This is a genomic window from Streptomyces sp. NPDC088762, assembly GCF_044750905.1.
Lineage (GTDB): Bacteria > Actinomycetota > Actinomycetes > Streptomycetales > Streptomycetaceae > Streptomyces.
In genome coordinates this window covers 168,689-224,141 of the sequence record NZ_JBIVKT010000008.1, presented here as the reverse complement: position 1 = coordinate 224,141, position 55,453 = coordinate 168,689, and the positions used below count along the sequence as shown (strand labels likewise).

Genomic DNA, 55,453 nt, shown 5'->3' with positions numbered 1-55,453 from the left:
CGCCGAGACCGACGAGGTCGCCCTCAAGTCGGCGATGATCGAGGACATGCGCGCGCTGATGCTGGCGCTGAAGAAGTGACGAAGTGACGAAGTGACGCAGTGACGGAGCAACGGCAGGGCCCCCGCCGCCGGGAACGGCTGCGGGGGCCCTGGTCGTCGTACGGGTGACTACTCGGCGGCGAGGGCCGCTTCGGCGTCGAGGGTGACGGCGACGGCCTGGATCACCGAGGCGATCTTGAAGGCCTCCTGGACCGTCTCGCGGTCCACGCCCGCCTTGCGCAGGACCTGCTCGTGCGAGTCCAGGCACTGGCCGCAGCCGTTGATCGCGGAGACCGCGAGCGACCACAGCTCGAAGTCGACCTTCTCCACGCCCGGGTTGCCGATGACGTTCATCCGCAGGCCCGCGCGCAGGGTGCCGTACTCCGGGTCGGAGAGCAGGTGCCGCGTGCGGTAGAAGACGTTGTTCATCGCCATGACCGCCGCGGCGGACTTGGCGGCGGTGTACGCCTCCGGGGACAGCGCTGCCTTCGCCTCCGGCTCCAGCTCACGCAGGACGCGCGGGGAGCGGGCGGCGATCGCGCAGGACAGGACGGTGCCCCACAGCTGCTGCTGCGAGAGCGTGTCCTGGTTGCCGATGACCGAACCGAGGTTCAGCTTGAGGTCCTTGGCGAAGTCCGGTATGGCGGACTTGAGGGAGTCGAGGGACATCCGTCACTCACCGGCCAGCAGGGCGCCGGCGTCGAGGGTGCTCTCGCCCTTGTTCCAGTTGCAGGGGCACAGCTCGTCGGTCTGCAGGGCGTCGAGGACCCGCAGGACCTCCTTCGGGTTACGGCCCACGGAACCGGCGGTCACCATCGAGAACTGGATCTCGTTGTTCGGGTCCACGATGAAGACGGCGCGCTGCGCGAAACCGTCGGCGCCCTGGATGCCGCAGTCGCGCATGAGCTCGTGCTTGGAGTCGGCCAGCATCGGGAAGGGCAGGTCACGCAGGTCGGCGTGGTCCTTGCGCCAGGCGTGGTGGACGTACTCGGAGTCGCCGGAGACGCCGAGGATCTGCGCGTCGCGGTCGGCGAACTCCTCGTTCAGCTTGCCGAAGGCGGCGATTTCGGTCGGGCAGACGAACGTGAAGTCGGCCGGCCAGAAGAACACCACGCGCCACTTGCCCTCGTAGGTCTTGTGGTCGATCTGCGCGAACTCGCTGCCCGCTTCGAGCGAGACGCAGGCGGTCAGATCGTAGGTGGGGAACGTGTCGCCGACAGTGAGCACGTGCTCTCCTTGCGGAAATTGAAAATGACCCTTTTGGGGGCATTCCGAGGGGGTTTGGACGTATCTCACATGCTGACACACCTGCATTGATTACAGAAATAGCTAGTCTTGTGTCAGGTGATCGGAGGTACCTATCAGTGGCTGTCGGTAATAGGGGAGCGAAGCAACCCACCCTCGCTCAGCTGCGCGCCTTCGCGGCCGTGGCCGAGCACCTGCACTTCCGGGACGCCGCCGCGGCCATCGGCATGAGCCAGCCCGCGCTCTCCGGGGCCGTCTCCGCGCTGGAAGAGGCCCTCGGCGTACAGCTGCTGGAGCGCACCACCCGCAAGGTGCTGCTCTCCCCGGCGGGTGAACGCATAGCGGCGCGGGCGCGGGTGGTGCTCGACGCCATGGGCGGGCTGCTGGAGGAGGCCGAGGCCGTACGGGCCCCCTTCACCGGGGTCCTGCGGCTCGGGGTGATCCCCACGGTCGCCCCCTACCTGCTGCCGACCGTGCTCGGGCTGTTCCACCGCCGCTACCCGCGGATGGACCTCCAGGTGCACGAGGAGCAGACCTCTTCCCTGCTGGAGGGACTGGCCGGCGGGCGCCTGGACCTGCTGCTGCTCGCGGTGCCGCTGGGGGTGCCCGGGGTCACCGAACTGCCCCTTTTCGACGAGGACTTCGTCCTGCTCGCGCCTCGCGAGCACCCGCTGGCCGGGCGGCGGGACATTCCGAGCGAGGAACTGCGGGGCCTGCAGCTGCTGTTGCTCGACGAAGGGCACTGCCTGCGGGACCAGGCCCTGGACATCTGCCGCCAGGCGGGGCGCACCACCGGCGCGGACGTCACGACGACCGCCGCGGGGCTGTCCACCCTCGTCCAGCTGGTCGCCGGGGGGCTGGGGGTCACGCTGCTGCCGCGGACCGCGCTGCGGCTGGAGACCGCGCGCAACGAGTACCTGTCCACCGGGTACTTCGCCGAGCCGGCGCCGTCGCGGCGGATCGCGCTGGCGATGCGGACCGGGACGGCGCGGCAGGAGGAGTTCCGGGCGGTCGCGGCCGCCCTGCGGGAAGCGGTGCGGCCGCTGCCCGTGTGGCCGACGGACTGAGGGTGTGCGGCGCCGTTGCCGCTGCCGTTTGCGGGGCGGTGCGGCGCCGTTGCCGGGGCTCCGCCCCGGACCCCGCTCCTCAAACGCCGGAGGGGCTGAAATTGCCCTGCGGGCCGCGCCCGTGGGAGCCGGCAGGTCAGTCGGTGGCCTTCGGGGGGCGGCCGCGGCGGGGGATGGGGGACGGGGCGGACGGGAGGCGGCCCGCTTCGGAGAGGGCGCGGCGCAGCAGGAACTCGATCTGCGCGTTCGCGCTGCGCAGCTCCTCGCCGGCCCAGCGGGCCAGCGCGTCGTACACCTGCGGATCGAGCCGCAGCAGCACCTGCTTGCGCCCCTGCGCCCCCGCCTTGGCGGCGGGCCGCTCCGGGCGGGGCTCCTGGCCGGACGCCGCCGCCGGGGCGGACCGTTCCGGGCCGGGTTCCCCGCCGGAGGCCCCCGGCGGGGTGGGCTCGGCCGGGTCGGGGCGGGTGTTGCCGCCGGGGGTCACTGGTAGAGCGTGCCCGTGTTGAGCACCGGCTGCGCGGCGCGGTCCCCGCACAGGACCACCATCAGGTTCGAGACCATGGCGGCCTTGCGCTCCGAGTCCAGGTCCACGATCTCCTCCTCCGCCAGGCGGGTCAGGGCCAGCTCGACCATGCCCACCGCGCCTTCCACGATCTGCTTGCGGGCCGCCACGACCGCGCCCGCCTGCTGGCGCTGGAGCATCGCGGAGGCGATCTCCGGAGCGTACGCGAGATGCGTGAAGCGGGACTCGATGATGTGCACCCCGGCCGCCTCCACCCGCGCGTGCAGTTCGGCGGCGAGCTTCTCGGTGATCTCCTCGGCGTTCCCGCGCAGCGACAGGCCGCCCTCCTCGTGGGCGTCGTACGGGTACTCGATCGCGATGTGCCGGACGGCCGCCTCGGTCTGCGTCTCCACGAACTCCGTGAAGTCCTCGACCTCGAACACCGCCCGCGCCGTGTCCTCGACCCGCCACACCACGACCGCCGCCAGCTCGATCGGGTTGCCGTAGGCGTCGTTGACCTTCAGGACCGCCGTCTCGTGGTTGCGCACGCGCGTCGAGATCTTCTCCCGGGAGGTCAGCGGGTTGACCCAGCGCAGCCCGTCCGTACGGATCGTCCCCCGGTACCGCCCGAACAGCTGGACCACCCGGGCCTCGCCCGGCGCGACCGTGTTGAGTCCGCTCATCGCGACGATCGAGGCCAGGATCACCAGGATGCCGGCCGGGATCAGCGACGCCTTGGCGGCGACGGCCGTCAGTACCGCGCCGGTCGCGATCAGGCCCGCCCCCGCCGCGATGCCCGCCAGTCCGAGCAGCAGTGCCAGGCCGCCGCCGACGCTGCGCGCGGCGAACTCGCGTACGCCGTCCGGCGTGGCGAAGGTGTTCGTCATCGTTTGCCCCCGTTTCTCGTGGTCGCGACCGTCGATCCGATCGCTTAGCAAAGTGATATCACTTTTTTGGCCCGCGCGGGACGTGCGGGACGCACGGCAACCCTTTGGCCTCCACATGCGTCGGTTCCTGTGGTGTGGGTGCTGATTCTCACGTCCGAATTGACCGGTATTGGCCAAGGTTGGCCAGCCTTTGTCACAACCTGTGGTGTTAGCTTTCTGAGCTGACGTCGGGGGAAATCGAGCGGAGCGGGAGCGATGGGCCGAGCAGAAGCGCGTAAGGCGCAGCAGCAGCGCGGTGCGCGGCGGGCGCCGAGCGGACGCGCGCAGGGCACCAAAGGCAAGGCGGGCGCGGGCAAACGCACCGGCATACGTCGCTTCTTCACCTGGAAGAAGATCCTCGGGACGTTCTTCGGGATGATCCTGCTGCTCATGGCCGCGGCGATCATCCTCTACTTCTCGGTGAACGAACCCACCGACCCGAACGAGAGCGCCACGCTCCAGAGCAACACCTACCGGTACTCCGACGGTTCGATCATGGCCCGCACCGGCGAGATGAACCGCGAGATCATCCCGATCGACAAGATCCCGGCCGACGTCCGCACCGCGTTCATCGCCATCGAGAACAAGTCCTTCTACAAGGACCGCGGCATCGACGTCATGGGCGTGGCCCGGGGCCTGTTCAACACGGCCCGCGGCAAGGGCACGGCCGGCGGATCGACGATCACCCAGCAGTACGTCAAGAACTACTACCTGACGCAGGACCAGTCGCCGACCCGCAAGCTCCGTGAGCTGGTGATCGCCCTCAAGGTCGACCAGCGCATGGAGAAGGACGACATCCTCGCCGGCTACCTGAACACCAACTTCTACGGCCGCAACGCCTACGGCATCCAGGCCGCCGCCCAGGCCTTCTACGGCGTCGACGCCGACAAGCTCACCCTGGAGCAGGGCGCGTACCTCGCGGCCGTCATCCAGGCCCCCAGCCAGTACGACCTGGCGACCGCCGGTCCGAACGGCAAGAGGCTGGTCAACATCCGCTTCAACGCCGTCCTCGACAACATGGTCGAGATGGGCGAGCTGGACGAGGCCAAGCGCAAGACCATGACCCTTCCGGAGCCCATCAAGCCCAAGCCCCGCCCGGGCATGGACGGCCAGAAGGGCTACCTGGTCCAGGCGGCCAACGACGAGCTGAACAAGCAGGGCATCAGCGACGCCCTGATCGCGGCCGGCGGCTGGAACATCACGCTCAACGTCGACAAGAAGAAGCAGGCGGCGCTGGAGACGGCCGTCCAGGACGAGCTGGAGTCCAAGCTCGACCGCAAGGACCCCAAGGAACGTCCCCAGGACCAGAGCGTCCAGGCCGGCGCGACCTCCGTGGACGCCAAGACCGGTGCGATCGTCGCGATGTACGGCGGCCAGGGCCTGGCGGAGAAGGCAGCGAGCAACGCGCTGCGCACCGACTACCAGCCGGGCTCGACCTTCAAGCCGATCGTGCTCGCCTCCGCCCTGGAGAACAACGCCACCACCCAGGGCGGCGCGCCGATCACCCCGAACACGCTCTATGACGGCACCAGCAAGCGGCAGGTCGTCGGCAGCAAGATCCCGTTCGCCCCGGAGAACCAGGACAACCGGAACTTCGGCGACCCGATGATCACGGTCCAGGGTGCGACCGACTTCTCGGTGAACTCCGTCTACGCACAGATGATCGTGGACGTGAAGCCACAGGCCGTGAAGAAGACGGCCCTGCAACTCGGCATGAAGGACCGCGCCGGCTGGGAAGAGGACAAGCCGGCCATGGCCCTCGGCACCATGACCGCGAGCACCCTGGAGATGGCCGGCGTCTACGCCACCTTCGACAACCACGGCAAGAAGGTCACGCCGACCATCATCAAGAGCGCCGAGCACAAGGACCGCGAGTTCACCCCCCAGCAGGCCATCGGCAGCCAGGCCATCAGCCGCAAGACCGCGGACACCGTCACCAAGGTGCTCACGGGCGTGGTCAACGACGAGGGCGGCTCCGGCAACAAGGTCCGCAGCAGCGCCTACGAGGCGGCCGGCAAGACCGGTACCAGTGAGTCGAACTTCTCCGGCTGGTTCACCGGCTTCACGCCCGAACTGGTCACCGTCGTGGCGATGTTCGGCGAGGACCCGACCACCCACAACCAGGTCACCCTGACCGGCACCGCCGGCCTGGGGCGCGCGGGTGGCTCCAGCTTCCCCGCCTCGATCTGGAAGGCGTACACCCTGGCCGCCCTCAAGGGCGTGGACACCAAGGAGTTCGACCTGAAGGAGGCCGAGATGGGCGTCCCGCAGGCGCCGTCGCGCAGCACCTCCCCGACGGCCTCCGCGAGCCAGTCCTCCAGCGCTCCCGCGACCAGCAGCGCGCCGCCGACCGCGACGACGTCTCCCACGCCGACGCCGACCGCGACGAAGACCGGTGGTCCCAAGCCGCCGACCCCGACGGGGACCCCGACGCCGACCACGACGAAGACCGGCGGTCCGAAGCCGCCGGACCCGCCGCTGTTCCCCGAGCGGTAGAGACCGACACGGACCGACGGAAAGCACGACGCCGCCCCGCAGCCTTCACGGCTCGCGGGGCGGCGTCGTCAAGGTCACCCGCCGGTCAGCGACGCTCGTGCGCCGCCGGCAGCGTGAGCTCGAACCAGACGACCTTTCCGCTGCTCAGCCGGGTGGCGCCCCAGCGGCGGGCCATCCGGTTGACGAGGAACAGGCCGCGGCCGCCCTCGTCGGTGTCGCGGGCCCGGCGCTGCCTGGGCAACTGCGGGGAGTCGTCGCCGACCTCGCAGCGCAGGACGTCCGTACGCAGCAGGCGCAGGGTCACCGGCCGCTCCGCGTACCGGACGGCATTGGTGACCACCTCGCTGACCAGCAGCTCCAGGGAGTCGCTGAGCTCCTCGAGGCCCCAACGGGTCAGTGCGCGGCGGGCGAACCGGCGGGCCCGGCCCGGAGCGGTCTCCTCCGGGTCCAGGAACCAGTACGCGACGTCGCTGGGCGCGATCCCGTCGAAGCGGGCGGCGAGCAGCGCGATGTCGTCGTCCCGGTCGCCCGGGCCGAGCATGTCCAGCACGTCGTCGCACAGGGCCTCCAGCGGCGGCGGGTGGTCCAGGCCCGTCAGCTGGGCGGTGGTCGCCAGGCGTTCGCGGAGCTGCTCGATGCCCGTCCACACGTCGCGCAGCCGGGACTCCACCAGGCCGTCGGTGTACAGCAGCAGGGTGGCCCCGGCGGGGGCGTCCAGCTCCACCGCCTCGAAGTCCACGCCGCCGACGCCGATGGGCGCGCCGGGCGGTACGCGCAGCACCTCGGCGCGGCCGCCCAGGTGCAGGAGCACCGGCGGCGGGTGGCCGGCGTTGGCGATCGTGATCCGGTGCGAGACCGGGTCGTAGACGGCGTACAGACAGGTGGCCATGCGGTCGGAGCCCAGCCGCTGCGCCTGCTCGTCCAGGTGGTGCAGGACCTCCGCGGGCGGCAGGTCCAGCTGCGCGAGGGTCTGCGCGGTGGTGCGGAGCTGACCCATGATCGCGGCGGAGGTCATGGAGTGGCCCATCACGTCGCCGACGACGAGCGCGACCCGGCTGCCGGGCAGCGGTATGGCGTCGTACCAGTCGCCGCCGACCCGCGCCGTTTCCGCGGCGGGCAGGTAGCGGGAGGCCAGCCGCACCCCGGTGGGCTGGGGCAGGCTGTCGGGCAGCATGGTGCGCTGCAGTTCGTCGGCGATGTACGCCTCACGGCCGTACAGGACCGCCTTGTCGATGCCGAGCGCGGTGTGGGTGGCCAGCTGGGCGGCGACCAGGAGGTCGTTCTGCTCGAAGGCGGGCCGCTCCGGGCTGCGCAGGAACACGGCCGCGCCGATCACCCGGCGGCGGCCGCGCAGCGGCGCGAGGACGGCCCGGTTGCCGCGCGGCAGCGGATGGTCCGCGCCCAGCAGCTCGGGCAGCGCGGCCTGCGCGGCGGCGGAGGACCCGAAGACGGGCCGTACGCCGCGCAGCACCTCGGCGAGCGCGCCGCCGGGCCGGATCTCGCACAGCTCGGCGGCGGGCAGGTCACCCTGCGGGCCGAGCAGCGGCAGCTGGCTGAAGTCGAGTTCGCCGGTGGCCCCCGCGGCCCCGGCGAGGTCGGTCCCCGCGCCGTTGGTGCTGCCCGTGTCGGTGAGGTCGTCGATCGGCCGGAGCCGGTCGGTGCGCCGCAGCCTTAAAACGACCGGGCCGATGGGGCGCTCGTCCCCGACCGGGAGCGGGTCGCGCAGGTAGACGAGGATGGCGTCGGAGAAGGTCGGCACGGTGGCGCGGCACAGGCCGAGCACGATCTCGTCGAGGTCGATGCCACGCGCGATGCGCCGGGTGGCGGCGCCGACGAAGCGCAGCCGGTCGCCCTCGCGGCGCGCCTCGCCGGCGGCGGGGTGGGTGGTGTTCTCCCCGGGGCCGCCGGCCGGGTGGGCGGCTCCCTGGCCGGGGATGCCCTGGGCGCCGCGGGCGGGCGCGTCCGGGGCGGGGTGGCCGGTGCCCTGGGCGGGGACGTCCTGCGCGTGGCGTGCCGGTTCGCCCGGGGCGGGGTGGACGGCTGCCTGCCCGGTGGCCTCCTGGGCGCTGCGCGCGGGTTCGCCCGCGGCGGGGTGGGCGGCCGCGTCCTGCGCGCCGCGCGGGGTTCGCGCGCCACGGCGGCCGCGGGCCGGTCCGGCGGCGTCCCGGGCCGCGCCCGCGGTGGCCCGCGGGGCCTCGGGGTCCCTCCCCGGCCCGGCCGCGTTGCGGGCGGCCGCGCCGTCCCGTGCACGGGCGCTGCCCTGGCCCTCGCCGGAAGCCTGCGCGTCGGCCGGGGCCGCGGCGGCCTGCCCCCGGGGGCGGGGGAGACCGGCGGTCCCGCCCGCGGCCGAACGTGCGGCGCGCGCGTCGGAAGCCGCCGCGCCCGCGCCGCCGCCCGACTCGACGGCATGGCCGCCGGCGCCCGCGGCATGGCCGGCGGCGGAGCCCGGCGCATGCGTGCGTACGGCCTCGGCGGCGGCGATGGGCGCCTTGCCGTGGCCGGCCTCGTCCGTACCTCCGCCGGAGGCGACGGGCTGCGGGCCCTCCTGAGAGGTGGGGTACTCCGTCACGCGTGCAATTCCGTCCGTTTGCGCTCGATGTGCGCTGCACTCAGCTCGGTCAGTCGCGGTATACCCGCTCAGCGGCCCGGGCACCATCACCCCGGGTTTCCGCGTCCCCCTCGTTACCTCTCGCTCGGTGCGGCCTCCGGTCAAGTGCCGTGTGCGGCACGACACTTGCGGAGGGGCGGTCCTTACGCGCGGCCCCGCGCGCGCGACCTTGCGGAGGACGATCCTACGTTTGAACCCCCGGGGCGCATCAAGGGTCTCATGAGGTCATATGCGCCGGAGTGCGGTCCCAGTCCTTCGGCAGAACCGGAACCGTCCAGGCCGGATCGGGCCGCCAGTCCTGCCAGCCGTCGGAGAACGGCGCACCCCACGCCTTGATCACGTCGACCGCCGCGCGCCCGGCGGCCTGGACCCGGCGCGCCCGCTCCCGGTCCATCAGGCCCGACCGCTGCGCCTGGGCGAACTCGTCCTCGTCCAGCCACTTCCAACTGCGGTCCGGATAGACGGCGATGTCGAGGAAGTGGTCCTGGGAGTCGACCCCGCCCGACCACCGCGACAGCGGCTCCTCCAGGTTCACGTACCAGTTCTTGAACCGCCAGCCGTGCCCCCAGAACAGCCACACCGACCACGGATCACCGGGCCGGGCCAGCTTGAGGACTCCCGCACCGAACCAGCGCGACCGTACGGTGGTGCGCGGCGCGGTGTAACGGGTGGCGAGGGGTTCCTCGTGGACGGGGGTGCCGTCGGTGAGCACCGGCTTGACGCATTCGGTGCCAGGCGCCATCCAGACGGCCAGCAGCTCGTCGGTGTCCTGGACCACGGTCACCGGGCGGGCGATGTGGACCGGGCCCCTCAGCCCCGGGGCATGGTCGCGGTAGCGCCAGAGGATCTGCTCCCCGGTCGCCCAGCGCATGCCCTGAGCGCCGCCGCTCTGTGCCGCGCCGCCCCCGGGCCGGAAGGTACCTGTCATGCGCAGATCTTAGGGCGGGGGCCCGTACGTCCGCTGCGGTGCAGGTCACCGAGGTGCCGGGGGACGCGAAACGACCGGATCCGGCCCCCGCCCGGGGCCGGTGCGGGCCTGGTCAGGGGTGTGTCATGCGCAGGACGTCCAGGGCCTCGTCGAGCTGCTCCAGGGTGAGGGCGCCGCGCTCGACGTAGCCGGACTCCAGCACGACCTCCCTGATCGTCTTGCGCTCGGCGAGGGACTTCTTGGCGACCTTGGCCGCCTCCTCGTAGCCGATGTACCGGTTGAGCGGGGTCACGACGGAGGGCGAGGACTCGGCGTACTCCCTGGCCCGGGCCGTGTTGGCGGTGATCCCGGCGACCGTGCGGTCGGCCAGCAGCCTGCTCGCGCCGCTCAGCAGCCGGATGGATTCCAGGAGGTTCCTGGCCATCACCGGGAGCATCACATTGAGCTCGAAGTTGCCGGCCGCGCCCGCCACCGCGACCGCGGTGTCGTTCCCCGTCACCTGCGCGGCGACCATCAGGACGGCCTCCGGGACGACCGGATTGACCTTTCCGGGCATGATCGAGGAGCCCGGCTGCAGATCCGGGAGATTGATTTCGGCCAATCCCGTGCGCGGGCCGGACGCCATCCAGCGCAGGTCGTTGCAGATCTTGGTGAGCGAGACGGCGATCGTACGGAGCATGCCCGAGGTCTCCACCAGCGCGTCCCGGGCGCCCTGCGCCTCGAAGTGGTCGCGGGCCTCGGTCAGCGGCAGCCCGGTGGCCTCGGCCACCTCCTCGATCACGGCCGCGGAGAAGCCGGGCGGGGTGTTGATCCCGGTGCCCACGGCGGTGCCGCCCAGCGGCAGCTCGGCGAGCCGGGGCAGGGCCGCCTCCAGCCGCTCGACGCCGTAGCGCAGTTGGGCGGCGTACCCGCCGAACTCCTGGCCCAGGGTGACCGGGGTGGCGTCCATCAGGTGCGTCCGGCCGGCCTTGACGACCTGGGCGAACTCCTGGGCCTTGTGCTCCATCGCGCCGGCGAGGTGCTCCAGGGAGGGGATCAGGTCGCGGGTGACGGCGGCCGTGGCGGCGATGTGGATGGAGGAGGGGAAGACGTCGTTCGAGCTCTGCGAGGCGTTCACGTGGTCGTTGGGGTGCACCTCGCGGCCGAGCCGTTCGCCGGCCAGGGTGGCGATCACCTCGTTGGCGTTCATGTTGGACGAGGTCCCGGAGCCGGTCTGGAAGACGTCCACCGGGAAGTGCTCGTCCCAGCGGCCGTCCGCGACCTCCGCTGCGGCGGACCGGATCGCCCCGGCGATGTCCTCCTCCACCACCCCCAGCTTCGCGTTCACCGCGGCGGCCGCGGCCTTGATCCGGGCCAGCGCCTCGATGTGGGCGCGCTCCAACCGCTGGCCGGAGAGGGGGAAGTTCTCCACCGCGCGCTGGGTCTGGGCCCGCCACTTGGCGTGTGCGGGCACCCGTACGTCGCCCATGGAGTCGTGCTCGGTCCGGAACGTCTCGGCCTGCTGATCATCGGTCATTTTCGTGGCCTCCTCTAAAAGTTGAGCAATTGTCTTGTTCGAAGTGTTCCCAACTCCCCTACCGGCCAGTAAATACCGGGGGTGACACCGACATCCGGGGAGGCGTTCATGGCACGTGCGCGTACGAAACCCAGGCTCAGATCTACCTTCGCCGCAGTCGCGGCGATCGCGGCCGCCCTCGGGGGCGTCACCGCCATCACCCCCATGGCCCAGGCCGCGACCCCCGCGGCCGCCACCGCCGGGACGGCGACCCCCCTCCCGCCCGAGCTGGAGGCCATCCGCGCCGCGGAGGCCGTCAAGATCTACGGCGACTCCGCCGTGCGCCCGCTCAACGAGCGCAAAACCGGCCTGATCTCGCTGGGCGACAGCGAGATTTCGGGCGAAGGCGTCGGGAACTACGACCCCGCGACCAACACCTCCTCCAACCAGTGCCACCGCTCGCCCGACTCGGCGATCCACCGCACCGGCATACCGGCCGACCTCACCTTCAACGTCGCCTGCTCCGGCGGATACACCGGAAACATCAGGATCGGCGGCAGCAAGCAGTACGCCGACGAACTGGTGCAGAGCGACAACCTCGCCATCAAGGCCCGCAACACGAAGATCAAGATGGTGCTGCTGGTCGCCGGAGCCAACGACGACCTCCAGTTCGGCCCGGTCATGACCGACTGCGTCACCCGCTGGGTGCTCAGCCAGGGCACCTGCGAGCCCAAGTACGGGCCCGGCTGGCAGGCGCGCGTCGACGGTCTGCGACCCAAGGTCGAGGCGACGGTCGCCGACCTGAAGACGGTCATGCGCAACGCCGGTTACGCCGACTCCGACTACAAGCTGGTCGTCATGGGCTACCCCAGCCCCATCGGCCCCGACTTCTACGACAACCCGGGCTTCCCCGGCAAGCTGCCCGGCGGCTGCGCGGGCTACGACTCCGACGCCACCTGGGGCCGCAACTACGCGGTGCCCACCTTCGAGAAGGGCATGCGCGAGGCCGCACGCAACTCCGGCGCCGTCTACCTCGACAACTCCCGGCTCTTCCACGGCCACGAGGTCTGCATGGAGGACACCTGGGCCCGCGGCCTCTACCTGGACCTCGGCGACCACTTCCCGTGGGACGAGAACACCGCCCGCCAGTCCTTCCACCCCAACTACAACGGCCACGGCGCCTTCGCGTCCTGCCTGACCCAGCTCTACAACTCGGGCCTGCGCGAGGCCTCCTGCGCCGACCCGGCGAGCACCGGCACCCCGGTCCTCCAGGCCGGAGGCTGGGACTCCCTCTACGCCCCCCTCAAGAACGAGGCGACCGGCAACTGCCTCGACGCGAAGGGCGGATCCAGCGCCAACGACACGGCGGTGCTGGGCTGGGACTGCCACGGCGGCCGCAACCAGGGCTGGTGGTACGACGCGGCACGCAAGTCGGTCCACGTCGAGCTCACCCACGACCGCTGCCTCGACACCCCCGGCGCCAACTACGGCGCGGGCACCGGCCTGATCCTCTGGAACTGCCACGGCGGCGCGAACCAGCAGTTCGTCCGCGACGGCGCCACCCTGCGCCCCGCGGCCGCCCCGGGCATGTGCCTGACCGTCGGCGCCGCCCACGACCCGCTGCGCCTCCAGCCCTGCAACGGCTCGGCGAACCAGCGCTTCGTCTGACCCCCGCCCTCCCTCCACCCCCCCACACCCGGCCGGCGCACCCCGGCCGGGTGTTTCCGTATCCGGTGACGCCGGGGGCTACCGGACTCCGTGCGAGCCGGCACCGGGGGCCAGGGCTTCGATGTGCCGGCGCACCTCACGGGGCCGGTTGGTGATGATCGTCTCCACCCCGAGTCGCAGGCACAGCTCCACGTCCTCCGGCTCGTCCACCGTCCACACCCGCACCCGCAGCCCCTTGGCCTTCAGCCGGCCCACCAGCCCAGGATCACTGCGGACGAGATCGATCCCCGGACCGGCGTGGCCGGCGAACGGCGGGCGCGGGGCCCGCAGCCGCCGCTCGATCAGGTGGACGGCGGGCAGCCCGGGCGCGAGCCGGTGCATCCGGGTGAGCGCGTTGCGCGAGAAGCTCATCACCTCGACCAGCCCCGACGTACCGTCGGCCAGCCCGTGATCCTTCAGCACCCGCACCAGCTCGGCCTCCAGCAGACCGCCCGCGCGGGTGGGGTGCTTGGTCTCCACGGCCAGCCCGACGGGCCGGTCCGCCGCAAGGGCCTCCTTGAGCAGGTCCTCGAAGAGCAACACCCGCGCGCCCCGGTGCTCCTCGCCCTTCCAGCGGCCGAAGTCCAACGCGGACAGCTGCTCGTAGGTCATCGCGGAGACGACCCCCCGCCCGTCGGAGGTCCGCTCCACCCGCCGGTCGTGCACGCACACCAGCCGCCGGTCGGCAGTCAGCCGTACGTCGCACTCGAGCGCGTCGGCTCCGTCGGCGATGGCCTGCCGGTAGGCCTCGATGGTGTGCTCGGGGTGCTCGTGGGAGGCCCCGCGGTGCGCGACGACCCGGATGTCGCGGGCGGAGGGGAACGGCGTCTGCGTCATGCCCCGACGTTATCCGGGTGCGGTGGTCGCGCCGGTACCGCATGCTGCCCGGATGGCCGAACAGCAGACGGACGGACACGCGCACTGCGCGCCCTGCGGGGAATGCGTCCAGGAAGCGTGGCAGTCCCTCGAGGACGGGACACTGCGCTGGGAGGCGTACGACTCCTGTCCGCGCTACGCCTTCCAGGCCTGCGACCGGGGCCGGGGCGTACCACCGCCGTGGATCCGGGAGCGCATCGTGGCCCGTGAGGGCACGGTCCGCCTGCCGGTCGGCGGGCCGGACGGGGTGCCGATCGCGCTGCTGCGCCGGGTGTACGGGCTGACGATCGCCGAGGTGACCGCCGCGCGGGCGACGGGCTGGGAGGCCACCCGGGTGGAGGCGGTGCTGCTCAGTTCGGCATCGGGGCCAGCGGGGCCGGGGTGACCTTGAAGCCGCCCTTGGTGACCTCGGTGAAGGGGGCCGGGGCCATGCAGGTGCCCACCGTGGGCTCGGCGACCGTGCCGTCCGGCTTCACGTCGACGTTGACGACGCCCCAGGAGAAGCCGACGCGGTCGGGGCCGCCGCGCTCGCCGTCCTGGACGCTGATGCCGATCCGCTTGCCCTCCCAGCCCACGTTGGAGGTCTTGACCACGGCGGTGAGCGTGGCCGTCCTGCCGCCCGTGACCAGGCAGTCCACCTCCGCCTCGGCGGTTCCGGTGAAGCCGGTCGCCGGCACGTAGTGGTGGATCGTCACCCGGCCGCGTGCATCCGTCGGCAGGCCCTTGTCCAGGCCCTTCGCCGGGAACGGCCGGCTCCACGGGGCGGACTCCGCTTCGACGGCGAAGCGGATGTCGTCCCGGGGAGAGTAGGGGAAGAAGATCGCGCCACTCCCGTGCACGGAGGCGACCTTCGGTGCGGCCGGGGCCGCTGGAGCGGGGGCCGCCGCGACCAGGGCCGCCACCAGGGCGGCGGCGGATCCGGCGAGAACGAGCGCGCGCATGCGGTTCCTCATGGTGAACTCCCGTGTGCCTGAGGCTGTTTGTTGACGGAAACAGCCTCACCGCCCCCCGCATCTCCGGCCATCTGCCGATGGGCGGAGATGCGCGAGGGGCGCTCCCCCGGATGGGGGAGCGCCCGTACACCGACGCGGTACGCCCTACGGAGCGTTCAGCCCCGACCGGCTCACCCCATGGCGGAATCCGCCGCCACATGGAAGATCCGCGAGATGCCCGCACGCACGGCACCGCGCCGGGTGAGTACGGACCGGTCGACCCCGGAGAAGACGAGCGCGAGCGCGATGTCGGCCCCGAGTGCGCGGCCCGTCACGCTCACGTCGACGCGCTTCCACTTGGCCATGCCGGATTCCTTGACCTTGACGGTGACACCGCGGTCCTCGTTGTCCGCCTCGCGCATCAGGACGTACTCCCGGCGATTGACCGCCCAGAGCCGGTACTTGTCACCGCCGTACTCGATGTGCAGGGCGCGGCCCCGGTGCGTGGCCCCCCACCGGTTCCGCTTGAGGTACCCCACGGCGTCCCCGACGCGCAGCGACGGCCCGTTGAGCGTCGGACGTTCGGTGATCATCACCTGGATGCCGCGGGACTCGAAGACGACCCTGGGGATGTGGCCGCCGGTCACCTCGGTGGCGCGGACGTTGTCGTGCACAGGTGGCAGCGCGGCAACCGTGATCTCGCCCCACTCCGCGGACTCGCCCTGCCAACCGGTCCGCCGAGGCTGCCCGTTTCCCCCGCTCTGCCACGGCCTCAGTTCGAACGGGGTGCTCTGCGCGTGCATGCCTCGGCCTTCCTCCTTGACGGCGTCGGCGCGCGCGGGGGCAGGCCGGGGGAGTTCGCTACAGGCCCGGGCCGCGGACCGGGATGTGGGTGAACGTCGGCTCCGGGGCCGGGTTCTGGAAGAAGTCGTTGCCCTTGTCGTCGACCACGATGAAGGCCGGGAAGTCCTCGACCTCGATCTTCCAGACCGCCTCCATGCCGAGTTCCTCGTACTCCAGGACCTCGACCTTCTTGATGCAGTCCTGGGCCAGGCGGGCCGCCGGGCCGCCGATCGAGCCCAGGTAGAAGCCGCCGTGCGCGGCGCACGCGTCCGTCACCTGCTGGGAGCGGTTGCCCTTGGCCAGCATGACCTTGGAGCCGCCCGCCGCCTGGAACTGCTCCACGTACGAGTCCATGCGGCCGGCCGTGGTCGGGCCGAAGGAGCCCGAGGCGTAGCCCTCCGGGGTCTTCGCGGGGCCGGCGTAGTAGACCGGGTGGTCCTTCAGGTACTGGGGCATCTCCGCGCCCGAGTCCAGCAGTTCCTTGATCTTGGCGTGGGCGATGTCGCGCGCCACGACCAGCGGCCCGGTCAGGGAGAGCCGCGTCTTCACCGGGTGCTGGGTGAGGGTCGCGAGGATCGACTCCATCGGCTGGTTCAGGTCGATGGAGACGACGTCCGAGGAGTCGCTCAGGTGCTCGTCGGTGGTGTCCGGCAGGAAGCGGGCCGGGTCGCGTTCCAGCTGCTCCAGGAAGACGCCCTCGGCGGTGATCTTCGCGGTGGCCTGGCGGTCCGCCGAGCAGGAGACCGCGATCGCGACCGGGAGGGACGCGCCGTGCCGGGGCAGGCGGACCACCCGCACGTCGTGGCAGAAGTACTTGCCGCCGAACTGGGCGCCGATGCCGATCTTCTGGGTGAGTTCGAAGACCTGCTGCTCCAGGGCTTCGTCGCGGAAGCCGTGGCCCAGGGCGGAGCCCTCGCGCGGCAGCTCGTCCAGGTAGTGGGCGGAGGCGTACTTGGCCGTCTTCAGGGCGTGCTCGGCCGAGGTGCCGCCGACCACGATCGCCAGGTGGTAGGGCGGGCAGGCCGCCGTTCCGAGCGAGCGGATCTTCTCCTCCAGGAACTTCATCATGGAGGCCTCGTTGAGGACCGCCTTGGTCTCCTGGTACAGGAAGGACTTGTTCGCCGAGCCGCCGCCCTTGGCCATGAAGAGGAACTTGTACGCGCCGCCGTCGGTCGCGTACAGCTCGATCTGCGCGGGCAGGTTCGAGCCGGTGTTCTTCTCCTCCCACATGGTGATCGGGGCCATCTGCGAGTAGCGCAGGTTCAGCTTCGTGTACGCGTCGTAGATGCCGCGGGAGAGGGCCGCCTCGTCGCCGCCCTCGGTGAGGACGTTCTGGCCGCGCTTGCCCATCACGATCGCCGTGCCCGTGTCCTGGCACATCGGCAGGACGCCGGCCGCGGCGATGTTCGCGTTCTTGAGGAGGTCGAGCGCGACGAACTTGTCGTTCGACGAGGCCTCGGGGTCGTCGATGATGCGGCGCAGCTGCGCGAGGTGCGCGGGGCGCAGGAAGTGCTGGATGTCGTGGATGGCCTCTTCGGCCAGCTTGCGCAGCGCCTCCGGCTCGACCTTGAGGAACGTACGGCCGTCCGCCTCGAAGGTGGACACGCCCTCGGCGGTCACCAGCCGGTAGGGGGTGGTGTCCTCGCCCAGGGGCAGCAGGTCGGTGTACGCGAACTCCGGCATTGGGGCCCATTCCTCACTCGGCAGACAGCGCTGACGACCAATTGGCAGCGCAGTCATCCAGCGTAGAACGTCCCGGCGGGCCCGCGGTTGTGAGGTAAGGCTCACTCGGCGCGCGCTCTGCGCCACTCAGGAGTATCGCGATCTATCGTGTCTCGCTATGCTGAGTGCCGTGGACCTGGAAAAGCACCCCGCCGCCCCCGCCGCGGCCGCGACGCCCGAGTCGGCCGCGACGCCCGCCCCGGCCCCGCCGCCGGTCTCCGCCCCGGCTCCCGCGCCCGCCGGGCTGCGTGCCTCCGACGCCGACCGGGACCGGATCGCGCAGATCCTGGCCGACGCCCTCGCCGAGGGCCGGCTGACCGCCGAAGAGCACTCCGAGCGCCTGGACTCGCTGTACGCCCTCAAGACGGTGGGCGAGCTGGAAGTCCTCGTACGGGACCTGCCCGTCCCCGGCCGCGGCCACACCCCGCCCGCGTACGCGACGCCCGGCCGCGCCGGTCCGACCGGGCCCGTCGAGAACGTCGTCGCCGTGTGCAGCAGCTCCGCCCGCAAGGGCCGCTGGCGCCCCGGCGCGCACACCCGCGCCGTCTCCGTCATGGGCGACATCACCATCGACCTCACCGAGGCGGTCTTCGAGCAGCAGGTCACCGAGATCAACGTGACCTGCGTCCTCGGCAACGTCGAAGTCCTGGTCCCGGAGAACGTCACGCTGCGCGGCTACGGCAGCGGCGTCCTCGGCAACTTCGAGGTGCGCGGCGAGGGCCGCGGGGAGACCGACCCGCAGGCGCCGGTCGTGATCGTCCGCGGCTTCGCGCTGCTCGGGAACATCGAGGCGCGCCCCCGGTTCGGAGCCCGCCTCGTCGATCTGGCCCTCAAGCTGCGCAAGCGCCTGGACGGCTGACCCACCTCGCCGGCGGCCGAGCAAACGGCCCCGCTCCGGCGGTATTTGGCCGAAGTGCTTCTAGGATCCGGATCATGACCGCATCCAAGTGGGAACTGCTCGACCACGCACACGAAGCCCTGCGCATCGCCGTCATCGGCGTGCCCGCCGACGCGTGGGACCGCCCCACGCCGGCCGAGCAGTGGAACGTCACCCAGGTGTTCCAGCACGCGGCCGGTGACCAGCTCGCGTACGCCGCCCGCCTCACCGGCGGAGCCGGTCCCTCCGCGGACCCCTTCGCACCCTCGGGCACCCTGGCGGGCCCGCCGGCGCAGCTGCTGGAGCCGGCGCTCGCCGCCGCGGCCGAGGCCTTCGCCGCGGTCGCCCCCTGGACCGCGGACGTCGCCGTCCCGCTGCCCCCCTTCGCCGTGTCCGCCGAGACGGCGGTCGGCGCGGCCGCCCTCGACGCGGCGGTGCACGCCTGGGACATCGCCGTCGCCACCGGGCAGGTGTCGCCGCTGACGGATGCCCTGGCCGCAGCCCTGCGCCCGGCCGCCGACGCCCTCGTGGAGCCGCTGCGCGGCTTCGCCTATGGCCCCGCGCTCCCGGCGCCCGAGTCCGGTGCCGCGGACGACCTGCTGGCCTTCCTGGGCCGCGATCCCCGGTGGGCGCCGCCCGCCGCGTGACGGCGCGCGGCGGAGGGGCACGTTTCGGACGAACCGCGGGGGGTCGGTGGCACACAGTGCATAGGGCCGCGCACAGCGGGTAGGGACAGGTGCATCGTCTCTCGCTCGCGTATCCGTCGTCAGGAGTAGACCGTGCCGCACCCGCTGCATCAGTCCCTGCAGATCGCCGCCATACAGACTCTTCAGGGGCGTCCGGCCGCCGTGCCGAAGCCGCGGGTGCCGGCGCGGGAAGAGGACGGCCCGTGGCACGCGGAGGCCGTCTGCCGCCGCGACGAGGCGGGGCTGTTCTTCGCCCCCTCCAAGGAGCCCACCGCGGCCCGGCTCGCCCGCGAGGAGGCCGCCAAGCGGGTCTGCGCCCGCTGCCCGGTGATGGTCGCCTGCCGGGAGCACGCGCTGCTCCAGCCCGAACCGTACGGAGTGTGGGGCGGCCTCACCGCCGCCGAGCGGCGGGTGGTGCTGGCCCGGATGCGGCGCAGGGCCGCCGAGCTGCGCCAGACCCCGGAAGCCGGCCCGGTCGCCGCCGCGGGCTGAGGCGGCCGCGGGCTGAGGCGGCCGCGGGCCGGGGCGCCCGCCCGCGGGGCCCCCGCCGGCCGTCCGGCGGCGCCGGGGGCGCGAAGCACCGTAGGACTGCCGAGATGCGCGAGGTGGACGTCGTACGCGTCCTGCGCGAGGTGTGCGTACACGCCGGAGGGGCGGTTCCCGCCGCACACGGGAACCGCCCCTCTCCTTGCGCCGGCCGCGGACTAGAGCGCGCGGTCGAAGTCGATCGCGCTGTACGCGCGCAGCTTCGACAGGCGGTGCGTCGAGTCGATCTGCCGGATCGTGCCCGACTTCGAGCGCATGACCAGCGAGGACGTGGTCGCGGTCTCCGAGCGGTAGTGGACGCCGCGCAGCAGCTCGCCGTCCGTGATGCCGGTGGCGACGAAGAAGACGTTCTCGCCGGACACCAGGTCGTTCGTGTGCAGGACACGGTCCAGGTCGTGGCCCGCGTCGATGGCCTTCTGGCGCTCGGCCTCGTCCTTGGGCCACAGCTTGCCCTGGATCGTGCCGCCGAGGCACTTTATGGCGCACGCCGAGATGATGCCCTCGGGCGTGCCGCCGATGCCGAGGAGCATGTCCACGCCGGTGCCCTCGCGCACCGCCATGACCGAGCCGGCGACGTCGCCGTCCGAGATGAACTTGATCCGGGCGCCGGTCTCGCGGATCTCCTTGACGATGCCCTCGTGGCGGGGGCGGTCCAGGATGACCACGGTGACGTCCTCGGGGGCCATCCCCTTGGCCTTGGCGACCCGGCGGATGTTCACCGAGACGGGGGCGTTGATGTCGACGAAGTCGGCGGCCTCGGGGCCCGTGACCAGCTTCTCCATGTAGAACACCGCGGACGGGTCGAACATGGTGCCGCGGTCGGCGGCGGCCAGGACGGCGATCGCGTTCGGCATGCCCTTGGCGTTCAGGGTGGTGCCGTCGATCGGGTCGACGGCGATGTCGACCTCGGCGCCGGTGCCGTCGCCGACCCGCTCGCCGTTGAAGAGCATGGGGGCTTCGTCCTTCTCCCCCTCGCCGATGACGACGACGCCGTTCATCGAGACGGTGGAGATCAGGGTCCGCATCGCGTTGACCGCGGCGCCGTCCGCGCCGAGCTTGTCGCCGCGGCCGACCCACCGGCCCGCGGCCATGGCGGCAGCCTCGGTGACCCGGACGAGTTCCAGGGCGAGGTTGCGGTCGGGGGCCTCCGGAGAGACTTCGAGCTGGGGCGGCAGGTTGTGCTCGGTCATCGGAGCGCACCTTTCTGTACGGCGACGGCCGGGAAGGGAGGGTGCTGGAAACTCTATCGGTACGTCGACATATTGAGCAGGGCGGGTCACGTATGAGCGGTATATCGGTCATTCGATTGTCCTGAGCGGACATCTTGCGGCCCTTCGGGGCGCGGCCCGTGCACGCCGCGCCGACGTCCGGGGTGACCCGGGCGGTGATCGCTCCCGGCCATGCGGGACGATGGTGCGGTGGCAGGTATGAAAGGCAAGCAGACGGTCTGGGACATGGTCCGGTCGCTGGGGCTGATCGGCATCCTCGTCGCGGGGATCTACTTCTTCATCCCGCATGACGATCAGGCCGATCCGACGCAGACGGTCGACTACCGGGTGGAGACGCTCACGGCCCGGCGCGCGGCCCCGTATCCGGTGGCAGCCCCCGTGGGGCTTCCGGCGCAGTGGCGGGCGACGTCGGTGACGTACGAGCGCAAGAACGCCAACGCCTGGCACCTGGGGTTCCTCGACCCGGGCAGGCAGTACGTGGCGGTGGAGCAGTCCACGGACACCTCCGGCAAGTACCTCGGCAACGTCACCCAGCACGCGAAGCCCACCGGGCAGACGCAGCAGGTCGGCGACGTGGTGTGGGAGCGCTGGGACGGGGAGAAGTACGACGCGCTGGTCCGGCAGGAACAGGGCCACGTCACGGTGGTCACCGGGACGGCTTCCTTCGAGCAGCTCGGCGCGATGGCGGCGGCACTGGAGTTCAAGCAGGGCCAGTAGGCACGAACGGCGACGCGAAGAGGCCGCGCACCCCCCGTGGATCGGGGGTGCGCGGCCTCTTCGCGTGGTCGCTGCTCCGCCCCTTCGGGCGGCTCAGGCGGTTCAGCCGGTTCAGGCGGCTCGGGCGGCTCAGACCGTGGTGATGACCTGGTCGAACTCCAGGCGCGGGGAGCGCGGGAACCAGGCGTCCTCGCCCGGCTTGCCGATGTTGACGACCATCAGCGGGGTGTGGTCGGCGTCCAGGAACTCCTTCTGGATGCCGGCGAAGTCCGCACCGGTCATCGGGCCCGCGGCCAGACCGGCGGCGCGGACGCCGACGATGAAGTACGCGGCCTGCAGCGCGGCGTTGAGCAGGGCGGACTGCTCGCGGACCGGGCGCTCGGCGAAGAACATGTCCTTGGCCTGCGGGAAGTGCGGGAGCAGCTGCGGGAGCTCCTCGTGGAACTCGTTGTCCGCGGAGAGGATCGCGACCAGCGGCGCGGTGGAGGTCTTGGCCGCGTTGCCCTCGGCCATGTGCTTCACGAGGCGCTCACGGGCCTCGGGGGAGCGGACCAGGGTGATGCGCAGCGGGGTCTGGTTGAAGGCGGTGGGGCCGTACTTCACCAGGTCGTAGATCGCCTGGACCTGCTCCTCGGTGACCGGCTCGTCGGAGAACGAGTTGGCCGTGCGGGCCTCGCGGAACAGCAGGTCCTGCGCGGCGGGGTCGAGAACGAGAGACATCGGAAAGCCTTCTTCCATACGACGGAGGTGAAGCGTGCTGCGATGTCTCCGACTCTACGGCGAAAGTAGATGAATTTTCAACTAACCTGGCGCGGTGTGATCCACTTCACTCTTCGCCCTCGGCCGCTTCGCGCGCGGCCAGCGCCGAATCCAGCCGGGCCCGGGCCCCCTCCAGCCAGTGCCGGCACACCTTCGCGAGCTCCTCGCCGCGCTCCCACAGCGCCAGCGAGTCCTCCAGCGAGGTCCCGCCGGCCTCCAGCTTGCGGACGACCTCGATGAGCTCGTCGCGTGCCTGCTCGTACCCCAGCGCGGTTCCGGCCTCTGCCATTCCCTGTTCCGTCCTCTCGTGTGTGGTGCGGCGAGTCGATCGCCGCCGTGTGCCGCCGTGGTGCGCCCCCTACGGGGAGGGGGCGGGGCGGTCCTGCGCCGGGTCCTCCACCGCGACCGAGAAGGTGCCCTCCGCCACCCGCGCGCGCAGCACCTCGCCCGCCGAGACCTCCTCCGGCGCGCGCACCACGTGCCCGTCGGCCCGCTGGAGTACGGCGTACCCGCGCTCCAGGGTGGCCGCCGGCGACAGCGCCACCACCCGGGCGAGGGTGTGCGCGAGCTCCGAATCGGCCCGGTCCAGCAGGTGCCCCAGCGTGCGCCGGCTGCGCGCCAGCAGGGCCTCCAGCTCGTCCTCCCGGGTCTCCACCATCCGCTGCGGGTGGACGAAGACCGGCCGGGCGAGGGCGTGCGCGAGGCCCCGCTCCTCCCGGTCGAGCAGCCCGCGGACCGCCCGCAGCCCCCGGCCCTGCAGCTGGCGTACGCGCTCCAGCTCCTCGCCCACGTCCGGGACCACCTTCTTGGCCGCGTCCGTGGGCGTGGAGGCCCGCAGGTCCGCGACCAGGTCCAGCAGCGGGGAGTCCGGCTCGTGGCCGATCGCGGAGACCACCGGCGTACGGGCCGCCGCGACCGCCCGTACGACCTCCTCGTCGGAGAAGGGCAGCAGGTCCTCCACGCTGCCGCCGCCCCGCGCCACGATGATCACGTCCACCTCGTCCAGGGCGTCGAGCTCCTCGACCGCCCGGATCACCTGGGGCACCGCGTGCACCCCCTGCACGGCGACGTTGCGCACCTCGAAGCGGACCGCCGGCCAGCGGCGCCGGGCGTTCTCCAGTACGTCGCGCTCGGCCGCCGAGGCCCGCCCGACGACCAGCCCGATCAGCTGCGGCAGGAAGGGCAGCGGCTTCTTGCGGTCCAGGGCGAACAGCCCCTCGGAGGCCAGCGACCGCTTGAGCCGCTCCAGCCGGGCGAGCAGCTCGCCGATGCCGACCGGCCGTATCTCGGTGGCCCGCAGGGACAGCTGCCCGCGCGGGGCGTACCACTCGGGCTTGGCCAGCAGGACCACCCGCGCGCCTTCCGACACCGCGTCCGCGACCTCGTCGTAGACCTGGCGGAAGCAGGTCACGCTGACCGAGATGTCGTGCGAGGGGTCGCGCAGCGTCAGGAAGACCACCCCCGCCCCCGGCCGCCGCGAGAGCTGCGTGATCTGCCCCTCCACCCACACGTGACCGAGCCGCTCGATCCAGCCCCCGATGAGCCGGGACACCTGGCCTACCGGCAGCGGCGCCTCGGCCGACGTATTCAGACCCATGCACGCAGGCTAACGGGCCGCGCTGACAGCGTCTCAGGCTCCGGCGCGGGTGTCGGGATCCGGACGGTGGTCGGGGCGCTGGTCCGGGTACCGGTCCGACCGGTGATCCGGACGTTGATCCGGACGGTGGTCGGGCCGCCCGCCCGGATCGGGCGGTGAGGTGCCGCCCGGGCCGTTGCCGGCCCCGTGGCCCGGGCCCCGCCGGCCGCGCTGGGCGACGAGGACGCCCAGCCCCACCGCCAGCCACACCGCGCCCACCACCTGCGCCGTCCAGGAGGCCTCGACGATCACGGCGACGGTCACGGCCGCGCCCAGCACCGGGACGATCAGGTGCTTCCACCGGCTCGGGGCGCCCGCCCCGCGCTTCACCACGAACCAGCCCACCACCGAGGCGTGCAGCAGGGTGAACGCCACCAGCGCCCCGACGTCCACGACCGAGACCAGCTGGTCCAGCCCGTCGGCGCGCCGGGCCGCCCACACCGCCGCGACGAGCGTGACGGTCGCCGCCACCAGCAGCGCGGCCCGCGGGGTGCCGTCCGAGGTCCGCGCCAGCACGCGCGGCAGCCGCCGTTCCCGGGCCATCGCGAACACCAGCCGCCCGGCCGCCGCCTGCCCGGCCAACGCGGCGAAGGCGGCCCCGATCGCCTTGCTGACCGCCACCAGGTCGTGCAGCCAGGAGCCGACCGAGGACTCCACCGCGTCGTAGAAGGCCGGACCCTGCTGCTCCGGATCCGCCGCCAGCTCCGCCGACGTGACCGGGGTGAGCAGCGCGACGAGGTAGGTCTGGGCGATGAACAGCACCCCGGCCAGCGCCAGGCAGAACAGCACCGCCCGCGCCACCCGCGCCGAGCCCCCCGTCACCTCCTCCGCGAACGAGGCGATGGCGTCGAAGCCCAGGTACGACAGGACCGCGACCGACACCGCGCCCAGCACCGCGGCCACGCTGAAGCCCAGCGAGCCGTCGCCGGTCAGCGGCGAGAGCCAGCCGCGCCGGGCCCCGTCCCCGACCAGGACGCTCACGGCGGCGACCAGGAAGACCAGGAGCACCAGGATCTCCATGGCCAGCACGGCGAAGCCCACCCGCGCGGCCGCCCGTACGCCCCACAGGTTGAGCACGGTGGTGATCACGACGGCCAGGGCCGTCCAGACCCAGCGGGAGACCTCCGGCACCAACGCGTTCATCGCGATCCCGGAGAACAGGTACGCGACCGCCGGGATGAGGAGGTAGTCGAGCATCGCCATCCACCCGGCGATCAGGCCCGCACCCTCGCCGAGGCCCTTGCGGGCGTAGGTGAACACCGAGCCGGCCTGCGGGGCCACCCGCACCATCTGGGCGTACGAGAAGGCGGTGAAGGCCATCGCCACGGTCGCGACGAGGTAGACCAGGGCGACGGCCCCGTGCGACTTGGCGTCCAGGGTGCCGAAGACCCCGACCGGGGCCATGGGGGCGATGAAGAGCAGCCCGTACACGACCAGATCCCGGAACCCGAGGCTCCGCCGCAGGGCGGCCGGTGCCGGCGTACCGGAATCCGTAGCGGACGCCATCGATCCTCCGAGGGATGCCGTGGACACGCTTGCGATCAAGTGTGTGCCGTACGGGGGACGAACGGCCTGCTGGGGACCCCCGTACGATGGAGGGCATGACTGCTGCCGCTTCCCGCCGTGTCCTGCTCGCCGCCCCTCGCGGCTACTGCGCGGGCGTCGACCGAGCCGTGATCGCTGTCGAGAAGGCTCTCGAGCAGTACGGCGCGCCGGTCTACGTCCGGCACGAGATCGTGCACAACAAGTACGTCGTCCAGACGCTGGAGAAGAAGGGCGCCGTCTTCGTCGAGCGGACGGAGGAGGTCCCGCCGGGCTCCATCGTGATGTTCTCCGCGCACGGCGTGGCGCCGGTGGTGCACGAGGAGGCGGCGCGCGGCAAGCTCGCGACGATCGACGCGACGTGCCCGCTGGTCACCAAGGTGCACAAGGAAGCCATCCGCTACGCGAACGAGGACTTCGACATCCTCCTCATCGGCCACGAGGGCCACGAGGAGGTCATCGGCACCTCCGGCGAGGCCCCGGACCACATCACGATCGTGGACGGCCCGGACGACGTGGCCAACGTCGAGGTGCGCGACGAGTCGAAGGTCGTCTGGCTGTCCCAGACCACCCTCTCGGTCGACGAGACGATGGAGACGGTCGACGCGCTGAAGACGAAGTTCCCGCTGCTCGTCTCCCCGCCCAGCGACGACATCTGCTACGCCACCTCGAACCGGCAGGCCGCCGTCAAGGTGATGGGCGCCGACTCGGACCTGGTCATCGTCGTCGGTTCGAAGAACTCCTCGAACTCCATCCGGCTGGTCGAGGTCGCCCTCGACGCGGGCGCGCGCGCCGCGCACCTGGTGGACTTCGCGAGCGAGATCGACGAGGCCTGGCTGGAGGGTGTCACCACGGTCGGCCTGACCTCGGGCGCCTCGGTGCCGGAGGTGCTGGTCGAGGAGGTGCTGGAGTGGCTGGCCGAGCGCGGCTACGCGGACGTGGAGATCGTCAAGACGGCGGAGGAGTCGATCACCTTCTCCCTGCCGAAGGAACTGCGCCGCGACCTGCGTGCGGAAGCTGCGGAACTGGTCGCCGACAAGTAACTCCTTTCGTACGGTATGTCCATGCAGATCATGGGTGTGGACATCGGCGGTTCGGGCATCAAGGGCGCTCCCGTTGACCTGGACCGCGGCGATCTGGCGCAGGAGCGCCACAAGGTACTGACACCACAGCCGGCCACCCCCGAGGGGGTGGCCGGCTGTGTCGCGGAGGTGGTCGGCGCCTTCTCCTGGTCGGGCCCGGTCGGGGTCACCTTCCCGGGGGTGGTCACGAACGGCGTCACCCGCTCGGCGGCCAACGTCGACAAGGCGTGGGTCGGGACCGACGCGGCGGCGCTGCTCACGCGGGAGCTGGGCGGCCTGCCGGTCACGGTCCTCAACGACGCGGACGCGGCGGGGGTCGCGGAGATGACGTACGGTGCCGGGCGCGGGCGGGGCGGCACGGTCATCATGCTCACCCTGGGCACGGGCATCGGCAGCGCCCTGTTCACGGACGGGCGCCTGGTCCCCAACACGGAGCTGGGGCACCTGGAGCTGAAGGGCCACGACGCGGAGACGCGGGCGTCGGTGAAGGCCAAGGAGGACGGGGACCTCACGTGGGAGCGCTGGGCGCACCGCGTCCAGAGGTACCTGGCGCACGTGGAGATGCTGTTCTCCCCGGACCTCTTCATCATCGGCGGCGGCGTCAGCCGCAAGCCGGAGAAGTTCCTGCCGCTGATCGAGGGCATCCGGGCCGAGATCGTCCCGGCCAAGCTCCAGAACAACGCGGGCATCGTGGGCGCGGCGATGGCGGCGAAACGCTGAGCAGGGGGTGTCTCGCCGGCCCTAGGCGACGCGGCGGGGCGTCCGGCGCTGCCTGCCGATCAGTACGGCCTTCCTGACCAGGGCGATCAGGGCGGCGACCAGCGTCCCCGCGTACAGCCAGCCGGCGTGCAGGGACAGGACGGACACCAGCCCCATCAGCTGCCCGCCGAAGCCGCCGGAGCCGCCCGAAAGGGGCCACGCTCCGGCGGCGAAGGCGATGGGGGCGGAGATCGGCGCCGTGATCAGGTCGGCGGGCCGGACCCAGAGGGCCGTGGCGGCCGCCACGGGCAGGAAGAGCAGCCCGTAGACGAAGAGCGAGGACCCGAAGAGCAGCCAGGCGATCCCGCCCGCCAGCACCATCGCGGCACATGCGAACAGCCCGGCTCCGAGCCCGGTCAGCCGGGTCCGGGGCAGCCGCCGTCCGAGCGCGGGCCGGGGCCGGCCGCCCTGCGCGGGTACGGCGGCGGTCGGCGCGCCCCGACGCTGGGCCGGGGGTCGCTGCGGGTGAGGTGCCGGTCGCGTCCTGTATCGCTCCACCCCACCAAACTAGGCGTGAGGTCGGCCGGATCCGGGTCCGGACACGCGTACATCCACCGCCACTCATCGGAAAGTAAACTGTCCGATGGCCCACTACCGGGCCGCCGCCCCCTCCAGCTACGGGAAGTCGCCAACGTGTCGCTCACGATCGGAATCGTCGGCCTGCCGAATGTCGGCAAGTCGACCCTGTTCAACGCCCTGACCAAGAACGACGTGCTGGCGGCCAACTACCCGTTCGCCACCATCGAGCCGAACATCGGCGTCGTCGGCGTCCCGGACCCGCGTCTGGCCGTCCTCGCGGGCATCTTCGGATCGCAGCGCGTCCTGCCGGCCACGGTCGACTTCGTCGACATCGCGGGCATCGTGCGCGGCGCCTCGGAGGGTGAGGGCCTGGGCAACAAGTTCCTCGCCAACATCCGCGAGTCCGACGCGATCTGCCAGGTCATCCGCGCCTTCAAGGACGAGAACGTCGTCCACGTCGACGGCAAGGTCTCGCCGAAGGACGACATCGAGACGATCAACACCGAGCTGATCCTCGCCGACCTCCAGTCCATCGAGAAGGCGGTGCCGCGCCTGACGAAGGAGTCCCGCCTCCAGAAGGAGAAGGTCGCCGTCCTCGCCGCCGTCGAGAAGGCCCAGAAGATCCTCGAAGACGGTGACACCCTCTTCTCCCACGGCATCACCAAGGGCACGGAGCAGGGCGACCTCCTCCACGAGCTGCACCTCCTCACCACCAAGCCGTTCCTCTACGTCTTCAACGTGGACGAGGACGAGCTGACGGACGACGCCTTCAAGGCGGAGCAGAGCGCGCTCGTCGCCCCGGCCGAGGCGATCTTCCTGAACGCCAAGCTGGAGGCGGACCTGGCGGAGCTGGACGACGAGGAGGCCCTCGAACTCCTCCAGTCGGTCGGCCAGGACGAGCCCGGTCTGGCCACCCTCGGCCGCGTCGGCTTCGCCACCCTCGGCCTCCAGACGTACCTGACGGCCGGCCCGAAGGAAACCCGCGCCTGGACGATCAAGCAGGGCGCCACCGCCCCCGAGGCCGCCGGCGTGATCCACACCGACTTCCAGCGCGGCTTCATCAAGGCCGAGGTCATCTCGTTCGCGGACCTGGTCGAATGCGGCTCGGTCAACGAGGCCCGCGCGAAGGGCAAGGCCCGCATGGAGGGCAAGGACTACGTCATGCAGGACGGCGACGTGGTCGAGTTCCGCTTCAACGTCTAATACGTTCGACGAAAGGCCGTCTGACCTGCGGTGGAGCGGGTTGGGCGGCCTTTGCGGTCCGCACAGAGTCCGCAGCGTGCTGACTTCGGTCAGCGCGCGGGGGTAGCGGCTACGCCGCTTCGTCGACCTGTTCCTTGGTATCGGCGGACTGGTCCGCGTACGCCTTGTCGACGGCGGCCCGGGTCCGCTCCTCAGAGTCGGGCCACAGGTGGGTGTAGATGTTCAGCGTCATGGCCGCGTTGGTGTGGCCGAGGCGCTCGGAGACCGTCTTCACGGACTCGCCGTGTTTGATCAGCAGGCTGGCGTAGTGATGCCGCAGGGAGTGAGGTCCGGTGCCCTTCGCTATGCCGGCCTTCGCGCAGGCGGGCCGCCAGGACCCGTCCATGAAGTGCGTGTAGACCACGGGGCCGCCCTGCGGCGCCGTGAAGATCCAGCCCTCGGGCCCATCGGCGGGGAAGTCCCGCAGATGGGCCTTCATCGCATCCACCGCCATGCGGGGGAGCGGGACCGTGCGATGCGAGCGAGCGGTTGGGCGGGCAGACATACACACCGTGCTTGGCGGTCTGCTGGATCTGCTGCTCGACCGAGACGGTCGCGTGCAGCAGGTCCACGTGCCGGAGCTGGAGGCCGAAGAGCTCGCCGGGGCGGAGCCCGGTGGCCGCGCCGAGCAGCACGAGGCCCTTGTATCGGGCGGGTATCTCCGCGGACAGTGTCCGCACCTGCTCGACGGCCAGTGGCACGATCTTCTTCCGTGGCACCGAGGGCAGCTTCGCCTCGGCGCACGGATTGTGAGGGATCATGCGGTCACGGACGGCCGCCCGGAAGACGGCGTTGACCGTGTTGAAGACCGTCCGTGAGGTGCTGGCGGCCAGCCCGTGCGTGGTGGTCAGGCTGGTGACCCAGCTCTGTACGTCGCCGGGCATGATGGCGCCGAGTGCCCGTTTCTCCCAGGCCGGGTAGACGTAGCAGCGCAGGTGCTGGGCCACCGCCTTGGCCGTGGAAGGCCGGTGGGGCTGGATGGCCCGCCATTCCTCCGCGAACTCCTTGAAGGGCTTCTTCGCCGACCGCGGGTCGACGTACTGCCCGGTGACCAGGCTGGCCGTGACCTCGGCGATCCACCGTTGGGCGTCGATCTTGCGGTCGAAGTGGCGGGCGTGCTCCTTGCCGTCGAGGTCGCGGTAGCGGGCTCGCTATTTGCCGTTGGGGCGCTTCTGGATGTTGGCCAAGTGGCCTCTCCTTCGTGTCGGTTGTCAGTAGTGGCCGCCGTCCGCGATGTCGTTGCTGAGGGTGCGAGCGTCGCGCTCGTCGCCCATGAATGGACCGGCGAACCCGAAAACCGCGAACCCCGCAAGCACTCCCAGGTCCGCTGGGTCGACGTCAACGTTATCCCCGATGCCTTTGTGGACACCACGGCAAGCGCTCTTCGTCAGTATTTGAACGATGGGTCGGCTGTCTCGTTGAATGGGTGGTGAATTGGCCGGGATGTAGGCGGTGCATCCCTATTTTGTCGCTGAGCGAAAGAGCGAGATAACCCCGGATGGAAGATCCTCTTCGGGGTTAGGTTCCGTGGGGTGAGGGCTTTCCCAGGTGGGGAATCGTGACGTTACTACCCGGAATAGATCCAAGGGAACCCTGGCTTCGCCAGCCAGAACTTCTTCCCCTATTCCAACCTGTCCCAGAATTTCCACGGCTTTCGGGAAAAGAGAAGGCTGTTCGGTCACTGGCATCACGCCCGGCTCACGTCGCCGCCATCCTTTTGAGGAAAGGTAAAGGACTGCATTCCTGTAGGTCACATCACTCATTACGCCCAGTTGTCGCGATCTGTAGAGCAGGGCCTGTAGGCTCACATTCCAGTCGGCCTTCAAAGCGCCGAGAAGTCTCCAGTCTGCTCTTGGAGGGAGTAGGTCTCGCATCTCGGCAGCAGGCATCAGGAACTCTGCGGCAAATCGATTGGCCTGGTTTTCTGTGATGCGATCTCCGGGCTCCGAGTCTACGTGCATGACCAGGTGTCCGAGCTCGTGTGCGACATCGAATCGCTGGCGGAAGTAGTCGTTCTTAGCCGGATTCAGCACAACCGTTGGTCGATTGTCTGTCTCAAAGGAATATGCATCAACCGCCGCCGTTTGGCTAGGGCTGTAGACGACAAGGACGCCACGATTCTCGGCCATCCTGACCAGGTGGCCGATCGGTCCAGTTGGGATGTCCCAGTGCTTGCGAAGGAGCCTCGCAGCTTGCTCGGGGAGATCGGTCTGTTCGTCCTCGACATCGACACTCAGGCGCGGGATGTCGGGGTTGGGAAACTCGACGTGCCTCTCCAGGGCGGCGCCTACATCAGTAGCGACGAGTCCATAGGCGAACGCTTGGTCGCGAACCAGTTGTGATGTGGACCGCAGCGACCTGAAGTGCGGAACTGAGGATCCGGCTTCAGGTCGCTGCGCCCCAGGAAGAAAGAACGAAGGGTCAACGCCGAGAGTCAAGCACAACTGGGCCACGGTGGCCGGAGCCGGCCGCTTGGAGTTGCTTTCGTAAGCTGCTACGGCAGTCGGGCTCTTGTCGATTTGAGCTGCCAGCGCATTCTTGCGAAGCCCCGCGAGTTGGCGAGCCAGCGTTAGTCGACGCCCGTCGAAAAGTCGCGAGGCGTCGCTTACGCGAACCTCCGCAGGACGACTATGCTCCATGACCATCCGCTCATTCCATGATTACTTTCCGTCGCCCTCCAGTACGTGACGGCGGAGTCGAACGGCCGCGTCAGGTACGGCGTCAAAGCCGCCTGACGGCTTGGGTGCGATCGGCTTTGCACCCCTGCCGTAATCGCCGAAGGGCGGCTTCAGTAGATCATGCTTCCAGTGCCACGCGGTGCCGCCCCCCTTGTTCAAACGAGAGCGCCCCAGGAAGAGTTCTCTTACGCCAAGCTCCTTCTGAACTGCGTGAGCGAGAACCAGCGTCGTAAGGTCGTCGGCGTTTTCGTCGACAGCTAGCAGAGTCGCCGCCATGACGTCCTGGAAGAGGTGTGCTTCATCCTCGTCCACGGGAAGCATCGGCTGATCTGTGGGGCCCGGGAGGCGCTGGGCCGCGACGCGCCGCTTGGTGGGACTCTTCTGGGGCCACGGGATCGCGTTGCTCTCACCGAAGGGAAAAGCTGCCTGGAGCCACCTCCAGTCGCCGAAGCGCCAGCCCGGAGAGCCATTTAGGTTGGCTCGCCGAACTGCACCCGGAAGGAGCCGGGGCATTCGCTCGAACTCTCCCGGGAGAAGGCCAGCCGCGACCGTATCGAGACCTGACAGCGCGTCGGCCGGCGAGCTGACGGCGTACTTGCCGCACGAGAAGACTCGATCCTGACGGTCACGCAGAAACCCGTGGGCGGTGTATCCCACCCAACCTTGATCGTGCCCGGCGTCCGGGTCGTAGTCGCGCATGGTGCGCGCGTACGCGGACTCCGCTGCCCAGCTCATCGCTGCTAATACGCCAGCCTCTTCAAGGTCTTCCAGCGCATCCTGCTGCTCACTCATGAGGCGACTCTACACGACTCCAGTATCTAGTGCGGAAAACTGAACCATCGGCGCCGTGTTGCGTCGCCAGGTGAATCGATCATACGTTCTAAAAGATGGTCTAGCTAGAGGTGTGGGACCGGAGCGTGGGGCAAGTTGGCTGTGCCGCAGGATGGTTGCGAGGCGGTGCCGACGCGTTCACCAGAGGGGGCTGCCGTGAGCTAGGAATGCCCCTATGGGTGCTGGTGAGATCGTTGACGTTGATGGCCCCGGCGGTTGGCCGGCAGACGTACGGGAGTTCGTCGCTTGGGACGGCAGGTGATCGTCGTCCGGTACTCGCGGCGCGTAGTCCAGGGCCGTGCGTGCAGCCACAGCCAGAGGCGAGTGGCAGCCTCCTCCTCGGAGATGGAGGCAGGCCCGAGGGCGTGCAGAAGGCGGTCACACTCGGCGTCGAAGTCCGGGTGGTCGGCCCGAAGGTCCGAGCCATGCTTGCTGATCGCGAAGCCCTTCGCCAGGCCGTACCAGAAGGGCAGCACCACGATGAGCGTGATGGCCTCGACGAAATCGGCACCGATCAACGCGGCCCGGCCCTCGGAGTCGGCGTACAAGACGGGCCTCTCCCCGGCCCCGGCATCCCCGCACAGGTGGTACGTGCCGCCAGCGCCGCATCCGGCTATCGGGTGCAGCGTCTGCCGGACGGGAGTGCAAGTTCTTCGGCGGCCGATCGATAAGGGGCAAGGTGCTGACCACCTCGTGGTGATCAGCACCTTGCCCCCTTAGGGTCAGGCGTCCCCGCCCAAGAGGCTCGACCTGAGTGCTGCCCGGATGAGTCGCACCTTCGCCAGCTCGATCTTTCGGTCGGCCCGCTCCGCGGCGAGCTTTCCGATTGCGTGGACCATGCGGACCTGCTCCTCCAGAGCGGGCAGGACGATGTCCGTGTTGAGAAGCTCACGTTCGATCGGCCAAGACAGTACTTTGAGCTGCCGGAGGACCCGGGGGTGCCGGAGCCATGCCTCCAAGTAGTCCGCCAGGAGCAGGTCCTTGTTGGGGACGAGGCGCGAAACGGCGTGAGAGAAGGTTGCTCCGGGGATCTCACCCCGCCATACGGCGAATCGGAGCGGTGACCGGTCTTCGTGGGGGCGGACACGGGCCACGAGGATGTCTCCGGGGCGGAGCCTGGCCGCAGCGGGGACGGGCTCCGTCGTGTATCGGAGGGCCGTGAGGTCAAGGCCGTCTGCGGTCAGGTTGCGCGCTGCGACAACAGGGGTTCCGCGGGTATCCGTACTGAGCGGCACTGCCACGCCGTACGAGAAGCGGCGCAGGATTTCACCGAGGGAAAGTCGGGACGATTCCAGTTCCTGCTTTGCTGCGGATCCCAATACGGGATGAAGAACAAAGTGCTGCTTGATCTCGAGCTTGGCCTCCTCCGCTTCGATTGTTTTCTCGGCGTCGATGATATTGAAGAGCACAGACGCTTTCTCGTCCTGCTCTCCCCGGCTGCCGCGCTCCGACCAAGGGGTTTGACGCAGGGCGCGAGAGGTTTCGGCGGCTCCGGGAAGGCGATCTTCGATCTCCTGGAAGGAGAGGCCGTATTTCCTCTCCCAGGAAGCGTATGTACTCACTAGCTCGTCGCGCATCTGGGCAATCTTCTCGCTCAGACGTCCGGCCAGGTCGTTACGCAACACGGTGATGACGACGGCACGCAACCCGTCACCGTCCAGCCTACTCCGTGCAGCCGTGAGCGAGAAACTCTTCTCCAGGCTCCTGATCCGTTCTTGGATTTCGCGCCGCGCCCTCTTGAACTCCCTTCGCGTGATGTCTTCCTCGGACTTGGACTCCGGGTCGGCGCTCCATCCTTCTGGTCCCAATTCCTCGTACTGGGCGTCCAGATCGGCCTTCTTGGCTCGTTCTCTCTCCAGCTCACCCAGAAATTCCGGAAGGAGAGCTGCGACCACCGGATGCCGGTAGGCTTCCCCGCGGCCAAGGGCACTCGGCCGGTCACCGCGGTGCGGCGAATCGGATCGTCCGAGCAGTGCCTCGACCTCGTCGCACCAGCCGTCGACGACTGCCGGGAACCCGTTCGCTGCGAGCGACCGGAGTGTGTGCTCGCTGTCCTGCCACCATCCGGCGACGGCGCCGTCGAGAGCGTTGCCGTTCAGCAGGCCGACAGAGAACAGCGGCTCGCGTACAGCCTCCGTCAGCGCCACACGGAGTGCCGCCAGCGCGGGGCGGGCGTGCGGCTCGGCGCGTCTCTGGGAAAGGTGGGTCGTAATGCGTTCGACGCAGGTCGGCCAGCTCTTCTCGAACTCAGTCCGCAGTTCTTGCTCTCGCCTGCGTGCCACCGCCGTCAGGGAGGCCGTGTTCGGGCGCTCACCTCGAGGGCGGAAATCCAGATAGCTGGCGCTTCCAGCCCGAACTGCAAAGAGATCGCTCGGCTCCAGGTCGAACGAGGCCAGCAGCGACAGCTTCTGCGTGACTTCGGAGACCGGCATACCACCCTTGAGGTGAGCCTGAAGATCCTGTTGCTCTTCTGTCGTTTCTTCCGGAACATACCTGCGAACGGTGAGATTGTCGTCGTTCTCCGCTAGGGCATCGCGCGGGATGATGCGGGAGAAGCCGGGGATTTCCTGACGGCTGTGAAAGGCGGTGGAAATCTTCCGAACATGCTCCGGCAGCAGGGTGTTCTGCGCCTGGCCCTGGTGGAACTCGTTTTCGGCATTGATGAACAGGACGGAGCCCTGCTGCTCCGGATCTCGTTGCCCGGCGGACCGGAGGACGATCAGGCAGACAGGTATGCCGGTCCCATGGAACAGATTGGGGCCGAGTCCGATCACGGCTTCGATCACGTCGGCGTCCAGCAGTCGGCTGCGAATCGCCTGCTCCTGGTTGCCCCGGAACAGCACACCCATGGGCAGGACGGAAACGACTGAGCCGCCACGCTCGACCGCCATGTCCAGCATGTGCTGGAGGAACATCAGATCGGCCTTGCCTCGCTCGGGCGTGTGACCGTACGGCATCCGCTGGTCGAGGCGGGGCACCTCGTCGATCCGGTAGTTCATGGAGAACGGTGGGTTACTCATCACCAGGTCGAAGCCGTCGCCGGCGTCCATGGGATGGGTCAGAGCATCTGCGCGCTCCAGTGTGAAGCGTTCCAACCCATGCGTCAGCATGTTCATCGTTGCGCTGGACCACGCCTCGTGGTTGGGGTCCTGTCCGGCGAACGTCAGGTCATTCGGATCGCCACCGTGTTCCTCGACGTACTGCGCGGCGGATACCAGCAACCCGCCCGTACCGACGCACGGGTCGTAGATCCGCATACCGGGCTGAGGGTCGGCCAGCTCAGTCATCAGTCTGACGACGCCACGTGGGGTGAAGAATTCGCCGCCTTTGCGTCCTGCGGCGTCGGCGAACGACTCCACCAAGTACGCATACGCATCACCCAGCATGCCGGGGTAGGCGAGGTCTTCGTCTCGCAGCCGGATTCGGCCGAAGTGGGCGATGAGGCGAGCGAGCCTGTGACTGTCCACGGCGGAGAAGCGGGTGTGGGCGTACAGATCACGGAGTCGTTCCCGGCCGGGACGTTCTCCCAGCGCGGACAGCGCTGAATGGAGTTGTTCGCCAAGACTGCCGCCGGCGGGGTCGCCCAGCCGTTCCCAGCGTGCATGCTCCGGGAGGGCGTCGTCAGGTTCGTCGTTGGCTCGCTTCAGGTACAGCAGGGCGGTGAGGATGCCCTCATACTCCGTCACGTCCATCGCGCCCCGAAGGATGTCGGCCGCCGACCAGAGATGGCGTTCCAACTGTGCGAGCGTCAACCTATTCACGTACTGCCCCTCCGGGAGTTCCTCGTGCCGACCTAGTACCTGAAGACTCCGAGACCGTTCTCGACGAAGGCGTGGACGTCGGTGTACGGGTCCCAGAGTGCCTGGTCGGGACCGATGCGCGCCCCGCCGAGCCTTGCCGCATACTGCTTGGCCTGCTCGAACCGGTTCTGGTCGGGTGTGGCCGCAGCGAACTGCTTCGGCTTGACGTACTTCGCCTGTTCGGCGGAGACGGAGCCCCCACGTCCGCCGTATGTTGCGGCGAACCCGGGCTGCTTCTTCAGCAGTGCCGCCGCACTGTCGCAGGCGCCGCCGAACCCACTCGTGTAGTTCTGGTAGTGGAGCAGCCGCCACAGCTCGAAACACGGGTGGGAATAGGCGATTTTGACGCCAGCCTTCCGTGCGCGTGCGAAGGCGGTGGCGATGTCCTTGTGCTCGTCACGGTCGAAAAGGCACCATACCTGTGGCCAGTTCCAGTCCTTCTCCTCGTTCAGACCGTCACGTCGAGCGCGACTTTCCACCCTGGTCAGACACGCGACTGCGTCCTCGACCAGAGGAAGGGGCTTACGTCGTTTGGATGGAGCGCTGGAATTCTCGAAGTGGATCTCGAAGGGTCGGCTGGGATCCTTGAGCTCCCCGTGGGCCCGCACGAAGTCGATGTATCCGGGCTCGGTTACCTCGCCCTCCGTGAAGACGTACACCTCCCTAGGGCGTACCCGTGCCGACGACCTGCGCGTTCGGCCCAGATCGTCCTTCCCCCGGCCCCGATCTCTCCCCCTCGCCATCAGCCCTGCTCCTCCTCACTCACCGATTCGGGCAGCAACCGTCTGCCGATCTGCCCCTCTGTCATCCTGGGCACGGCGCCGAAAGCACCTGCGAGATAGGAGTCCGTAAGGTTCTCTTCGCCTCCCGGCCGCACATCGCTCAGCGGGTAGAGCTCGGTGGCGCCTCGTTGGTTCTTCTCTGTGAGCCAGATCTGTCCTGGTTCCAGGAGCCGGCCACCGCGAGGAGTGCTGAGCAGGGAGGGGTCGTGGGAGGTGAATACGAGCTGTGCGGCTCTCTGATTTGACCAGGGGGCTTGGAAGAGACGTACGACCTCGGCGGCGAAGCGTGGGTGAAGACTGGCGTCCAGTTCGTCGATGAGCAGCACTGCGCCATCGTCAAGGGCCCGTAGGAGTGGCCCGATGAGCGCAAACCAGGAACGAGTGCCGAAGGACTCGTGTTGCCAGTCGAGCGGTACTGGTCCACTTTCCCCGCCCTCGTGCAGAAGGCGGACCCGCGGGTGTTCCCCGAGCCGGTGCTCGACAACTGCGCCACTGATCCCCAGATCGGCGACACGCAGAAGCCCTTCGATCCGATCTTTGAAACGATCGTCGCGTAGCTGTTCGGCCGTGTAGCCCTCGCGTTCCTGACGTTCCAGCTCCGGATTGATATCCCAGAGGTTCTGCTTGAACCAGTTGTAGATCTCGGTGAGTTGCGGATGGTTGTCGTTCGCGGCACGGGAGAGCAAGAGCGCGTCCGGGCGGGTTGAACGGGTGAGCAGTGCGCGGTCCTGGATTCGCTCGCCCGGGAACGCGAAGACCTCCTGGCGGGTGGCGTCCCGGTCGAGCCAGACTTGCCGACGGCCTTTGGGGTAGGAATGCAGCCATTCCGCCTCGACGCGCTCATCGCTCAGCTCGAACCCGTACGTCCAGCGCACCCTGTCCGGCATGACGAAATCGACCTCGTAGAAGGTGGTCTCGGCCGCAGCCTTCGGATCGAGGGAGAACGCATCTCGGGGGATGCCCTGCCGAGACGTCCACTGTGCGTACGAGCCGAGGACTGCCTCCCGCATCTTCTTGAGAGCTGCGACTACATTTGACTTGCCCGAGGCGTTCGCACCGAAGACACCCACGAGCGGATAGACCTGGAGAGTCTTCCCATCCGAGAGTTCTACCGTTCGGGCCGAGTCGGACTCCTCGCCCGACGGCACGACGAAGGACAGTTCCTGTTCGTCGCGCAGCGACCGAACATTCGCCGCACGGAATCTCAGCAGCATGCCGTGCCACTCCCATCGCGTGCAGCTGTACACAGCCATGCTCACATCGGTCGGGCACAGCCTATCCAGACGAGCGCGGAGGCGCCGTCGGGACCGTGGATCCAGTCGGTTGACCGGCGCTGTCCAGCCCCGTTGTTGGACGACTGGTGGACAGCCCCGCCGAGACTACGGCCGGGTCCAGCCGTTGGCGAACTCGCATTGGAGGTCCGTCGAGCGGCGCCGCTCGACGGGGGTGTAGGCGGGGTGGTCGCGGAGGTGGGCCAGGGCATCGACCCACTGGTCCCAGAGACCGTCAGGCTGGGTGAAGCGGTCCGCATGGTGGGTGCCGAGGTGGGCGTCGAGGCGGAGGAGGGCGCCGAGGGCTGCGGGCTGGTCGTAGCGGAGGTCGGTGCGGGGGAGGTAATGGTCGAGGTAGGCGGTGAGGATCTCGGCGTCCGCGTGGGTGCCGAAGCGGGCCAGGGCGAAGCAGTAGGCGCTACCGGAGAAGCAGACCTCGCTGGCCAGGAGCAGGTCGCCGATGCGTTCGCGGAACCGTTCGCGGCGGTCGACGCCGATCAGCCATGCGGCGGTGAGGCGCGAGCGCCACTCGTAGCCGAGGAGGGCTTCCAACTCGGCATCGGTGATCGTGGCCGCGTCGTCCATGAGGTGATGGGCGAAACGTTCACCGTGAGGCCACTCGGGCCGCAGGAATCGACCACTTTTCGAGGAGGTAGCGCGCGTGGCCCGAGTCCTTCCTTGCCGCATAGCGCTCGATCACGTGGCCGTAGCCGACCTCCTCGGGGTGCTGGAACGGCATCGGTCACTTCTCCGGGTAGAGGTCGGTACGGTCGATCCAGGTGGGGGCGACGAAGATGTTGTCGCCGACGGGGGCTTCGGAGGCTTCCAGCAGGGACCAGGTGCGGGACTCCTCGACTAGGTGCTCCCAGGGCGCGGTCCAGTCGAGTTCCCAGTCCAGGCCGGTGCCGGAGACGCCGTATGTGCCGCCGGCTACGCGCCAGAACTGGGAGTGGAGGATCACCTGGGCGTGGTCGGCGAGGTCGTTGATGATCTCGGTGAAGTGAGCCGAGGGCCAGCCAGGGGCGTCGTCCGCCGCGGTGGCGCGTAGGCGCGCGGTGAGCGGCGGGACGACGGGGGTGCGTGCGCCGAGTTCGGTCAGGGCCCAGCGGATGCCGACAGACTCGGTCCAGTCCGGTGGGGTCGCGCGTTCCAGGCAGGCGCGGTAGGCGCGGCGCAGAGGCTCGATGGCGCCGTCGATCTCCAGGCTCGCCAAGGCCATGGCCGCCCATTCTCGGACGGTCGGGTTGTCACTGTCCAGCAGGTCGATGAGAGCGGGGCCGCAACGGGGATCGCCCACCTCCTCGAAGACCTCAATGGCGGTCAGCTGACCGAAGCCGCCGAGGGAAGGCAGGCCGTTGATGACGGCGGGTATGGCGTCGGCGCCGATCCAGATCAGCTCCGCGCGGGCGTCGTAGGACTCGTCGGCCTTGCCGTCGAGCTGCTGGACGAGTGTCTCGATGTGGGAGGTCATGACGCGGAGTGGTCCCGGCGCCAGAAGGTGGGCAGCCACCAGCAGAGCACCGAGCGGTCGTCGGCCCATGGGGCGCGGTCCTCGGCCGCCCAGTCCTCGAAGGAGTCCCGTGTCAGGTCGATGGGGCGCCAGGCGGGGTCGAGCGGCTCGTCTTCGGCTGGCGGGCGGACGAACCGGCGGCCGTGCTCGTCGCAGGCGCCGAAGTCCTGGTAGTTCCGCTGGGCCTCGATCAAGGAGACCTTGTTCGCCCCGCCCTGCCATGGCCGGCCAGGGAACTGGAGCCCGTCGTCCTCCCAGAAGCAGACGGGGCAGATCTCGTACGAGCCGGGCATCGCGTCCAGCACGCGGTGCCCGCAGCAGGGGCAGGGGTAGGAGTCGCTCACCTGCGCAGTCTCCTTGCGGGCCCCACCGGTGTGCCAGGGATTTCGCAGCTTCGGAGCCCCCCGGGCAGTCCGCAGCCAGTCTGCAGGACACCCGTAAACAGCCGTCGGGAGCCAACGCGTGTCAACCAGGAAATCCCAGGTCAGGGCCCTGGAGGCTCCGCCGCAGGTCAGTATCAGCCTGCAGACATTCCGCTTCAATGTGTAATGGTGTCGTTACTGCACGCCAGTGCAGGTCGCAAGGGGTCGACTCCTGATGGAGTCGACCCCTTCGGTATTCCGGTGCTGACTGGCCGCTGACTTCTCAGCTGCTTCGAGGCGGCGTGAGCTTGTCGAGGTCCAGGCTGACCTTGAACGGCACCGGGCGCTGGAGGGTGCCCCGGAAGATCCCGGCGGGTGCATATGCGCCCGTGGGTTCGTCGAGCTCGTAGACGTGGACGACGGGTGCCCCGTCCTCGTCCTCGATGCACCAGTAGTGCGGGATGCCGGCCTCTGCGTACTTGCGGAGCTTTACGGTGCGATCGCGATGGGCGGACTCGGGTGACACCGCCTCCACGACGAGCTTCACGTCCTCGGGGGCGTACCAAGTGCGGTCGGGGTCATAGGGCAGGTTCGTCAGCAAGAGGTCCGGCTCGGGGCGGTTGCGGGCATCGAGGCGGATCGTCATCTCGCGCTCAACCTCGAAGCCGGCCGGCGCCTGTGCCATGAGCGTGGTGGTCAGGGCGGTGACGAGGCGGCCATGCCAGGACCGCTGGGGCGACATCATGAAGACGAGGGCTCCGTCGATGAGCTCGGTGTGGCGGGGTGCCTCGGGGAGGCGGTCGAGGTCCTCCGCGAACCAGCCTTCCGCGCGCGGCGGGCGCATCCAGTCGGGCAGTGCGGTCATGGCTTCACGGTAGCGGCCCGCAGCCCAAGCTGGAGAGCCAACGATCACGGTCCGGGGGTTTCGGGGCCTGGCGGGCCGGACTGGCGGGGCTGGCGGGGCTGGTATTCGGTCGGGAGCGGGGCAGCGGTTCAGGTCGTCGCGGGGGTTGGGCGGGGCCCTCGGACGTGGTGTCTTGTGCCCCCAGTCGGCGGACTCGGGTCGTGGGGCGGCGGGGTGGCGGGGTGGGATCGCTCAGCATCGGCAGCTGTAAGCCGTACCTGCCGTGCCCCATGGGCCGATGAAAGACCAGGTGTTCCGATGAGACTCCGCCTCGGCGCAGTGCTGTCCGCCGCCCTCCTCGTGGCCGGCCTTCAGGTCGCCGCGACCACCGCCGCGCAGGGCGCCCCGCCGCCCGGCGATCTCCGGCTGGCTCCGGCCGCCACCGCCGTGCCGGACACCTGGATCGTGGTGCTCAAGGACGGGACGGACGTGGCCGGGACCCAGGCCTTGGCCGCCGGGGCGGGCGGGGAGGTCGGGCACGTCTACCGGAGCGCCCTGCGCGGCTTCTCGATCCGGGCGTCGCAGGACCGGGCCGCCGAACTGGCCGCCGACCCGCGCGTCGCGTACGTGGAGCAGGACGCGGAGGTGCGGGCCGCGGACACGCAGGCCGACGCGCCGTGGGGCCTCGACCGGATCGACCAGCGGGCACTGCCGCTGTCGCAGACGTACGCGTACGACTCGACGGCCGCGAACGTGACCGCGTACGTCATCGACACCGGCATCCGCACCGGCCACACGGACTTCGGCGGCCGGGCGCGCGTCGGCTTCGACGCCTTCGGGGGCAACGGCCAGGACTGCAACGGCCACGGCACCCATGTCGCCGGGACGCTGGCCGGGGCCACCTACGGCGCCGCGAAGGGCGCCTCCCTGGTGGCCGTCCGGGTGCTGAACTGCAGCGGCTCCGGCACCACCGCCGGGGTGATCGCGGGGGTCGACTGGGTGTCGGCGAACGCCGCCAAGCCCGCCGTCGCCAACATGAGCCTCGGCGGCGGGGTCAGCGCGGCCCTGGACAACGCGGTCGCCCGGTCGATCTCCTCGGGCGTCACGTACGCGATCGCCGCCGGCAACTTCTCCGCGGACGCGTGCAATTACTCGCCGGGCCGCACGCCGGCGGCCCTCACCGTCGGCGCGACCCTGCGCTGGGACGCCCGTGCCTCCTTCTCCAACTACGGGTCGTGCCTGGACCTCTTCGCCCCGGGCGTCGGCATCACCTCGGACTGGTACTCGGGCAACACCGCGACGAACACCCTCTCCGGCACCTCGATGGCCGCTCCGCACGTGGCCGGCGCGGCCGCGCTGTACCTGGCGGGCCACCCGGACGCTACCCCGGCCCAGGTCGGCGCGGCGGTGGTGGCCAACGCGACGGCGGGGGCCGTTCTGGTCCCCGGCGCCGGCTCGCCGAACCGGCTCCTCTACTCCCGGTTCTGAGCCCACGCCGGTCCGCCGGTCCGCCGCTCCGCCGCTCGCCGGAGGTCAGAGGCCGCGGACCGACGCGACCGTGAAGGTGGTCGGGGCGCCGCCGTCCGGGTCCATCGGGCCGCCCTTGTCGAACTGCGAGCGCACCACCAGCGTGCGGCCCCGGCTGCGGGCCAGGGTCGTGGGGATCTGGAGGGACGGGTCCGTGACCGTGTGGACCAGGCGGGCGCGGGCCCCGTCCGCCGTGAGCTGCCAGCGGGTCAGCGTGTTGGTGACGTTGTGCGCCACGCGCAGGATGCCGTCGGGGGACAGGTCGAGGCCGTCGGCCGCCTTCAGGTCGGCGCCGTTCAGCGCGACCCGGGCGATGGCACCGCTGCGGAGGTCGAGGCGGTAGAGGTCGCCGCCCGTCATGTCGACGGTGAGCAGGTAGCGGCCCGCCCGGTCCGAGGTGATCCCGTTGAGGGTGAAGGTGCCCTCGGGCCGGGGCCGCAGGACCGGGTTGAGGTCGTAGGCCTCGGTCAGGGCTCCGCCGCCGGCCGCCAGCCGGTCCGGGGTCGCGCGGTAGACCACCCCGCGGACACTGTCCGTCAGGTACGCGGTGCCGTCCGGGGTGATGGTCAGGTCGTTCACGAAGCGCGGGGCGGTCCCGGCCACCTCGAAGCGGGCGAGGCGGGCTCCGGTCGCGGTGTCGTAGACGGAGACGCCGGCGGTGGAGTCCGTCACCCACAGGCGGCCCCGGGCATCGACGCGCAGGCCGTTCGCCGTGTGCCGGCCGTCCGTGCCGGACGGGAGGAACACCTCTGCCTCGGACCTGCCGGGGCGGGCCCGGTAGACGGTGCCGTCCGCGTACGACCCGACGTAGACCGTGTGCGTACGGGGATCGGCGGCTATGCCCTCCGGGTAGACCTTCGCGCCGGGCAGGGAGAAGGCCGTCGATATACGGGCCCCGGCGGAAGACGTCCGGGCGACGGCACCGGCGTCGGCATCGCTCGCCAGAGCCGGGGTCGCCCCCAGGGTGAGGGCCCCGGCCAGGGCGGTGGTCAGTGCGGTGACCAGCAGCTTCATGAGGTGTCCTCTAGTGAGTAGGTGTAGTCGAATGTACGTTAGAGCTCTAATGCTCGCAAGGGGCCGTAGGATGCGGTAATGACCTCCATGGCCCCCGAGGAGCGCATCGGCTCTCACCTGAAGCGCGCCGAGCAGGCGCTCCTCGCGGCGAAGAACGCCGCGTGCAAGCCGGCCGCAGTAACGGTTCCCCAGTACGCGGCCCTCCTCTGGCTGGCCGAGAAGCCGGGCATCTCCGCCGCCGCCCTCGCCCGGCTGTGCGGGGTGACGCCGCCGACGATGAACACCGTGCTGAAGAACCTCCAGGAGCGCGGGTTCATCGAGCGGACCCCGCACGAGTGGCACCGCAACGTGCTGGAGACCCGGCTCACGCTCGAAGGGCGCGCGGCGCTCGAACTGGCGGACGCCGCAGCGGTACGGGTGGAGCGGACGCTGGCCGCCGCCTTCAGCGGGGACGAGCGGGAGCTGCTCATCCGGCTGCTGGGCCGGTGCGCGGAGGTGCTGGACGCCCAGCGTTAGCCCGCTGTTCCGTTGAGATCCCCGTCATGTTTTTGCCGGGTTTTGGAACTGTCCGGGGTAATTCGTACATCAGGACTGGGGGATGCCCAGTCGTTCTGCCCCCGGGGGGCAGTCGTGACCGTTCGGAGCGAAGTTCGTGCACCAGTACCCGCAGAGCCCGCGGCCTGACCAGCCGTCGTACCAGGACCGTTCGGAGCGGTACGCGCAGGACCACCTGTACCCGGACCACCCGTACCCGGGCCCCCCGTACCCGGAGCAGCAGTACGGCGAGCAGCAGTACGGGGAGCCGCCGCGGCGCAGGCGGTCCCGGCGCGCGGTGTGGATCGGCGCGGCGGTCGCCTTCGCCCTCCTGCTCGGTGGCGGTGGCGGGTTCGCCGCCTGGAAGCTCGAGTGGTTCTCCGGCAACGGCGAGGACGTGAGCTTCGGCGCGTCCGCCCCGCCGCCCGCCGCGGACAAGAAGGCCACCCCCAGCGAGGCCCCCAAGCCCTCCGGCGACCCGGACGTGCTCATGCCGACGGGACCGAAGTCCGAGTTCAAGCAGACCGCCAAGCTCGACGACGGCACGATCATCGCCAAGACCCGCCTCACGGGCGCGAAGTCGGGCTTCGAGGGTGACGTGTGGGTGTGGGCGCCCAAGGAGTACGACGACCCGAAGTACGCCAAGAGCGGCTTCCCCGTCCTGATCGCGCTCCCCGGCGGCAACGGCTTCCCCGCCAACTACTGGGCCGACCGCAGCCTCGGCCTCCAGAAGGCCATCGGCGAGGGCGTCCAGGCGGGCACCAGCCTCCCCTTCATCGTCGTCATGCCGGTGCTCAACCCGGACAACAAGTACTACTACGACGGCGCCGACATACCCGGCCAGCCCAAGATGGGCACCTGGATCGCCGAGGACGTCCCGGACTTCACCAGGGCCAACTTCCGCACGTACAAGTCCCGCGACGGCTGGGCCTTCATGGGCTCCTCCTCCGGCGCCTTCGTCGGCATGAAAACCGTCCTCCAGTACCCCGACCGGTTCAAGGCCGTCATAGCCAGCGGCGGCGAGATCGTCCCGGACTCCCCGCTCTGGAAGGGCCACCAGGCGGAGATGGACGCGAACAACCCCGAGAAGCTCGCCAAGAAGCTGATCGACGCGAACGGTCCCGAGGTCTACATCAACTTCCAGGTGGGCACCAAGGAGAGCGGCAAGGAGCGGATGGTGAAGTTCCAGCAGCAGTTCGGCAAGGGGCCCGTCAAGATGACCATCCGCGACATCCAGAACGGCGAGCACAACGGCTGGCACTACGTCCGGGGCATGAAGGAAGGCTCCCTGGAGTGGATCAGCAAGGTGCTCAAGGCGCCCAAGCCCGACACCGCCGGCTGAGGCCCGTACGCCCCACCGGCCGGCGTCCGTCTGCGCGTCCCGCGTCCCGCGTCCCGTGTCCCGAGCCCCGCGTCCCGCGCCCGCGCCCGTGCGCCGCGTGGCACTCGCCACGTCACCCCCGTCCCAGGCAACCCATCCCGTCGTTCATACCTCTGTAAAGGGTGTAAGGGGGACCGATCGGTCCGGCCCGCGCTCCACAGCGAGCGCCGGAAAAGGAACGGGACAATTCCGTGCAGCATGACCAGCAGGGCGACGGCAGCCCCATGACCAAGGGCGGCCGTCGCCCCAAGCGCCTGCGCAGGACGCTGATCGGCGGTGGGCTCGCGCTTGCCCTCGCGGCGGGTGGCGGGGCGGCAGCGTACAAGTACGGGCTCTTCTCGGACACGGGGGAGCCCGTCTCCTTCGAGAAGGTCCAGGAGAAGGCCTCCAAGGCCTCCGACGTCCGGCCGGGCGTGATGATGCCCACCGGCCCGAAGGCCGAGTTCGTCCGCACCAGCCGGCTGCCGGACGGCACGCAGATCGCCAAGACCACCCTGACCGGCAAGAAGTCCGGATTCACGGGCGACGTATGGGTGTGGGTGCCCAAGGAGTACGACGAGCCGAGGTACGCCAAGAGCGCCTTCCCGGTCCTGATCTCCCTGCCCGGCGGCCGCGGCTACCCCACGAACTACTGGGGAACGGGCCCCGGCCTCGGCCTCCAGAAGGCCGTCAGCGACGGGGCGAAGGCCGGTACCAGCCTGCCCTTCATCCTGATCATGCCGGTGCACAACGCCGACACCCGGCACCACTTCGACGCCTCCGACATCCCCGGCCAGCCCAAGATGGGCACCTGGATGGCCGATGACGTCCCGGATTTCGCGAAGGCCAATTTCCGGACCTTCACCTCCCGCGACGGGTGGGCCTTCATGGGCTCTTCGGCGGGTGGATTCGGCGCCTTCAAGCACGTCCTCAAGTACCCCGACCGCTTCAAGGCCGCCATCGCCAGCGGGGTCGACATCGTCCCCGACTCCCCGCTCTGGAACGGGAACACGCAGGCCATGGACGAGAACAACCCCGAGAAGCTCGCCGCGAAGCTGATCGAGGAGGGCGGTCCGGACGTCTACATCAACTTCCAGATCGGCACCAAGGAGGGCGGCCGCGACAAGGCCGAGCAGTTCATGAAGGAGTACGGGAAAGGTCCCGTGCACACCAGGCTGCAGGTGATCCAGGATGGTGAGCACAACGGGAAGTCGTACGTACGCGGGATGCGGGAGGGCGCTCTCGAGTGGATCAGCAAGGTGATGTCGCCGCCGACCCCCGATCCCGCCGTGCGATGAGCAGGGTGGTGAAGGGGGCGTCGGTGGCCGCCGTCGCGGGGATCGCGGCGATGTGCGCCGTCGCGTTCATCGAGGCGCCGGGCGACCGGCCGGTGCACCCCTTCCCCACCGTCGGCGTGCTCATGGCCAACGGGGAGCACTGGTGCACGGCGAGCGTCGTCGACAGCCCCGAGGGCAATGTCGTCGCCACCGCGGCGCACTGCGTGGCCCCCGCCGGAGAGGACGGGGAGCCGGGCGAGGTCGCCCACGACGGCCTGGCCATCGGCGAGCTGTCGTTCGCCCCCGCCTTCTCGGGCGAGGGCTCCGGCACCCAGCCCCTCGGGGTCTGGAAGGTCCGCTCGATCCACGTCGACGACCGCTGGACGAGGTGGGGCGACGACACCGCCGACTTCGCCTTCCTCACCATCGCCCCCGACTCCGAGGGGCGCAGCGTCCAGGAGGCCGTGGGCGGCCGGGCCGAGACCCCCGCACCGGACTGGACCTCCGGGTACGAACGGGACGTGACCGTCGTCGGCTACCCGGAGTCCGAGCACAACCCCCAGAACAAGCCCGTCTCCTGCACGACGCAGACCCGCCACGACGACGATGACCCCGACATGCTCTACATCAGCTGCGCCGGCTTCTGGACGGGCACCAGCGGCAGCCCCTGGATCGCCGACCGGGGCGGGGCCGGCCGGCCCGGGCGGCTGATCGGGGTGCTGAGCGGCGGGGACACGGACGTGGACTCCACGGCCGCGGTCTTCGACGAGCGGGCGAAGGCGCTGTACGAGCGTGCGGCGCGGGGTTAGGGGGTGCCTTTACGGATCAGGCCGGCTCGCGGCGTCCGGAGCCGATCCTTCATCCAGCCTGATCCGCAGGACACCGCCTAGCCCCGTGCTTCCCGGCCTGCCGCTTCCTGCCTGCCCCGGCCTGCCCGCCGCTTCTCGTCCGCGGGTTCGGGTCCGCCGTTCCGTGGCCCTTGCTTCCTGCGCTCCGTACTGACGATCACGCCCACCGCCGCCACCACGATCGCCCCGCCGAGCAGGATCGGCCAGGTCAGGGCCTCGTCGAGGATGAGGGCGCCGAGCGCCACCGCCACGACCGGATTGACGTAGGCGTACGTGGACACCAGCGACAGCGGCGCCGCCTGCAGCAGCCACACGTACGCCGTGAAACCGACGAGCGAGCCGAAGAGCACCAGGTAGCCGAGTGCCAGCCAGGAGGCGGTGGAGAAGGCCGCCGGATCCAGGCCGCGGTGCTCGCCGCGCAGCAGGCCGACGAGCACGCCCCCGACCCCGCCCGCGAGCATCTGGTACACGCTCCCGGTGAACGGATTGCCCGGCAGGTCCAGCCTCGACGCCGAGAACGAGCCCAGAGACCACAGCACCGAGGCCCCCACCACCAGCAGCACCCCCGACAGCCGCACGTCACCGCTGAGCCCCGGGCTGGTCAGCACCGCGAGCCCGGCCAGGCCCACCAGCACCCCGCCCAGGGTGCGCCGCGGCGGCCGGTCGCCGGTGGCGGTGCGCAGCACCACCACCCACATCGGCACCGCGGCGACCAGCAGCGCGGCGAGCCCGGACGGCACGGAGGTCTCGGCGAGGACGACCAGGCCGTTGCCGCCGAGGATCAGCAGCACTCCGACCAGGGCCGCCGAACCGAGCTGCGCACGCGTGGCCTTGAGCGCGGCCGGGCCGTAACGCCAGGCGACGGCGGCCGCCAGGACCAGGCCGGCGATGATGAAGCGGATTCCGGCGGAGAGGAAGGGCGGCATGGTCTCGACGACGATCCGGATGCCGAGGTAGGTCGAACCCCAGACGACGTAGACGAGGCCGAGGGCGGTCCAGACCGCCGGAGTGGTCCTGCTCCCGGCGGGTGCTGATGTGCGCATGTTCGGATCCTAGGGTGGTCGCCGGCTCAGCCCTTGAGCAGGCTGTTCAGCTCGCCGTACGGGAGGGCGTCCGCGAGGGACCCGTAGGTGCCGCCGGAGAGCAGCTCCTCGGTGGCGCGACGGACCACGGCGTACGCGGCTTCGGCGACCCAGGAGCCGAGGCTGACGCGGGCGACGCCGAGGGCGCCGAGCTCGGCGACGGTGGGGGCGCCGGGGCCGACGAGGATGTTGAGCGGGGCGTCGATGCCCTTGGCGAGCTCGGCGATGGTGGCGGGGTCGGTGACCCCGGGCACGAAGACGCCGGTGGCGCCGGCGCGGAGGTAGGCGGCGGCGCGGTCGAGGGTCTCGTCCAGGCGGGTGGCGGGATCGCCGAGGCCGCGCAGGTACGTGTCGACGCGGGCGTTGATGAACAGCGGCACCCCGACGGCCGTCGCCGCGGCGCGGGCGGCGGCCAGGCGCTCGGCGTGCTCGGCGGGGGCGCGGCCGCCGTCCTCGATGTTGATGCCGACCGCGCCGGCGGCCAGCACGCCCGTGACGGTCTCCGCGACGCCGGCAGGGTCGGCGCCGAAGCCGCCCTCGATGTCGGCGGTGACGGGCACGGAGACGGCGGCGGCCACGCGGGCGACGAGGTCGAGGGCCCGGTCACGGGCGAGGGCGTCCCCGTCGGGCGAGCCGAGCGACCAGGCGACGCCGGCGCTGGTCGTGGCGACGGCGGGGGCGCCGGCGGCCTCGACGATACGGGCGCCGGCGACGTCCCAGGCGTTGGCGAGGGGGAGCGGGGCGGCGGGGCTGTGCAGGCTGGCGAAGGCGCGGGCCAGGGTGGGGAGGTCAAGGGTGGTGGTCATGGGCCCAGTTCAGCAGACGGCGGGCCCCGGGTCGCGCGGTTTTCCGACACGTAGGTCAGGCTGCCGTGCAGGGCCCCGCCCGGCCCGCCGTGGTGCTGCCGGGGGGAGATCCAGCCTCGCCGGCGTTTGAGGCGCGGGTCCGGGCGGAGCCCGGGGAACGGAGGAAGGGCGGGGCGGGGACGGGCTCCGCGCAGCGGACCGGGGAGGGGCTCCCGCGCAGCGGACCGGGCGGGTGTGTCAGGCCAGGCCCGCTGCGGCGCCCGCCCCGCAGAGGGGCAGGACGGCCGTGCGTCCCTGCAAGGGGTCGGTGGGGGCGGAGGGCCCGACCGCCGCCCAGCACGCCGCGGCCGTCGGTTCGACGAGCAGGCCCCGCCGGGCCAGGTCCCGCTGCGCCTCGCGGATCCGGTCGTCCGGGACGGTGAGGAAGGTGCCGCCCGACTTCCGGACCGCCGCCAGGATCTGCCGCGCCCGCGGCGGCGCCGGGATCGCGATCCCCTCCGCCACGGTGGGGAGCGGCGGCACCGGACCGGCCTCCTCGGCACCCGCGGCGAAGGCGGCCGCCAGCGGTGCCACCGCCTCCGCCTGGACCGCGATCAGCGCCGGCGGCCGGACTCCGCGCCGGCCCAGCTCCTCCACCGCCAGGGCCGCGCCGAGCAGCAGGGTGCCGTTGCCCACCGGGACGACCAGGACCTCCGGCAGCCGGCCGCCGAGTTCCTCCCACACCTCGTACACGTACGTCTTCGTCCCGTGCAGGAAGTACGGGTTGAAGACGTGGCTCGCGTAGAAGACCCCCGGCTCGTCGGCGGCCCCCCGAGCCGCCTCCGCCGCGGCCTCGCGGCCGCCCGTGACCACCCGTACGACCGCCCCGTGCGCCCGCATCCGCCCGGTCTTCTTCTCCGAGGTGCCCTCGGGCACGAAAACTTCACAATCCAGCCCGGCCCGCGCGCAGTAGGCCGCGACCGATGTCCCCGCGTTGCCGCTGCTGTCCGCCACCACCCGCGTCGGAGCCAGCCGCCTGGCCACCTCCGCGAGCATCACCGCGCCCCGGTCCTTGAAGGACAGCGTCGGCATCAGGAAGTCGAGTTTGGCGTGAACCCGCTCCGCCAGCGGTACCAGCGGAGTGTGCCCCTCCGCCAGGGAGACGGAGAACGCCCCCGGCAGCGGCAGTGCGGCCGCGTACCGCCACAGCGAGTTCGGGCCGGCGGCCGGTTCCAGTGCCGCGGCCGGATCCGGCGTGAAATCGAGGGCCCACGGGCCGCCGCACAGCGGGCAGCACCAGGGGGCCGTCCGGGCGTCCGCGCGCGTGTCGTCCTCTGGGCAGACGTAACCGGGGAGTGCGTGCGACATGTGCGGAGCGCCTTTGCTCAATCATGGCCGGGGTATGGCACGGATGTTACGCGTCGGCCGTCCTCTTGTGGCAGGCGCCGACCGTGGGTCAACCTTTCGGAGGCGGCGGCCTGTTGGGCCATTTGCTTTGACATGCACATGCCTAACCGCAGGTCTGGACGCTCCCTGAACGCCTGTGCAGGGGCGCCCGCCCGCCCCGCTCAATCCCCGCAGCGCACCACCTACGAGGAGGACCCCCCACATGTCCGTGATGCGTCACACCCGCCGGAAGATCGCCGGCATCAGCGCGACCGCCGTCGCGGCCCTCGCGCTCGGCGCGGCCGCCGCGTTACCCGCCTCGGCGGCCGACAGCGGCGCGCAGGGCGTCATCGAGAACGCCGGCGCCCCCGGAACCGTCGCCGGCAGCTACATCGTGACTTTGAACGACTCCGCCGCCCGCTCCACCGCCGACAGCGGCAAGGCCCTCGCCAAGCGGTACGGCGCGAAGATCGACCGGGTCTACAGCGCCGCCCTCAACGGCTACTCCGTCGAGGTCTCCGAGGCGCAGGCCAGAAAGCTCGCCGCCGACCCGGCGGTCAAGTCCGTCGTGCAGAACCGGGTCTTCACCGTCGACGCCGCCGACGGGACGCAGCCCAGCCCGCCGTCCTGGGGCCTGGACCGCATCGACCAGCGCGCGCTCCCGCTGGACCAGAGCTACACCTATCCCGACAAGGCCGGCGAGGGCGTCACCGCCTACATCATCGACACCGGCGTCCGCAAGACGCACCAGGACTTCGGCGGCCGCGCCTCCGACGGCTACGACGCCATCGACAACGACAACACCGCCCAGGACGGCCACGGCCACGGCACGCACGTCGCCGGCACCGTCGCGGGCGGCTCGTACGGCGTGGCCAAGAAGGCCAGGATCGTCGGCGTCCGGGTGCTCGACAACAACGGCTCCGGCACGACCGCCCAGGTCGTCGCGGGCATCGACTGGGTGACGCGCAACGCGGTCAAGCCGGCCGTGGCCAACATGTCGCTCGGCGGCGGCGCGGACTCCGCGCTCGACACGGCCGTACGCAACTCCATAGCCTCCGGCATCACCTACGGCGTCGCCGCGGGCAACGAGTCCACCGACGCCTCCACCAAGTCCCCGGCGCGCGTCGCCGAGGCCATCACGGTCGGCGCGACGACCAGCACCGACGCGAAGGCCAGCTACTCCAACTACGGCACGATCCTCGACATCTTCGCGCCGGGCTCCTCCATCACCTCCTCGTGGGGGACGGGCGACACCGCCACCAACACCATCTCCGGCACCTCGATGGCCACGCCGCACGTCGTGGGCGCGGCGGCGCTGTACCTGTCGCAGAACCCGTCGAGCACCCCGGCCCAGGTCCGCGACGGCCTGGTGAACGCGGCCACCCCGAACGTGGTGACCGGCCCCGGCAGCGGCTCCCCCAACCGCCTCCTCTACGTGGGCGGCGGCACCACCCCGCCGAACCCGGGCACCCGCTTCGAGAACACGGCGGACTACGCGATCAACGACAACTCCACCGTCGAATCCCCGATCACCGTCAGCGGGATCTCCGGCAACGCCCCGGCGACGCTGAGCGTCCCGGTCGACATCAAGCACACGTACATCGGTGACCTGAAGGTCGACCTCGTCGCGCCCGACGGCACCGTCTACACCCTGCACAACCGTGCCGGCGGAAGCGCCGACAACATCATCAAGACCTTCACGGTGAACGCCTCCGCCGAGGTCGCCAACGGGGTGTGGAAGCTCCGGGTGAACGACAACGCGAACATCGACACCGGCAAGATCGACTCCTGGGCGCTGCAGTTCTGAGACCGGGAAGCGAGCCACCGGCGCAGGGTGAGCGGCATCGCCGCGCGCACGGCTGAGCCGCGATCAACGGGCGGGGGCGACCGACAGGGCGGTCGCCCCCGCTGCGTACTATTCGCGCATTCGTTCGCGCCCCCTGTGATGGAGTCCCCCGCCCCGTGACCACCCCGCCGAGTCCTCCCACCGGACCGGGCCACTCCTGGCCCCCGCCCGCCCCGCAGAACCCGTGGGCGCCGCCGCCCGGTTACGGGCAGCAGCCGCCGGCGCTCAACGGCTTCGCGCTCGCCTCGCTCCTCGTCGGCCTGCTGTGCCTTCCGCCGCTGGGCGTCGTCTTCGGGATCGTGGCCCTCGTGCAGATCCCGAGGAAGCGGCAGCGGGGCAAGGCGCTGGCGATCGTGGGCCTGGCGGTGTCCGTGGTGATGACCGGCGTGGTGGCCCTGACCGCGGGCCCGGTCGCGAGGGCGCTGGGCGAACGCTTCGACCGGATCGCCGAGCTGACCGACGCCGAGGGCGTGCTGACGGACATGGAGGACCTGCGCGGGGGTGACTGCTTCAACGTGCCGGGCGGGGACATGATGGAGGACCGGCCCCTGACCTACAAGATCGACTGTGCGCAGCCGCACCACGGCGAGGTCACCCTGGCGGCGGCCCCGAAGGAAGCCCCCGGCACGGAGGCGGCGGACCGCGCCACCGAGGACACCTGCTGGAAGGCCCAGGACGACTACGCGATGGACACCTGGGCGCTGCCCGCCACCGCAGAGATGTTCTACTTCGCGCCCTCCCGGGAGAGCTGGCGGCTGGGCGACCGGCACCTGCTGTGCGTGATCGCGACGACGGAGCACGAGCAGCGCGGCAGCCTGCGCCGGGGCGAGGCGGAGCTGACGCCCGCACAGGTGGAGTTCCTGAAGGCGGCGAACGCGGTGGAGTTCCTCGTGGGCCGCTCACCGGACGCGGACGTCGAGGACGCGCTGCCGGAGCACCGGGCGTGGGCGCTGAAGGTGCACGGAGCGCTGGGCGCCGAGGCGGAGGTGCTGGAGGCGCACAAGGGCCGGCCCGGCCTGGACGCGGCCGCGCGGGCCACGCTCAAGGAGATCGAAGCGGCGCGCAAGCTGTGGGCGAAGGCCTCGCAGGCCCGGACGGCGGGGGAGTTCGACAAGCAGTGGGACCTGGCCATGGGCGCGATGTCCCTGGAGACGGAGAAGTCGCTGCGCGGTGCCTACGGGCTGGCGACGACGGTTCCGGACTGGCTGGAGGAGGGGCCGGGCGGGCCCGGCGGCGGACCGGGCGGTGGGCCGGGGCGCGCCCCCTCCACGGAGGCCGCGTGACGTCGTCGGGGTAACGCCCGGTAATGGGTTTGAGTGACCTGGCTTCATCACTTCGGGTGAAACTCTGGCCCTTGCTTGCGTCGTACAACCGTCGGTTGCCAGGGTGTTGCTGTCTGTCAACCTGATGGGAGTGGCCAGTGACTTTCGGTGAGCAGCCGGCCTACCTGCGTGTGGCCGGGGATCTCCGACGGAAGATCGTCGACGGTTCTCTGCCCCCGCACGCCCGGCTCCCCTCGCAGGCCCGCATCCGCGAGGAGTACGGGGTCTCCGACACCGTGGCGCTGGAGGCGCGCAAGGTCCTCATGGCGGAGGGGCTGGTCGAGGGCCGGTCCGGATCGGGTACGTACGTACGCGAACAGCCGGTGCCGCGGCGGGTCGCCCGCTCCGGCTACCGCACCGGCGGCACGTCGACGCCGTTCCGGCAGGAGCAGGCGGACTCCGGCGCGCGCGGCACGTGGGAGTCCAGCAGCGAACAGACGGGCGCGCCCGCGGAGATCGCGAAGCGGCTGGGCATCGCGCCGGGGGAGCGGGTGATGCGGACCCGGTATGTCTTCCGGGACGCGGGGGAGGCGATGATGCTCTCCACTTCCTGGGAGCCGCTGGCCGTGACGGGCCGGACGCCGGTGATGCTGCCGGAGGAGGGGCCGCTGGGCGGCTCGGGGGTGGTCGACCGGATGGCCGCGATCGACGTCGTCGTGGACAACATGGTGGAGGAGGTCGGCGCACGGCCGGGGCTTGCGGAGGAGATCCTGCTGCTGGGCGGCGTGCCGGGCCACGTGGTGCTGGTGATCGGCCGTACGTACTTCGCCTCCGACCGGGCCGTGGAAACGGCGGACGTGGTGATCCCGGCCGACCGGTACCGGCTCTCGTACCACTTGCCGGTCCGGTAGCGCCCGCGCCGGCCGGGCGGGGAGTCGGCGGGTGCCGCGCCGTTGCCGGGGCTCCGCCCCGCGCCCCGCGCCTCAAACGCCGGCGGGGCTGCAGTCGGGTGCGGTGAGGCCCGCGCCGGCCGGGCGGGGAGCCGGCGGGTGCCGCGCCGTTGCCGGGGCTCCGCCCCGCGCCGCACGCGTCGGCGAGGCCGCCTTCCGCTGCCGCCGCGCGAGTTGACGGGACGTCACCCGGCAGGTTTCGGCGTGATGGTGATCGCCCCCGCCGTTTCGATCCTCGCCTTTCTTCGGGCCGTTCGGTGACCGCGCCGAGGGCCCCTCCGCCGTCGTCGCCACCGGGCTCGTCCCCTCCCCCGACGCGACCTGCGGAGACCTTTGCCGCCCGGCCCGGAGGGCCTCCGTGCGCCGGGTGCGAACCGGCGCGCACGGCCCACTCGTACACGTGGCCGGATGCGTACGCCCCCTAGGTACCTCTTCGTGAAAAACCGTATCCGCTGTGTAAAGGTCGGGCGTAAGCTCGGGCATATGCGCAATGCGGTTTCCCGGGCAGGTACATCGGCGGAGGG

At 70.6% G+C, this 55,453-nt stretch carries 54 protein-coding genes and 1 pseudogene (1 of these 55 only partly in view); 22 read left to right on the top strand and 33 right to left on the bottom strand.

Features of this window, described 5'->3' with window-relative positions; translation table 11 throughout:
* Positions 1-79: the 3' end of a hypothetical protein gene (locus ACIP5M_RS20445; RefSeq protein ID WP_401198902.1), read on the top strand. Its footprint begins 587 nt before the window's first position; 79 of the gene's 666 nt are visible here — the last part of the coding sequence; the start codon falls outside the window, past its left edge; the stop codon is at positions 77-79.
* Positions 80-168: 89 nt separating this feature from the next.
* Here the strand turns inward: ACIP5M_RS20445 and ACIP5M_RS20440 are convergent, their stop codons facing one another.
* A complete protein-coding gene (locus ACIP5M_RS20440) occupies positions 169-708 on the bottom strand; it encodes an alkyl hydroperoxide reductase (protein ID WP_030867387.1) in 540 nt (179 codons plus the stop codon).
* A gap of 3 nt (positions 709-711) precedes the next feature.
* Positions 712-1,266, bottom strand: a complete 555-nt coding sequence (locus tag ACIP5M_RS20435; protein ID WP_382644023.1) for a peroxiredoxin — start codon at positions 1,264-1,266, stop codon at positions 712-714.
* A gap of 137 nt (positions 1,267-1,403) precedes the next feature.
* Here ACIP5M_RS20435 and ACIP5M_RS20430 point away from each other — a divergent pair, with 137 nt between their 5' ends.
* Positions 1,404-2,351, top strand: coding sequence for a hydrogen peroxide-inducible genes activator (locus ACIP5M_RS20430; RefSeq protein ID WP_401198900.1), 948 nt, complete (start codon positions 1,404-1,406; stop codon positions 2,349-2,351).
* A 136-nt stretch (positions 2,352-2,487) separates the two neighbouring features.
* Here the strand turns inward: ACIP5M_RS20430 and ACIP5M_RS20425 are convergent, their stop codons facing one another.
* Positions 2,488-2,835, bottom strand: a complete 348-nt coding sequence (locus tag ACIP5M_RS20425; RefSeq protein ID WP_401198898.1) for an AT hook motif protein — start codon at positions 2,833-2,835, stop codon at positions 2,488-2,490.
* Entirely contained in the window at positions 2,832-3,740 is a 909-nt protein-coding gene (locus ACIP5M_RS20420) for an SPFH domain-containing protein (protein WP_401198896.1), read from the bottom strand. The genes ACIP5M_RS20425 and ACIP5M_RS20420 overlap by 4 nt, the downstream gene beginning before the upstream one ends.
* Before the next feature lie 255 nt (positions 3,741-3,995).
* Between ACIP5M_RS20420 and ACIP5M_RS20415 the strand changes: the two genes are divergently transcribed.
* Entirely contained in the window at positions 3,996-6,275 is a 2,280-nt protein-coding gene (locus ACIP5M_RS20415; RefSeq protein ID WP_401198894.1) for a transglycosylase domain-containing protein, read from the top strand.
* An 85-nt stretch (positions 6,276-6,360) separates the two neighbouring features.
* Here the strand turns inward: ACIP5M_RS20415 and ACIP5M_RS20410 are convergent, their stop codons facing one another.
* The 3 genes from ACIP5M_RS20410 to ACIP5M_RS20400 form a co-directional block, all read right to left on the bottom strand.
* A complete protein-coding gene (locus ACIP5M_RS20410; RefSeq protein WP_401199090.1) occupies positions 6,361-8,211 on the bottom strand; it encodes a SpoIIE family protein phosphatase in 1,851 nt (616 codons plus the stop codon).
* Positions 8,212-9,100: 889 nt separating this feature from the next.
* On the bottom strand, positions 9,101-9,811 hold the full coding sequence (locus ACIP5M_RS20405) for a DUF402 domain-containing protein (protein WP_401198892.1): 711 nt from the start codon (positions 9,809-9,811) through the stop codon (positions 9,101-9,103).
* A gap of 112 nt (positions 9,812-9,923) precedes the next feature.
* On the bottom strand, positions 9,924-11,327 hold the full coding sequence (locus tag ACIP5M_RS20400; protein WP_401198891.1) for a class II fumarate hydratase: 1,404 nt from the start codon (positions 11,325-11,327) through the stop codon (positions 9,924-9,926).
* Positions 11,328-11,435: 108 nt separating this feature from the next.
* Between ACIP5M_RS20400 and ACIP5M_RS20395 the strand changes: the two genes are divergently transcribed.
* The gene (locus ACIP5M_RS20395) at positions 11,436-12,974 is read left to right on the top strand and encodes a ricin-type beta-trefoil lectin domain protein (RefSeq protein ID WP_401198889.1); all 1,539 of its coding nucleotides are present in this window, start codon (positions 11,436-11,438) and stop codon (positions 12,972-12,974) included.
* 78 nt (positions 12,975-13,052) lie between these two features.
* Here ACIP5M_RS20395 and ACIP5M_RS20390 read toward each other — a convergent pair whose 3' ends face one another.
* Positions 13,053-13,850, bottom strand: a complete 798-nt coding sequence (locus tag ACIP5M_RS20390; protein WP_401198888.1) for a glycerophosphodiester phosphodiesterase — start codon at positions 13,848-13,850, stop codon at positions 13,053-13,055.
* Positions 13,851-13,902: 52 nt separating this feature from the next.
* Between ACIP5M_RS20390 and ACIP5M_RS20385 the strand changes: the two genes are divergently transcribed.
* Positions 13,903-14,274: a hypothetical protein gene (locus tag ACIP5M_RS20385; protein ID WP_401198886.1), complete on the top strand. Its 372-nt coding sequence runs from the start codon at positions 13,903-13,905 to the stop codon at positions 14,272-14,274.
* Here ACIP5M_RS20385 and ACIP5M_RS20380 read toward each other — a convergent pair.
* From ACIP5M_RS20380 to ACIP5M_RS20370, 3 genes are all read right to left on the bottom strand, one after another.
* On the bottom strand, positions 14,240-14,842 hold the full coding sequence (locus ACIP5M_RS20380; protein ID WP_401198884.1) for a hypothetical protein: 603 nt from the start codon (positions 14,840-14,842) through the stop codon (positions 14,240-14,242). The genes ACIP5M_RS20385 and ACIP5M_RS20380 overlap by 35 nt on opposite strands.
* Before the next feature lie 170 nt (positions 14,843-15,012).
* A complete protein-coding gene (locus ACIP5M_RS20375; RefSeq protein ID WP_401198882.1) occupies positions 15,013-15,624 on the bottom strand; it encodes a hypothetical protein in 612 nt (203 codons plus the stop codon).
* A gap of 58 nt (positions 15,625-15,682) precedes the next feature.
* Positions 15,683-17,347: a fumarate hydratase gene (locus tag ACIP5M_RS20370; protein WP_401198880.1), complete on the bottom strand. Its 1,665-nt coding sequence runs from the start codon at positions 17,345-17,347 to the stop codon at positions 15,683-15,685.
* 169 nt (positions 17,348-17,516) lie between these two features.
* Here ACIP5M_RS20370 and ACIP5M_RS20365 point away from each other — a divergent pair, with 169 nt between their 5' ends.
* The 3 genes from ACIP5M_RS20365 (at position 17,517) to ACIP5M_RS20355 (ending at position 19,441) form a co-directional block, all read left to right on the top strand.
* Positions 17,517-18,245, top strand: coding sequence for a DUF1707 domain-containing protein (locus ACIP5M_RS20365; RefSeq protein ID WP_401198878.1), 729 nt, complete (start codon positions 17,517-17,519; stop codon positions 18,243-18,245).
* A 74-nt stretch (positions 18,246-18,319) separates the two neighbouring features.
* Positions 18,320-18,910, top strand: a complete 591-nt coding sequence (locus tag ACIP5M_RS20360; protein WP_401198877.1) for a TIGR03086 family metal-binding protein — start codon at positions 18,320-18,322, stop codon at positions 18,908-18,910.
* A 132-nt stretch (positions 18,911-19,042) separates the two neighbouring features.
* On the top strand, positions 19,043-19,441 hold the full coding sequence (locus tag ACIP5M_RS20355; protein ID WP_401198875.1) for a WhiB family transcriptional regulator: 399 nt from the start codon (positions 19,043-19,045) through the stop codon (positions 19,439-19,441).
* A 212-nt stretch (positions 19,442-19,653) separates the two neighbouring features.
* Here ACIP5M_RS20355 and glpX read toward each other — a convergent pair whose 3' ends face one another.
* Positions 19,654-20,685, bottom strand: coding sequence for a class II fructose-bisphosphatase (gene glpX / locus ACIP5M_RS20350; RefSeq protein WP_382649972.1), 1,032 nt, complete (start codon positions 20,683-20,685; stop codon positions 19,654-19,656).
* Positions 20,686-20,922: 237 nt separating this feature from the next.
* Here glpX and ACIP5M_RS20345 point away from each other — a divergent pair, with 237 nt between their 5' ends.
* Positions 20,923-21,441 (top strand): DUF4245 domain-containing protein, encoded by a 519-nt coding sequence (locus ACIP5M_RS20345; RefSeq protein ID WP_401199088.1) that lies wholly within the window; start codon positions 20,923-20,925, stop codon positions 21,439-21,441.
* A gap of 129 nt (positions 21,442-21,570) precedes the next feature.
* Here ACIP5M_RS20345 and ACIP5M_RS20340 read toward each other — a convergent pair whose 3' ends face one another.
* The 4 genes from ACIP5M_RS20340 to ACIP5M_RS20325 form a co-directional block, all read right to left on the bottom strand.
* Positions 21,571-22,161, bottom strand: a complete 591-nt coding sequence (locus ACIP5M_RS20340) for a malonic semialdehyde reductase (protein ID WP_401198873.1) — start codon at positions 22,159-22,161, stop codon at positions 21,571-21,573.
* Between the two features lie 106 nt (positions 22,162-22,267).
* Positions 22,268-22,489: an exodeoxyribonuclease VII small subunit gene (locus ACIP5M_RS20335; RefSeq protein WP_401198871.1), complete on the bottom strand. Its 222-nt coding sequence runs from the start codon at positions 22,487-22,489 to the stop codon at positions 22,268-22,270.
* Positions 22,490-22,558: 69 nt separating this feature from the next.
* Positions 22,559-23,797 carry an exodeoxyribonuclease VII large subunit gene (gene xseA, locus ACIP5M_RS20330; RefSeq protein WP_401198869.1) on the bottom strand — a complete coding sequence of 413 codons (1,239 nt, stop codon included), beginning with the start codon at positions 23,795-23,797 and terminating at the stop codon, positions 22,559-22,561.
* Positions 23,798-23,830: 33 nt separating this feature from the next.
* Positions 23,831-25,342: an APC family permease gene (locus ACIP5M_RS20325; protein WP_401198867.1), complete on the bottom strand. Its 1,512-nt coding sequence runs from the start codon at positions 25,340-25,342 to the stop codon at positions 23,831-23,833.
* 86 nt (positions 25,343-25,428) lie between these two features.
* Between ACIP5M_RS20325 and ACIP5M_RS20320 the strand changes: the two genes are divergently transcribed.
* Complete coding sequence (locus ACIP5M_RS20320) at positions 25,429-26,421, top strand: 4-hydroxy-3-methylbut-2-enyl diphosphate reductase (RefSeq protein WP_401198865.1); 993 nt, start codon at positions 25,429-25,431, stop codon at positions 26,419-26,421.
* Positions 26,422-26,442: 21 nt separating this feature from the next.
* Complete coding sequence (ppgK, locus tag ACIP5M_RS20315; RefSeq protein ID WP_401198863.1) at positions 26,443-27,180, top strand: polyphosphate--glucose phosphotransferase; 738 nt, start codon at positions 26,443-26,445, stop codon at positions 27,178-27,180.
* Positions 27,181-27,201: 21 nt separating this feature from the next.
* Here the strand turns inward: ppgK and ACIP5M_RS20310 are convergent, their stop codons facing one another.
* Positions 27,202-27,717, bottom strand: coding sequence for a DUF6542 domain-containing protein (locus ACIP5M_RS20310; RefSeq protein WP_401198861.1), 516 nt, complete (start codon positions 27,715-27,717; stop codon positions 27,202-27,204).
* Positions 27,718-27,852: 135 nt separating this feature from the next.
* Between ACIP5M_RS20310 and ychF the strand changes: the two genes are divergently transcribed.
* Entirely contained in the window at positions 27,853-28,941 is a 1,089-nt protein-coding gene (gene ychF, locus ACIP5M_RS20305) for a redox-regulated ATPase YchF (RefSeq protein ID WP_401198859.1), read from the top strand.
* A 109-nt stretch (positions 28,942-29,050) separates the two neighbouring features.
* On the opposite strand, the gene ACIP5M_RS20300 is transcribed toward ychF, so the two are convergent.
* Positions 29,051-29,419 (bottom strand): tyrosine-type recombinase/integrase, encoded by a 369-nt coding sequence (locus tag ACIP5M_RS20300; protein WP_401198857.1) that lies wholly within the window; start codon positions 29,417-29,419, stop codon positions 29,051-29,053.
* 73 nt (positions 29,420-29,492) lie between these two features.
* Between ACIP5M_RS20300 and ACIP5M_RS20295 the strand changes: the two genes are divergently transcribed.
* Entirely contained in the window at positions 29,493-29,798 is a 306-nt protein-coding gene (locus tag ACIP5M_RS20295) for a hypothetical protein (RefSeq protein WP_401198855.1), read from the top strand.
* On the opposite strand, the pseudogene ACIP5M_RS20290 reads toward ACIP5M_RS20295, so the two are convergent.
* Positions 29,772-29,960 (bottom strand): annotated as a pseudogene (locus ACIP5M_RS20290) (site-specific integrase); the annotation flags it as partial. The gene ACIP5M_RS20295 and the pseudogene ACIP5M_RS20290 sit on opposite strands and share 27 nt — an antisense overlap.
* Between ACIP5M_RS20290 and ACIP5M_RS20285 the strand changes: the two are divergent.
* Complete coding sequence (locus ACIP5M_RS20285) at positions 29,949-30,413, top strand: hypothetical protein (protein ID WP_401198854.1); 465 nt, start codon at positions 29,949-29,951, stop codon at positions 30,411-30,413. The pseudogene ACIP5M_RS20290 and the gene ACIP5M_RS20285 overlap by 12 nt on opposite strands.
* A 27-nt stretch (positions 30,414-30,440) precedes the next feature.
* Here ACIP5M_RS20285 and ACIP5M_RS20280 read toward each other — a convergent pair whose 3' ends face one another.
* From ACIP5M_RS20280 to ACIP5M_RS20235, 10 genes are all read right to left on the bottom strand, one after another.
* Entirely contained in the window at positions 30,441-31,619 is a 1,179-nt protein-coding gene (locus ACIP5M_RS20280; protein WP_401199086.1) for a helix-turn-helix domain-containing protein, read from the bottom strand.
* A 21-nt stretch (positions 31,620-31,640) separates the two neighbouring features.
* Positions 31,641-32,450: a hypothetical protein gene (locus ACIP5M_RS20275; RefSeq protein WP_401198852.1), complete on the bottom strand. Its 810-nt coding sequence runs from the start codon at positions 32,448-32,450 to the stop codon at positions 31,641-31,643.
* A gap of 212 nt (positions 32,451-32,662) precedes the next feature.
* Positions 32,663-33,037, bottom strand: coding sequence for a hypothetical protein (locus ACIP5M_RS20270; RefSeq protein ID WP_401198850.1), 375 nt, complete (start codon positions 33,035-33,037; stop codon positions 32,663-32,665).
* Positions 33,038-33,211: 174 nt separating this feature from the next.
* Positions 33,212-36,226 (bottom strand): N-6 DNA methylase, encoded by a 3,015-nt coding sequence (locus ACIP5M_RS20265; RefSeq protein WP_401198848.1) that lies wholly within the window; start codon positions 36,224-36,226, stop codon positions 33,212-33,214.
* Positions 36,227-36,282: 56 nt separating this feature from the next.
* Positions 36,283-36,948: an RloB domain-containing protein gene (locus ACIP5M_RS20260; RefSeq protein ID WP_401198846.1), complete on the bottom strand. Its 666-nt coding sequence runs from the start codon at positions 36,946-36,948 to the stop codon at positions 36,283-36,285.
* A gap of 83 nt (positions 36,949-37,031) precedes the next feature.
* Complete coding sequence (locus ACIP5M_RS20255; RefSeq protein ID WP_401198844.1) at positions 37,032-38,285, bottom strand: ATP/GTP-binding protein; 1,254 nt, start codon at positions 38,283-38,285, stop codon at positions 37,032-37,034.
* A gap of 165 nt (positions 38,286-38,450) precedes the next feature.
* Positions 38,451-38,972, bottom strand: coding sequence for a DUF6000 family protein (locus ACIP5M_RS20250; protein ID WP_401199084.1), 522 nt, complete (start codon positions 38,970-38,972; stop codon positions 38,451-38,453).
* A 112-nt stretch (positions 38,973-39,084) separates the two neighbouring features.
* Positions 39,085-39,813: a HEAT repeat domain-containing protein gene (locus ACIP5M_RS20245; RefSeq protein ID WP_401198842.1), complete on the bottom strand. Its 729-nt coding sequence runs from the start codon at positions 39,811-39,813 to the stop codon at positions 39,085-39,087.
* Positions 39,810-40,196, bottom strand: a complete 387-nt coding sequence (locus tag ACIP5M_RS20240) for a CPCC family cysteine-rich protein (RefSeq protein ID WP_401198840.1) — start codon at positions 40,194-40,196, stop codon at positions 39,810-39,812. Before ACIP5M_RS20240 ends, ACIP5M_RS20245 begins: the two co-directional genes overlap by 4 nt.
* 301 nt (positions 40,197-40,497) lie before the next feature.
* The gene (locus tag ACIP5M_RS20235) at positions 40,498-41,079 is read right to left on the bottom strand and encodes a Uma2 family endonuclease (RefSeq protein ID WP_401198838.1); all 582 of its coding nucleotides are present in this window, start codon (positions 41,077-41,079) and stop codon (positions 40,498-40,500) included.
* 297 nt (positions 41,080-41,376) lie between these two features.
* On the opposite strand from ACIP5M_RS20235, the gene ACIP5M_RS20230 reads away from it, so the two are divergent.
* Positions 41,377-42,546 (top strand): S8 family peptidase, encoded by a 1,170-nt coding sequence (locus ACIP5M_RS20230; protein ID WP_401198836.1) that lies wholly within the window; start codon positions 41,377-41,379, stop codon positions 42,544-42,546.
* A 45-nt stretch (positions 42,547-42,591) separates the two neighbouring features.
* On the opposite strand, the gene ACIP5M_RS20225 is transcribed toward ACIP5M_RS20230, so the two are convergent.
* Positions 42,592-43,599, bottom strand: a complete 1,008-nt coding sequence (locus ACIP5M_RS20225) for an SMP-30/gluconolactonase/LRE family protein (protein WP_401198834.1) — start codon at positions 43,597-43,599, stop codon at positions 42,592-42,594.
* Between the two features lie 78 nt (positions 43,600-43,677).
* Between ACIP5M_RS20225 and ACIP5M_RS20220 the strand changes: the two genes are divergently transcribed.
* The 4 genes from ACIP5M_RS20220 to ACIP5M_RS20205 all read left to right on the top strand — a co-directional run bounded on the left by ACIP5M_RS20220 (position 43,678) and on the right by ACIP5M_RS20205 (position 47,579).
* Positions 43,678-44,115: a MarR family winged helix-turn-helix transcriptional regulator gene (locus tag ACIP5M_RS20220; protein ID WP_401198832.1), complete on the top strand. Its 438-nt coding sequence runs from the start codon at positions 43,678-43,680 to the stop codon at positions 44,113-44,115.
* A gap of 136 nt (positions 44,116-44,251) precedes the next feature.
* Positions 44,252-45,475, top strand: coding sequence for an alpha/beta hydrolase (locus ACIP5M_RS20215; RefSeq protein WP_401198830.1), 1,224 nt, complete (start codon positions 44,252-44,254; stop codon positions 45,473-45,475).
* Between the two features lie 230 nt (positions 45,476-45,705).
* Complete coding sequence (locus tag ACIP5M_RS20210; protein ID WP_401198828.1) at positions 45,706-46,791, top strand: alpha/beta hydrolase; 1,086 nt, start codon at positions 45,706-45,708, stop codon at positions 46,789-46,791.
* On the top strand, positions 46,788-47,579 hold the full coding sequence (locus ACIP5M_RS20205; RefSeq protein WP_401198826.1) for a trypsin-like serine peptidase: 792 nt from the start codon (positions 46,788-46,790) through the stop codon (positions 47,577-47,579). The genes ACIP5M_RS20210 and ACIP5M_RS20205 overlap by 4 nt, the downstream gene beginning before the upstream one ends.
* Positions 47,580-47,656: 77 nt before the next feature.
* Here ACIP5M_RS20205 and ACIP5M_RS20200 read toward each other — a convergent pair whose 3' ends face one another.
* The 3 genes from ACIP5M_RS20200 to ACIP5M_RS20190 all read right to left on the bottom strand — a co-directional run bounded on the left by ACIP5M_RS20200 (position 47,657) and on the right by ACIP5M_RS20190 (position 50,853).
* On the bottom strand, positions 47,657-48,661 hold the full coding sequence (locus tag ACIP5M_RS20200) for an EamA family transporter (protein ID WP_401198824.1): 1,005 nt from the start codon (positions 48,659-48,661) through the stop codon (positions 47,657-47,659).
* A 26-nt stretch (positions 48,662-48,687) separates the two neighbouring features.
* Positions 48,688-49,506, bottom strand: coding sequence for an isocitrate lyase/phosphoenolpyruvate mutase family protein (locus tag ACIP5M_RS20195; RefSeq protein WP_401198822.1), 819 nt, complete (start codon positions 49,504-49,506; stop codon positions 48,688-48,690).
* Between the two features lie 237 nt (positions 49,507-49,743).
* Positions 49,744-50,853 carry a pyridoxal-phosphate dependent enzyme gene (locus tag ACIP5M_RS20190; RefSeq protein ID WP_401198820.1) on the bottom strand — a complete coding sequence of 370 codons (1,110 nt, stop codon included), beginning with the start codon at positions 50,851-50,853 and terminating at the stop codon, positions 49,744-49,746.
* A gap of 241 nt (positions 50,854-51,094) precedes the next feature.
* Between ACIP5M_RS20190 and ACIP5M_RS20185 the strand changes: the two genes are divergently transcribed.
* The 3 genes from ACIP5M_RS20185 (at position 51,095) to ACIP5M_RS20175 (ending at position 54,890) form a co-directional block, all read left to right on the top strand.
* The gene (locus ACIP5M_RS20185) at positions 51,095-52,678 is read left to right on the top strand and encodes a S8 family peptidase (RefSeq protein WP_401198818.1); all 1,584 of its coding nucleotides are present in this window, start codon (positions 51,095-51,097) and stop codon (positions 52,676-52,678) included.
* Between the two features lie 155 nt (positions 52,679-52,833).
* Positions 52,834-54,000, top strand: coding sequence for a DUF4190 domain-containing protein (locus tag ACIP5M_RS20180; RefSeq protein ID WP_401198816.1), 1,167 nt, complete (start codon positions 52,834-52,836; stop codon positions 53,998-54,000).
* Between the two features lie 137 nt (positions 54,001-54,137).
* On the top strand, positions 54,138-54,890 hold the full coding sequence (locus ACIP5M_RS20175; RefSeq protein WP_401198814.1) for a GntR family transcriptional regulator: 753 nt from the start codon (positions 54,138-54,140) through the stop codon (positions 54,888-54,890).
* The last annotated feature ends 563 nt before the right edge of the window (positions 54,891-55,453 follow it).

Excerpts from the sequence above, each read along its gene's own strand:
- ACIP5M_RS20440 (WP_030867387.1), bottom strand. The coding sequence starts at position 708 with ATGTCCCTCGACTCCCTCAAGTCCGCCATACCGGACTTCGCCAAGGAC.
- ACIP5M_RS20420 (WP_401198896.1), bottom strand. The coding sequence starts at position 3,740 with ATGACGAACACCTTCGCCACGCCGGACGGCGTACGCGAGTTCGCCGCG.
- ACIP5M_RS20415 (WP_401198894.1), top strand. The coding sequence starts at position 3,996 with ATGGGCCGAGCAGAAGCGCGTAAGGCGCAGCAGCAGCGCGGTGCGCGG.
- ACIP5M_RS20405 (WP_401198892.1), bottom strand. The coding sequence starts at position 9,811 with ATGACAGGTACCTTCCGGCCCGGGGGCGGCGCGGCACAGAGCGGCGGC.
- ACIP5M_RS20400 (WP_401198891.1), bottom strand. The coding sequence starts at position 11,327 with ATGACCGATGATCAGCAGGCCGAGACGTTCCGGACCGAGCACGACTCC.
- ACIP5M_RS20395 (WP_401198889.1), top strand. The coding sequence starts at position 11,436 with ATGGCACGTGCGCGTACGAAACCCAGGCTCAGATCTACCTTCGCCGCA.
- ACIP5M_RS20390 (WP_401198888.1), bottom strand. The coding sequence starts at position 13,850 with ATGACGCAGACGCCGTTCCCCTCCGCCCGCGACATCCGGGTCGTCGCG.
- ACIP5M_RS20385 (WP_401198886.1), top strand. The coding sequence starts at position 13,903 with ATGGCCGAACAGCAGACGGACGGACACGCGCACTGCGCGCCCTGCGGG.
- ACIP5M_RS20380 (WP_401198884.1), bottom strand. The coding sequence starts at position 14,842 with ATGAGGAACCGCATGCGCGCGCTCGTTCTCGCCGGATCCGCCGCCGCC.
- ACIP5M_RS20375 (WP_401198882.1), bottom strand. The coding sequence starts at position 15,624 with ATGCACGCGCAGAGCACCCCGTTCGAACTGAGGCCGTGGCAGAGCGGG.
- ACIP5M_RS20370 (WP_401198880.1), bottom strand. The coding sequence starts at position 17,347 with ATGCCGGAGTTCGCGTACACCGACCTGCTGCCCCTGGGCGAGGACACC.
- ACIP5M_RS20360 (WP_401198877.1), top strand. The coding sequence starts at position 18,320 with ATGACCGCATCCAAGTGGGAACTGCTCGACCACGCACACGAAGCCCTG.
- glpX (WP_382649972.1), bottom strand. The coding sequence starts at position 20,685 with ATGACCGAGCACAACCTGCCGCCCCAGCTCGAAGTCTCTCCGGAGGCC.
- ACIP5M_RS20345 (WP_401199088.1), top strand. The coding sequence starts at position 20,923 with ATGAAAGGCAAGCAGACGGTCTGGGACATGGTCCGGTCGCTGGGGCTG.
- ACIP5M_RS20340 (WP_401198873.1), bottom strand. The coding sequence starts at position 22,161 with ATGTCTCTCGTTCTCGACCCCGCCGCGCAGGACCTGCTGTTCCGCGAG.
- ACIP5M_RS20335 (WP_401198871.1), bottom strand. The coding sequence starts at position 22,489 with ATGGCAGAGGCCGGAACCGCGCTGGGGTACGAGCAGGCACGCGACGAG.
- xseA (WP_401198869.1), bottom strand. The coding sequence starts at position 23,797 with ATGGGTCTGAATACGTCGGCCGAGGCGCCGCTGCCGGTAGGCCAGGTG.
- ACIP5M_RS20325 (WP_401198867.1), bottom strand. The coding sequence starts at position 25,342 with ATGGCGTCCGCTACGGATTCCGGTACGCCGGCACCGGCCGCCCTGCGG.
- ACIP5M_RS20320 (WP_401198865.1), top strand. The coding sequence starts at position 25,429 with ATGGAGGGCATGACTGCTGCCGCTTCCCGCCGTGTCCTGCTCGCCGCC.
- ppgK (WP_401198863.1), top strand. The coding sequence starts at position 26,443 with ATGCAGATCATGGGTGTGGACATCGGCGGTTCGGGCATCAAGGGCGCT.
- ACIP5M_RS20300 (WP_401198857.1), bottom strand. The coding sequence starts at position 29,419 with ATGAAGGCCCATCTGCGGGACTTCCCCGCCGATGGGCCCGAGGGCTGG.
- ACIP5M_RS20280 (WP_401199086.1), bottom strand. The coding sequence starts at position 31,619 with ATGGAGCATAGTCGTCCTGCGGAGGTTCGCGTAAGCGACGCCTCGCGA.
- ACIP5M_RS20275 (WP_401198852.1), bottom strand. The coding sequence starts at position 32,450 with ATGAGTGAGCAGCAGGATGCGCTGGAAGACCTTGAAGAGGCTGGCGTA.
- ACIP5M_RS20255 (WP_401198844.1), bottom strand. The coding sequence starts at position 38,285 with ATGCTGCTGAGATTCCGTGCGGCGAATGTTCGGTCGCTGCGCGACGAA.
- ACIP5M_RS20245 (WP_401198842.1), bottom strand. The coding sequence starts at position 39,813 with ATGACCTCCCACATCGAGACACTCGTCCAGCAGCTCGACGGCAAGGCC.
- ACIP5M_RS20235 (WP_401198838.1), bottom strand. The coding sequence starts at position 41,079 with ATGACCGCACTGCCCGACTGGATGCGCCCGCCGCGCGCGGAAGGCTGG.
- ACIP5M_RS20230 (WP_401198836.1), top strand. The coding sequence starts at position 41,377 with ATGAGACTCCGCCTCGGCGCAGTGCTGTCCGCCGCCCTCCTCGTGGCC.
- ACIP5M_RS20225 (WP_401198834.1), bottom strand. The coding sequence starts at position 43,599 with ATGAAGCTGCTGGTCACCGCACTGACCACCGCCCTGGCCGGGGCCCTC.
- ACIP5M_RS20220 (WP_401198832.1), top strand. The coding sequence starts at position 43,678 with ATGACCTCCATGGCCCCCGAGGAGCGCATCGGCTCTCACCTGAAGCGC.
- ACIP5M_RS20205 (WP_401198826.1), top strand. The coding sequence starts at position 46,788 with ATGAGCAGGGTGGTGAAGGGGGCGTCGGTGGCCGCCGTCGCGGGGATC.
- ACIP5M_RS20200 (WP_401198824.1), bottom strand. The coding sequence starts at position 48,661 with ATGCGCACATCAGCACCCGCCGGGAGCAGGACCACTCCGGCGGTCTGG.
- ACIP5M_RS20195 (WP_401198822.1), bottom strand. The coding sequence starts at position 49,506 with ATGACCACCACCCTTGACCTCCCCACCCTGGCCCGCGCCTTCGCCAGC.
- ACIP5M_RS20190 (WP_401198820.1), bottom strand. The coding sequence starts at position 50,853 with ATGTCGCACGCACTCCCCGGTTACGTCTGCCCAGAGGACGACACGCGC.
- ACIP5M_RS20185 (WP_401198818.1), top strand. The coding sequence starts at position 51,095 with ATGTCCGTGATGCGTCACACCCGCCGGAAGATCGCCGGCATCAGCGCG.